The sequence below is a fragment of the Tardiphaga sp. P4_G1 genome (assembly GCF_056401215.1).
On the sequence record NZ_JBFUJU010000006.1, the window covers coordinates 340,086 to 397,135 of the forward strand.

The window sequence follows — 57,050 nt, forward strand, 5'->3', positions numbered from 1 at the left end:
CGAGCGTCCATGCATGCGCGCCACGATCGGAGATGCCATAGGTCATGCAGCCCAGGCACAGACGCGAGACGTCCAGGCCGGTGTTTCCAAATTTCACGTAATCCACTGCGTTTCTCCCTTGTTGTTCCATTTGCGTTTCACGAATTCGGCGAAGGCATCGGCATAATCGGGATGCCAGCGCGACAGCGCCGGTCGATTTTCCACGACGTCGCCGATGGCCCACAACATGCGGCGTTCGTCGAGTGCGCGCGGCACGTCGTTGTCCGGACACAGGATATAGAAGTCGCCGGCGTCGAGCCGTTGCATCATGAAGTCCACGGTCTGCTCGGCTGTCCACGCTGCATCCGGCTTCTCGCTGCGCCCGCCAGCTGCGAGCGGCGTGAAGACAAAGCCGGGGATCAGCAGATGTGCGGAGACCTGACATCCCTCGGTGTTGCGCAGCTCGTGCGCCAGCGCTTCGGTATAGGCTTTCACGCCGGCCTTGGAGACATTGTAGGCGGGATTGCCGGGCGGCGTTGTGATGCCCTGCTTGGAGCCCGTATTGATGATCAGGCCCGGCCGCTTGCGCGCGATCATGTCCACGGCGAAGGCCTGACAACCATTGACGATGCCCCACAGATTTACGCCGAGCAGCCGCTCCCAATTCTCGCGCGGACCGAGCGCCGAGGTCGGCACCTGAATGCCGGCATTGTTCATCAGCACATCGCAGCCGCCGAAACGGGCCTGCACATCGGCCGCGAGTCTGGTCATCACGCCGACGTCACTGACATCGACAGCGGCGGTCATGACATCGTCACGCTCACCGCGCGCCACACCGGCGATCTTGCCAGCCGCCTCAGCCAAACGATCCTCGCCAAGATCCACGATGCAGATGCGCATTCCCAAGCGCGCAAACGCCGTCGCCGCGGCCAAGCCGATGCCAGACGCACCTCCAGTAACGACGGCAACAGAACCTGCGGACAGAGCGGGATGGGACATGGTGTTCTCCAGAACTGGGAGGTTTGCGCAAATGCGTATAGCATCAACGCGCGTCTTGGCATCTCACAACAGCGCTAACGCATGGACAGGCGTCCGTTCGCGCATGGCTACGACTTCTTCCCGTGAAACACCTCGTTCACGGTCTTGATCGCGCCGGTGTCCGACGCGGCATAGCCAGGCAGCTTGACCAGCACGTCATGAAACTCTGCGCTGCGCAGCAATGCGAGGATATGCTTCATCGGCTCCTGGTCGAGCAGCGTCTCGCGGCAAACGAAATAATAATCCTCGGTCAGCAACCGCACGAAATCCAGCCCGAATTGCCGCGCCGCAGCCTCGACGCCGAAGGCGACGTCGGCCATGTCGCTAGCGACATAAGCGGCGACGGCCGCGTGGGTGAACTCCACCTGCTGATAACCGTTGATCTGCTCGGGATCGATCTTGTGTTGACGAAGCAGCTGATCGAACAGCAACCCCGTGCCGGAATCCTGATCGCGGTTGACGAAGCGGATCGCGGGATTGATCAGCGCTTCCATGGAGGTGATGCGCAGCGGATTGCCCGGCTTCACCATCAGCCCCATTTCGCGGGTCGCGAAACCGACAACGCGATGGACGCGGTTGTCGACCCACTCCTTGCAGGCATTGACGCTGCGCTTGCGCAATTCGCCGCGCGGCAGATGCACGCCGGCGAGATCGCAGGTGTTATGCGCCAGCGACACCAGCGAGGTCTGGTTGCTGACATAGCGCAGATCGATACCCGTGCCCGCCGTGGTGTTCAGCATCTCGCGCAGTTTCGACACGGCAAAACCGTGACTGGCATGAACGCGGATGACCGCGGGATGATTAGGCAGCAGCTCCTTGAGTTCGGTCGCCAGTTCCTGCGCCAGATTGTCGAGCTGCGGTCCGAGCCGCGCTTCCAGCCGCTCGCCGGCCCAGACTAGCTTCTCGCCGAACGCCGTCAGCTTGGTGCCCTTGCCCTTGCTGCGCTCAACCACCGGCACGCCGAAGAAGGCCGACCAGTCATTCACCAGGCTCCACGCGTGGCGGTAGGACAGCTGGTTGCGGCTGGCCGCGAGCGTCAGCTTGCCGGTCTCGTTGATGTCCTTGAGAAAGCCGAGCATCACCGATGTCGGCTGGCGCGAACCCGGCTTGCGGAATCGCCAGATAGTTTCGATATCGATGCGCATCGTGCTTCCTATCGCCCTGCCACCTATGTTCGCGATTGCATATGTGCCGCCGCGCCGTGACTCACGTTCTCATATTTACTGTCGATGCCCCTCCTGATCCGATCGTCGAAACATCGGGAGGTATACACTATGCCAGAGATCTCACATGTCGATCTTGCCATTTCTGCATCGTCGAAACTGACGCGCAAACGGCTCCTCATCGACGGCCAGCAGGTCGAGCCGTTGTCCGGCCGATATTTCGATGTCCTCAATCCCGCGACGGGCGAGATCATCGCCGTCGTCGCCGAAGCCGACAGCGGCGATATCGACCGTGCGGTCCGCGCGGCGCGCAAGGCGCTTGAGGGTCCGTGGGGCCGCATGCGCGCGGCCGATCGCGGTCTCGTGCTGCAGCGTTTCGCACAACTGCTGGAAGATCACGCGCAGGAACTGATCGCGCTGGAAAGTCTCGATACCGGCAAGCCGCTCGCCGCCGTGCAGCGCCAGGACCTGCCTGCCGCCATCGATACGCTGCGTTACTATGCGGGCTGGGCCGACAAGATCAACGGACAGGTGATCCCGGCGCGCCATGACGCACTGACCTATACGGTGCGTGAGCCGATCGGCGTCGTCGGCGCCATCGTGCCATGGAATTTCCCGCTGATGATCGGGATGTGGAAGATCGCACCGGCGCTGGCCTGTGGCTGCACCGTCGTGCTGAAGCCGGCCGAGATCACGCCGCTTTCGGCACTGTGGATTGGCGAACTGGCACTGGACGCCGGCCTGCCGCCCGGCACGCTGAATATCGTGCCGGGATTTGGCAAGACCGCCGGCCGTGCCATGGTCGATCACCCCGACATTGACAAGATCACCTTCACGGGATCGCCGACCGTCGGCCGCGAAATCCTCGCCGGCGCTGCCGGCAATCTGAAGCGCGTCACGCTCGAACTCGGGGGCAAATCGGCCAATGTGATCTTCGACGACGCCGATCTGGATTCCGCCACCAAGGCCGCCGCTTCCGGCATCTTCTTCAATTCCGGCCAGGTCTGCTCGGCCGGTTCGCGCATTCTCGCGCATGCATCCATCTATGACGAGGTCGTGGAGCGCATGACGGCCCGTGCCAAGGCAATCCGCGTCGGCGATCCCACGCAGTCCGGCACGACGATGGGACCGATCGTCTCGGAACTGCAGATGAGGCGGGTGCTGGACTATGTCGATATCGGCACCAAGGAAGGCGCCATCGTGACGACCGGCGGCACGCGCATCGGCGACCGCGGCTATTTCGTCGCGCCTACGGTGTTCGCCAATGTCGAACACGAAATGCGTGTCTCGCAGGAGGAGATCTTCGGCCCGGTCGTCAGCATCATCAGGTTCTTCGATGAGGCCGATGCCATCAGCAAGGCCAATGGCACCAAATACAGCCTCGCCGCCGGTGTCTGGAGTTCGGATATCGGCCGCGTGCAGCGCTTCGCCAAACAGGTGAAAGCCGGCACGGTCTGGATCAACACCTATGGCTATACGGATGTTCGACTCCCCTGGGGCGGCTCGCGCGATTCCGGCTTCGGCCGCGAGCATGGCGATGCGGCGCTGGAGAACTTTACCGAGCCCAAGGCCGTCTGGATGAATCTCAACGTCTGAGGCAACCAGCGCATCCTTGCGCCACACAATTGGCTGTTGATCGTTATATTCTTATGGATATAACGATTGCCGGTCAATTGCGTGTGAGCCCTTCTTCATGAACCGTCACCGGCGTTCTGCCGTCGCCCTGCGTCATGTCGCTTTCGAGGACCTGGGCCTGCTGTCGTCGGTACTGGATCGTGAGGGATGGGACGTCTCGTTCTGCGATGCCGCCATTGATGACGTCTCCCACCGCTCCATCGAAGATGCCGACCTCCTGATCGTGCTGGGCGGCCCCATCGGCGTCTATGAGGCCGACGCCTACCCGTTCCTGACACGTGAGATCGCCCTGCTGGAACGGCGTCTCGCGCAGGGGCGCCCGACGCTCGGCATCTGCCTTGGCGCACAATTGATGGCCCGCGCACTCGGCGCCCGCGTCTATGCCGGCGATATCAAGGAGATCGGCTGGGGCCAGGTATCCCCGACCAAGCAGGGCGCGGCCTCATGCCTCGCGCCGCTCGCGGAGGATGGCGCCAGCGTTCTGCATTGGCATGGCGACACCTTCGATCTGCCGGAGGGCGCCATTCGCCTCGCCTCGAACGACGCCTATGACAACCAGGCCTTTGCCTATGGTCGCCATGCACTGGCGCTGCAGTTCCATCTCGAAGCCGATCCACGGCAGCTCGAGGAATGGTATGTCGGTCACGCGGTCGAACTGGCCGCCGCCGGCATTCCAATCGCGCAGCTGCGTTCAAACACCGCTGCCGTCGCCAACCGACTGCCAGTTCAGGCCGATCGCATTTTCACGCGCTGGATCCGCGAGATCGGTTGAACGATTCCAGACGCGAATTCACGATCATGAATTGGTCGCGAAGACCTCCCATGCAAGTCGTTTCGGGTTCCCCGCCTTTACCCGTTTCGCGAAAACGATATATTCCGCGCGCTACAACGGCACTTCAAACAAACGTCCGGGAGGATCACATTATGGGCTTGATGCAGCCAATCTCTGCCACCGCGCACCCCTACGCGAACGGCTCCTACAAGCAGATGCTGATCGACGGCAAATGGCAGGACGCCCAATCCGGCAAGAAGTTCGAAACGCATAATCCGGCCACCGGCGAACTGCTCGCCACCGTCGCCGAAGGCGATGCTGGGGATATCGACCTCGCGGTTGCCGCCGCCCGCCGTGCCTTCGAAGGTCCGTGGAGCAAGGCCAAGCCCTACGAGCGCCAGGCGCTGTTGCTGAAATTCGCCGAGCTCGTCGAGAAGCATTTCGATGAACTCGCTTTGCTCGATACGCTCGATATGGGCGCACCGGTCATGCGCACTTTCGCTGGCAAACAGCGCATCCTCGGCATGCTGCGCTTCTATGCCGGCCAGGCCACGCTGATCTATGGTGAGACCATCGAGAACTCGCTGCCAGGCGAGATCTTCTCCTACACGCTGAAGGAGCCCGTCGGCGTCGTCGGCGCGATCATTCCGTGGAACTCGCCGCTGTCAGCCAGCATCTGGAAGATCGGCCCTGCCATCGCCACCGGCTGCACCATCGTGCTGAAGCCGGCGGAAGAAGCCCCGCTGACCTCGCTACGCCTCGGTGAGCTGGCTTTGGAAGCCGGCTTCCCGGCGGGCGTCATCAACGTCGTGCCGGGCTATGGCGAAACGGCAGGCGCCGCGCTGGCCTCGCATATGGACGTCAACAAGGTCGCTTTCACCGGTTCCCACTTCACCGGCCAGTCGATCATCCGCGCCTCGGCCGGCAACCTCAAGCGCGTGTCGCTCGAGCTCGGCGGCAAGTCGCCGAACATCGTGTTCTCGGATGYCGATCTCGATGCGGCTGTTCCTGGCGCTGCCATGGCGGTGTTCGCGAATTCCGGGCAGATCTGCAGCGCCGGTACGCGTTTGTTCGTCGAAAAGAAGATCTATGACGAATTCGTCGGCCGGGTCGCCGAATTCGCTGGGAAGTTGAAGGTCGGTAATGGTGCCAACCCCGACACCCAGCTCGGGCCATTGGTCTCCAAGGAACAGCTCGACCGCGTCACCGGCTATCTCACCACCGGAAGCGGCGAAGGCGCCAAGGCGCTGTCCGGCGGTGGCCGCCTGATGGACGGCGAACTGTCGAAGGGCTTCTTCGTGCAGCCGACCGTGTTCGCCAACGTCCAGGACAACATGAAGATCGCGCAGGAAGAGATCTTCGGGCCGGTGATCTCGGCAATCTCGTTCACCGACATGGACGAACTGGTACAGCGCGCCAACAACACGACCTTCGGTCTCGGCAGCGGCGTCTGGACCAGGGATGTCAGCAAGGCGCATCGCCTCGCGAAGTCCCTGCAGGCCGGCTCGGTCTGGATCAATTGCTATCAGGCGATGGATCCTGCCGTGCCGTTTGGCGGCTACAAGATGAGTGGCTACGGACGCGAGTCCGGCGTCCACCACGTCGACGAATATCTGAACATCAAGGCGGTCTGGATCAACACCTGATCGCCGTTGTCACCGAAAAGAAAAGGCGCCGAGCAACGAGCCCGGCGCCTTTTTTTTTGCGCCGTCATCGCAAGGAGTCCTTGCGACGATCATTGGCGATTAAGCGACCGGCGCGGCACCGTATCGATCGCGCAGCTTGCGCTTGAAGATCTTGCCGGTCGACTCGCGCGGCAACGCCGTGTGGAAGTGGATTTCCTTCGGCACCTTGAAGTTGGCAAGCCGCTGCTTGAGATAGGCTTGGATCTCGGACGAGGAGAGCTGCGCATCATCTTCGAGTTCGACGCAGCCCACCAGTCGTTCGCCGAATTCGTCGTCGGGCACGCCGAACACCGCGCAGTCCCGCACGCCGTCCATGCCGATCAGCGTGTTTTCGATCTCTGCGGGATAGATGTTGACGCCGCCGGAGATGACCATGTCGCGCTTACGATCGCACATGAAGAGATAGCCGTCCTCGTCGAGATAGCCGACGTCACCGACGCTGATCAGGCCCTCACGGCTGGCTTCGGCCCGTGCGTCGGGGCGGCCCTGATAGTTGAAATCCGGCACCGAGGTTTGCCGCATGAAGATTTCACCGGGCACATTGACCGGACATTCCTTGCCGTCCACATCGAAGATCTTGACCACGCCCCCCTCGATGGTGCGACCGACAGTGCCCGGCTTCCTCAGCGCCTCCTCCGACGAATGCCAGATCGGCACCCCGGTTTCGGTGGAGCCGAGATATTCGTTGATCACCGGTCCCCACCACGCAATCATCGCCTGCTTCACATGGATCGGGCACGGCGCTGCGCCATGGATGATGAAGCGTAGCGACGACAGGTCGTAGCGCGACTTCACCTCGTCCGGCAGACGCAGCAGCCGCACGAACATAGTCGGCACCATATGCATGTTGGTGATGCGGTGCTTCTCGGTGAGCTGCAGCAGATCCTCGGGATCGAAACGCGGTTCGAGCACGATCGTGCTGCCATGACGGAATGCCATCAGCCCGTAGGAGCTTGGCGCCGAGTGATACATCGGCCCGTTCATCAGGATGATCTGATCCTCGTTCGGCTTCAGCCCATAGGCGATGCCGCCGACGCGCTCGGATGCCGCAGCCTGTTCCGGCGTCATGGCCGCGCGGGTCACGCCCTTGGGACGGCCCGTGGTGCCCGACGTGTAGAACATGGTCAGCGCGCGCTTGGGAACGTTCTCCATCGGCACCTGCTGCTCGCGCCAGATATCGAAGTCGGTACAGCCGGCACGCACTTCGGTCGCGGCCTCGGGAATACCATAGGCGACTGAGATTTCCGGCGGCGTGCGGACGACCAGAAGCGGCAACCCCTTTGGCAGGTTTTCCGCGATCTCCGGCAACAAGTCGGCGTGGCAGACCAGCAGCTTCGCGCCACTGTCAGCAAGAATATAGCTGACCTCTTCACCTTTCAGATGCCAGTTGATCGGGACCACACGCGCGCCGAGCGCACCTGCGCCGAACGCAGTCTCGAACAGCGCGAAATCGTTGCGCAGCATCATGCCGACCGGCGCATCGGCGCCTGCGCCGAGGCTCTTGAATCCGGTCGCCACCTTGGCGATGCGCTGCATGATGTCCGGATAGCTGATCGCCCGGTCGCCGCTGATAATCATTGTCCGCCCTTATATTGTTCTTGAATCGATCGAAGCCATCGCTGGCTTCGATCCTTGTTCTGTCGATGTGATGGTACAGATGCTCACTGGTCGTCGAGCAATTCGCCAAAGCCTTCCCAGTTCTTGCCGTTGAAACGGCGCAGCCGCAGTTGCTGGAACGAAAGATAGTCATCCTTGTCGGTATTGACCGTGACGCCCGACAGCAACAGCGGCAGCTTGACGTTCTTCATCGACGTCGCCTGACGCAGGATATTCTCCCGGCTGACGTCATCGCCGCACGCTTTCAGGATATGCGTGATGAGATGTGCATTCAGGAAGCCGGTCGCATAATTGGTGTTGCGCGGATCGGCTGACGGCAGGCTCTCTTTCATGAAAGCGAAATAGGCCTTCACGTCCTCGTCGTTGGCCCATGACGCGTCATTGATGTCTTTCTGATAACTCGACGTGATCAGGCCGGTGGCGTTGTCCAGACCTGCCGGCTCCAGAAAGGTGATCGACGAAGCGGACGTGGGGACGAACATCAGGTCCGGCTTCCAGCCGATTTCCGCAACGCCCTTGATCATCTGCGACGAGAATTTGCCGACCACCGCGCCAAACAGCACATTCGCGCCGGACGATTTGAGCGCCGCAAGCTGCGACGAGATCGTCGGCGCACTAGTCTCATAGGTCGCCTCGGATACGATCATACTGGCGGCCTTGTCGCCCAGCGCACGTTTAAAGCCAGCCACATAGTCTTTGCCGAGATCGTCGTTCTGCGCGAGAATGGCGATCTTGGCATCCGGCTTGGTCTTCAACACGTGCTTGGCGTAGACAACGCCTTCCGATTCATAGGCGGCCATGCCCGGCATGGTCCACGGAAAACCTTTCGGATCCGCCCATTTGGTCGCGCCTGATAGCACGAACAGCTGCGGGATTTTCTTGCTGTTCAAATAGCGATGCACCGCGTTGTTGGTCGCGGTGCCGAGCGTCCCGAACATCATCAGAACCTCATCCTGCTCCACCAGTTTGCGGGTCTGCTCCACGGTCTTCGGCGGCGAATAGGCGTCATCGAGACTGATGAACTTGATCTTGCGCCCGTTGATGCCGCCTTCGGCGTTGAGCTTGGCAAAATAGGCTTCCTGCGCGCGGCCGATCACGCCGAAGCCCGAGAGCGGACCGCTATAGGGAAGCGTCTGCCCGATCTTGATCTCTTCCTTGCTGTTGGCCGCGGCTTGCGTCGGCGCATTCACGCAGACGGCAAAAGCGAACAGCCCAAGCGTCCTCAGCATGACTGATGTCATGATTGTCTTCTCCCCGTTATATTTTTACCGGGCCGCGCTTATGCGCGTGCCCGTCTCGCAAAGTCTCCGGTCGCTTCCGCATATTCGCGCTTCAGGCGATCCACGAGTTCTGCCACCGGGGGAGCATCAACGATCTGGCCGATACCCTGGCCGCAACCCCAGATGTCCTTCCAGGCCTTGACCTTCATGTTACCGCCGGAGCCGAAGTTCATCTTGGTCTTGTCAGCCACCGGAAGATTGTCGGGATCGAGGCCGGCGGCTGCGATGGACGGGCCGAGATAGTTGCCGTGAATACCGGTGAACAGGTTGGTGTAGACCGTGTCATGCGCGGCGAATTCGGTCAGCGCCTTCTTGTAGGCCGGGTCGGCATTAGCTTCTTCGGTCGCAATGAAGCGCGTGCCCATATAAGCGAGGTCTGCGCCGAGCGCGAGCGCCGACGCAATCCCGTAACCGTCAGAGATTGCACCAGATACCAGCACAGTCCCCTTGAACCACTGCTTCACTTCGCGCACCAGCGCAAAGGGCGACAGCGTGCCGGCATGGCCACCCGCACCGGCGCAGACCAGGATCAGTCCATCGACGCCCTGCTCGGCTGCCTTGCGCGCATGCTTGACGTTGATAACGTCATGAAACACGACGCCGCCATAGGAATGCGCGGCCTCGACGATCTCCGAGGGCGGGCGCAACGAGGTGATGATGATCGGAACCTTGTGCTTCACACAGGTTTCCATGTCCTTCATCAACCGGTCGTTGGACGCGTGGCAGATCTGGTTCACCGCATAGGGCGCGACCTTCTTGCCGGGATTCTTCGCTTTGTATTCGCCGAGCTCATCCTCGATGCGCGTCAGCCACTGATCGAGCACTTCCACCGGCCGCGCATTCAGCGCTGGAAACGAACCGACGATACCGGCCTTGCATTGCGCAATGACGAGTTCAGGACCGGAGACGATGAACAGCGGGGAACCGAGCACAGGCAGCTCGAGGGTGCCATCGAGAGCTTTGGGGAGCGACATAAGCGTTTCCTTATATTTTTATAATCGAACTATAAGGGTTGACCGCCCGTGCGTGTTGTTCGAATTTGAACAATAAGCCTTCCGGATTTGATCACATGGACTGGGATCTCTGTCGCACCTTCAATGCCGTGGTCGACGCCGGAAGCTATCTCGGCGCGTCCAGGCAGTTGCGCACCAGCCACCCGACCGTGAGCCGCGAGGTCGCGGCGCTGGAGAAGCAACTTGGCACCAAGCTGTTCGTGCGCTCCGACGAAGGGCTGGTGCTGACTGCCCGCGGGCGGCGCTTTCATGAGAGCACCAAAGCGATGGCCGAGGCCGCGCTGAAAGCAGAAGCTGCCGCCGGCGCGTCGGGCCAGAGCGCACGCGGCGTGGTCAAGGTGTCGATCGGACCGACGCTGGCGAATTTCTGGCTGATGCCGCATATCGGCGCTTTCATCCGCCAGCACCCGCATGTCGAGATCCAGCTGGTGACGCATCCCTTCCCGGTCAGCGTGCGCAAGCGCGAAGCCGACATCGTGCTGCGGCTGTATCAGACCGGCGACGAAAATCTCACCGGACGGAAAATCGCCAAGCTCGGCGTTGGCTTCTACGCCTCGCGCGATTACGCAGCGCGATGCCCGCTGCCCGAACAGCGGGCCGCTTGGAAGGACCACACTGTCATCGGCTTCGCCGACAAATCGTCGAACTCCGAACTCGGACGCTGGAGCGACCACATCACCAAGGACGCCACCGTCGCCATCCGCTGCTCGTCGCAAGCGGATATGCTTGCGGCCGTCCGCGCAGGAATTGGCATCTGCGTGCTGTCATGCATCGTCGGCGACGCCCATGCGGATCTGATCCGCGTGGCACCGCAGAAGCTGGCCAGCCTCTCTGATATCTGGCTGCTGGCGCATCCGGACCTCATCGATCAGCCGTCGGTGCGCGCCGTGCTGGAATTCATCACGGCCTGCGCGCGCGACGACCGCGCGCTGTTACGCGGCCGATGATGTCGCGCCCTTGCCGGGAAGTGGCGCCGCACGGCTGACATAGCGTCCCTCGCCTTTTCCGCCGACGAGCTTGCCGTCGCGCGTCACGAATTTCCCGCGCAGCATCGTTGCCACCGGCCAGCCGGTGATATCCATGCCCTCATAGGGCGTGTAGTCCGCGCCGTGATGCAAGTTCGCCTGGGTAAGCGTTGCTTGGCGCTTCGGATCCCACAGCGCGATATCGGCATCGTAGCCGATGGCGATGGAGCCCTTGCCGGTGAGGCCATAGGTCTTCGCATGATTGGTCGATGTCAGCGCCACGAACTGGTTGAGCGTGATGCGGCCCTTGCTGACGCCTTCCGAGAACAGGATCGGAAGGCGCGTCTCGACACCGGGAATGCCATTCGGAATCCAGCGGAAGCTGGTACGCGCGTTGGGTGGCTGCTTGCCCTGCACGTCGTCATAGCGGAACGGGCAATGGTCGGAGGAGAACAGGGAGAACACACCCTGCTGCAAACCTTCCCAGCATGCCTGCTGGCTAGCGAGATCGCGCGGTGGTGGCGAACAGACATATTTCGCGCCCTCCATGCCCAGATCCTTCAGGTCTTCCTCTGTCAGCACCAGATATTGCGGGCAGGTCTCGCCATGGATCGTCAGCCCGCGCATTTGCGCACGGCGGATCTCTTCCATGGATTCACGATTGGAGACATGAACCACCACCATCGACACGTCGACCAGTTCGGCCAATGAGATCGCGCGATGCGTGGCCTCGCGCTCGACAACGATGGGACGTGACTTGGCATGAAAATAGGGACCGACATTGCCGTCACGTTCGAGCTTGTCGACCAGAAAGCGGATGGCGTCGTAATTCTCCGCATGAACCTGAACCAGTGCACCGGATTCACGCGCCACGGCCAGTACCTGCAGGATCTGCAGATCGCTCAGTGCAAGGTCTTCATAGGTCATGAAGACCTTGAGCGAGGTGTATCCATCGGCGATCAAGGCTGGCAGCTCCTGCCCGAGTACCGCTTCACTGGGATCGGCGATGATCAGGTGGAAGGAATGATCGATATGGCAATTCTGATCGGCAAGCGTGTGATAATTCTTCAACGCCTCGCGGATCGGTTGGCCCTTCGCCTGCAGACAGTAAGGCATCACGAAAGTGTTGCCGCCGAAGGCTGCGGCCCGCGTGGCGCTTTCGAAATCGTCGGCCATGACGATGCCGGGGCCGGATGGTTGCGCAATATGAACGTGGCTGTCGATACCGCCGGGCAGCACCAGCAGACCGGTTGCATCGACCGTCTCGGTCGCGTCGGTCAGCGCTTCGCCGATGGCAACGATGCGGCCGTTCCTGATGCCGACATCGGCTTTGTAGGTTTCGCTTGCGGTTGCAATGGTGCCATGACGAAAGACGGTATCGAAAGCGGTCATGAGCAAAACCTCATCAATTAAGCAACGCAGGTTGCATACAGACAAATACTAGACTTGCTGAAACAGCGATCCCCATTGGGTGACGCGTTTGGTATCGACGCCAGCCATCTTCAGGCATTTCCAGACCACCGTGGCAATGGTGTCATAGACCGGAATGCCCGTCTCCCTTTCCAGTTTCGCCGCGGATGGTGCAACTCTCAAATTGGTGCAGATGATCGTGATAGCGTCTGGCTTTTCCTTGGCCACGTCCCGCGTCATATCCTCAAGTTGCACAACGGGCACTTCGGAGAACGAGAAGTTATCCTGCAGGCCGAGGTGGCGTTCACCCTGGCACGCAAAGCCCAGCTTTTCATAATTCTCCAGAATCTTGGCCTGAACGTCGTCCAGATATGGCGTCACGTAACCCAGACGCTTCACCTTTTGATGTTCAAGAATCTCATTGAGAGCCAACATCGACGTTGTCGCAGGAATCCCGGTTGCTGCGGTGATCTGCTCACACAGGCGGACATCCGCCTCAAAGCCGAGCCAGCCAGAGGATGTTCCATTCCAGCCGATGACATCGACCTTCGCATGAGCCAGCAATTCTGCGGCCCGCAGGATTTCCGAATTGTCGAATTGGGCGAGCGCCTTGTTCGACAGCGCGATCTCCGTGACCTTGAAACGCGAGAAATGCGCCGAGACTTCGGGCAATTCGCCAAGCATAGCAGTCGTGATCGGCTCCAGCGCCGTGTTCGACGAAGGCGTCAGCATTCCGAGAAGCACACGTTTGGTCATGAATGATCCAGAGTTTCGAGGGATGGTTTCGTCCGTTCAGATCGAAGCAGATCGAGAACGTGACGTTTGATTTCGTTGAACTGCGGGCTGGTGATGTCGCGTGGCCGCGGCAGGTCCAACGGGATGATTTCGCGGATACGCCCCGGACGGGCGCTCATCACGGCAACATGCGTGCCCAGCGTCAGTGCTTCGTCGATGCCATGCGTGACGAAAACGATCGTGCCCTGGTGTTCCTGCCAGATCCGGACGAGTTCATTCTGCATATCCATCCGGGTCTGCTCATCGAGCGCGCCGAACGGCTCATCCATCAGGATGACCTGCGGATTCATCAGCAATGCACGGGCGATGCCGACACGCTGATTCATGCCGCCTGACAGTTCGGACGGATAATGATTTTCAAATCCCGTGAGCCCGACCATGTCGATATAGCGCTGTGCTGTTTCGCGGCGTACGGCCCTCTGGCCACCGCGCAGCAGCAGGTGGAAGCCGACATTCTCCCAGACCGGGAGCCACGGCATCAGGTTGGCCTGCTGAAACACCACGCCGCGCTCCGAACCGGGCGCCGTGATCAATTGACCATCGACGGTGACGGTGCCGGATGACGGCTTCTCGAAGCCTGCGATCATATTGAGAAGCGTGGACTTGCCGCATCCGCTGGGGCCGAGCAGACAGAGAAACTGGTTCTTCTCCACCTTGATATTGATGTCGTCGAGAGCCGTGACATCGGCCTTGCGTTTCGCGTCCTTGAAGATTTTGGAGACACCGGAGATTTCGATCGTCGCCATGACCTAGCTCTCCCCGCTCTGGATCGTCGTGTTGCGCTGCCAGTGCAGCACGCGCGCCATCACGAGACGGATGCCGAAGTCGCTGAGAAAACCGAGCAGACCGATGCTGGCCATCGCAGCCAGCACAAGGTCGTAGCGCAGGAAATAATAGGAATCCCACAGCACATAGCCGAGACCGCTTTTCACAGCGACCATCTCCGCCGTCACCGTCAGCATCCAGGCCGAGCCGATGCCGATCCGCAGACCGGCAAAGATGCTGGGCAGTGCGGCCGGCAGCACGATGAAGCGCAGCAGTTGGCGATTGCCGCCGCCGACCATCGCGCCGGCGCGGATCAGATTGCGATCGCAGCTCTTCACGCCGTGAATCGTATTGAGCAGGATCGGAAAAAACGCACCGAGGAACACCAGGAAAATCGCCGGCTTGTTGGCGATGCCGAACCAGATGATGGCGAGCGGAATCCACGACACCGGCGGGATCGGYCGGAGCGTCTGCAGCGTCGGCTCGATGATCACCTCGACAGTGCGGGACCATCCGATGGCGACTCCGATCGACACGGCCAGCGCCGTGGCGATGGCGAAACCCGCGAGAACGCGCGACAGGCTGGCGAGCATGTCGAACAGCCAGTTGCCGCTATAGGTCTGGGTATTGCCGTCGGTGCCGAACACCCAATCCGCCCAAGCCCAGGCCACGGTGGAAGGCGCCGGCAACAGCGCCGCAGGCAGTGCGCCGGACCGGGAAAACGCTTCCCAGCCGGCGAGGATCAGGACCGGCACGATATACCGATCCAGTCGCCTGAACATTGCGAGGGCCTGGGGCATGACCGGGCTCAGTAGCCGAGTTCGGATTTCGGCTTGCCGGTGGCAGCCTCCAGGAAGCGGTAGTCCATGTTCTTCTCAACCGCGGCGGTGACGTCGGAATTGATGTATTTCAGGTCGCGCATCATCGCGGCGATGGCGAGCGCCGATGCACGGTACATCTTCGGATCCGGATCGAGGTTTTCGACAGCGCCTGTGGCGATGGCCTTGTCGAGGCCGGTGATCTTGGAGATCACATCGATCAAAGCCCCCTTGTCCGCCGCGACGAATTCATCGACTTTCACAACCGCACGCACGGTCTCTTCGAGCTGCTTCGGCTTATCCTTGACGACATCCGACCGCGTCAGAATCAGGTTGGTGAGCTTTCCTGCAGCCTGATCGTAGGGAAGGCCGAACATCTTGGCGGCCTTGGCCTGAAGGATCTGGGTGGCGAAGGGCTCCACGGTGCAGATCAACTCGATTTCACCGCGACGCAGAGCCTGAAGGTGATCGGAGGGATTGGGAATGTTGACGAACTGCACATCCTTGTTGATGTCGATGCCCTGCTTGGCAAAGGCGCCGCGCATATGAATGTCCTGCGCGTTGCCGCGGGACGCCGCGACGCGGAATGGCTTTCCCGCTGCCTTGTAGTCGGCGATGACTTTCTTGAGCGAAGCCCAGTCATTCGGAACGATCGACAGATCATTACCGACCAACATTGCCGAACCGCCATTGACCTGCCCGGAAATAGCGACCACGTCGAAACCCTTGTCGAGCGCGATCGCATAATGAAGATAGGTCACCTGCGCGACGTCGATGTTCTTCGAGACAAGCGCAGTCAGCGCATCCGTGCCTGTGTTAAATCCAACCGCATCGATCTGAACGCCCTTGGCGTATTGCGGGGTGAGTGACATCGGTGTGCAATGCGCACATTTCGCATAGCCGAGCTTGATCACCGACTCGGACTGCGCCATCGCGGCCGGGGCAATCGATGCCAAACAAAGCGCAATCAGAATGCCGAGCAGATTTTTCTTCATCGTCGCAATCTCCGGAGTGGGTGGCGGTGAATTCACGATACGTCCACCACTCAGCAAGCCTCATGCCAATCCGGATACGATATACAATAGTAAAATTATGTAGCAATATCAATTACTATGAATTATTGTTATCTCGACTTCGATGCTGCATTTTTGGGCGAAGGATGTCGTGTGGAGGCAACCTCGCTACCCGAGAGACTGAACCATGAGTGAGATTGCCCCACGCGCAAAGCTTCGGACGCGCTTCAAGCCGACACGGCTAAAGCTCTCCTCTGATCATTCAAAACGGCCGCTGGACCGTATGTCGTTGCACGATCAACTCGTCGCGAAGGTGCGCGAAATGATTGTCGATGGCGAACTCCAGGCCGGAGCCCCTTTGCCAGAAAAGATGTTGTGCGAAACGTTCGGCGTATCGCGCACACCGTTGCGCGAAGCATTCAAGATACTGGCCTCCGAAGGGCTGATCGAACTGCGTCCTCACCGCACCCCTGTCGTCACCCCGGTCGACAGGGAAGAAATCGCAAACAGCTTTGCGATCATGGTCGCACTGGACGGCGTTGCCGGCGCCGAGGCTGCAATGCGCGCGACGGATGAAGATATTGTCCGACTCAATGCGATGCACGACCAGCTTGTTACCCTTCATCGCGGAGCATCGCGCCCGGCCTATTTCAGGCTGAACCAGGACATCCATATCGAGATTACCAGGCTCGCCAAGAATCCCGTGCTCCTCAATATCTGGACGACGTTGAACGCGAATATCTATCGGGCACGGGCCACCGCCAATTATGACGCGGCACGGTGGACGGAATCCGTAAGGGAACACGAGGCTTTCATGGCTCTGCTTCGCGCGCGCGACGCGCAAGGATTTGCAGCTTCCCTCAGCGCGCATACGCGCAAGACCGGCGATGCCGTTCTTGCGACATTGCAGATTGCGACCGACGCGAAGACCTAGCAGGCCTCTATCACGACGAATAAAGCCTGGGCCCGTATCGCTGCACACCGCATAATCGCCAAGCGCCTGCAAAACGTGCTTTGGGCATGGAGCGCGATGGTCCAAACAGGGGCGAAGGACCGCCCCGCGGTTCATAGGCTGATCGATGAAGATTCTCGTTTTTGGCGGCACCGGCTTTGTCGGATTGAATATCGCACAAGCCCTGTTGAAGCGCGGCCATGTGGTGACCCTGTTCGACCGCGCAGGCCTGCCACCGGCGGCGCAGCTTGCCTTCGCTGATCATGGCGACAGGCTTTCAGTGATCGACGGCGATGTGCTTGACCGAGCACTGATCGACGGTGTCATCGCGGCCGGCTTCGATGCCATCATTCTCGGCGCTGCGATCACGGCAAGCACAGAGCGCGATGCCGCCGATCCGGAAAGCATCCTGCAAGTCAACCTGATGGCGCAAACGCCGATTCTCGCAGTAGCGCGCCGCCATGGCGTCAAACGCGTGATCAATCTGTCGTCCGCCGGCGCCTACGGCGCCTCGGCGTTCAAATATCCCCTGCTCGATGAAGAGCTGCCCTGCGATCCCGTCTCGCTCTACGCGATCACCAAATTTGCATCGGAAAAAGTCGCCGCGCGCCTCGCCGCGCTCTGGCAGACCGATTTCATCAGCGTGCGGCTCAGCGCCGTGTTTGGACCATGGGAGCGCGCAACAGGCGTACGGGATACGCTCAGCCCGCTGATGCAGATTTTCGCGGCGCACGCGAAGCAGAGCGCCGCCATTCTGGTCCGTTCCGGCGTGCGGGACTGGATCTATGCGCCCGATGTCGCCGATGCCATGACTTTGCTGATTGAGGCGCCGAAGACGCAGCATCGCCTCTACAACATCTCAACCGCCACGCCGTGGTCAGCGCTGGAATGGGGCCAACAATTGACGGAATCCAATCCGGGCTTTGTTTGCCGCCTGGCCAGCGTCGGCGAAACCCCAACCATCGATCTGCATAGTGACAGCGACAGGGCACCGCTATCGGTCGCGCGATTGGAGCAGGAATTCGGATGGCGCGCCAAATTCGGCTGCGCCGACTCAGCCGCGGATCTGATCGACTGGTCGGCACGGCACAGCATAGGATGATGACATGAGACTTCAGGGGCGTACGGCAATCATCACCGGCGGAGGCTCTGGCATCGGCCAGGCCAGTGCCATGCTGTTCGCACAGGAAGGCGCGTTTGTCGCACTGGTCGATCGCGACGAGGCCGGCCTGAAAGAAACGCTGGCGACACTGCCCAATGCAACCAAGGCGTCGATGCATCTCGGTGATGTCGGCGACGGCGATTTCGCGCAGACCGTGGTCGGGGAGATCGTCGCCCGGCGCGGTCAGCTCGACGTGTTGATGACCTCGGCTGGCTTTTCCTGCGGCGGCACCGTGGCGACTACAGCGCCAGAAGATTGGGACGCCGTGTTTCGCACCAATGTCGGCGGCACCTGGCTGTGGGCGCGCGCGGCCATTCCGCAGATGCAGAAGCAGGGCAAGGGATCGATCATCACGCTGGCCTCGCAATTGGCCATTGCCGGCGGCAAGGGCAATAGCGCCTATATCGCAGCCAAAGGCGCGATCATCAGCCTGACACGCACCATGGCTGTGGATTTCGCCACCGACGGCATTCGCGTCAACGCGATCGCACCGGGCGCTATCGACACGCCGCTGCTGCGCCGCAGTTTCGCGCGCCATGCGGACCCCGAACCCGTGCGCGATGCCTCGCGCAATCGTCACGCCATGAAGCGTTTCGGTCTGGCCGAAGAAGTCGCGCAGACCGCGCTGCATCTGGCGAGCGATGCATCCTCGTTCACGACCGGCACGGTCATGCCGGTCGATGGCGGATGGCTCGCAGCATGAGCGACGCTCTCGCAGCGCTGGAAGCGCAGGTCCGCGACGATCTCCACAAGATTGCCCACCCGAACATGCCGTGGCTGCAGCCGAAATCCGCGCCGGACGGCACAGCCGCGCTGGACGTGCTGATCGTCGGCGCTGGACAGGGCGGCGTCACAGCGGCCTTTGGCCTGCTACGATCGCAGGTCACCAATATACTCGTTGTCGACAAAAGCGCCGAAGGCCGCGAAGGCCCCTGGCTCACCTACGCCCGCATGCCGACGCTGCGTAGCCCCAAACACTTCACCGGTCCTGATCTGGATATCCCCGCTCTCACCTATCAGTCATGGCACGAAGCCATGTTCGGGAAGGATCACTGGCAGGCGCTCGATCGCATCCCGCGCGGACACTGGGCGGACTATCTGCTGTGGTTCAGGCGCATTACCGGCGTGCCCGTACGCAATGGCTGCGAGGTCCTGGACATTGGGCCTGCCGCGAACGGCTTGCTTGCAGCAACCGTACAGAGCGCCGGCGGCATCGAAACTGTCCATGCGCGCAAGGTGCTGCTGGCGACAGGACAGGAAGGCATGGGCGACTGGATGATTCCGGAGCAACTCCAGCACCTGCCATCGTCGCTTTGCGTGAATGCATCCGCGGATATCGATTTCGATGCTCTGAGCGGCAAGACCGTCGCCGTGATCGGCGCCGGCGCATCCGCCTTCGACAATGCGGCAACCGCGCTCGAAGCCGGCGCTGAGGTGCACCTGTTGTGCCGCCGCGCGGAAATCCAGATCGTCCAGCCCTATCACTGGCTGACCTTCCGCGGGTTGCTGCGTCACTTCAGCGAACTCGACGATGCCTGGCGCTGGCGCTTCATGCGCCGGCTCATGGATTTGCGCGAAGGCTTCCCACAGCCGACCTGGGATCGCTGTGCACGGCATGCCGGCTTCCATCTGCACGAAAACGCGCCCGTTCAGTCGGCACAAAAAATAGGCAACCAAGTTGCGCTGCAGACACCACAGGGTACCTTCACCGCAGACTTCGTGATCTGCGGCACCGGCATCGACATGGATTTCTCGACTCGCCAAGAATTGCAGAGTTGCGCCGGCAATATCGCGATCTGGTCTGATCGCTACCAGCCGCCGGATACCGAGATCAGCCCACGCCTCGGTCGTTTCCCCTATCTCGCGGACGATTACGCGCTGATGGAACGCGTTCCCGGCACCACGCCGTGGATCGCCGACATCCATCTTTTCGCAATTGCGTCCACCATGAGCTTCGGCCCGTCGGGGTCATCGATCAATGCGATGACCACCGCGATCCCGAAACTGGTGCATGGCCTGACGCGCGGCTTGTTCCGCGCGGATATCGAGCGATACTGGACCGCGTTCGAGGCCTACGACGTTCCACAAGTGACCATTGCAAGGACGACGGAAGCTGCGGCAAAAAGCTAAAGGACCAAATTATCCCGACGAGGAAAGTTCTCCGCTTGGCACCTATCGACCATCGTTTGGCGCGTTCCTTGCTTCAGTGGATGCGTCGCTCGACAGCCTCGGCACTGACGAGTCCGTTCAGAGTTTCCGTCGAATTCAGAGGATAGGGTTATGGGACTGATCTATTCCAAGCAGATGCTCGGCGCCGCCGCAGCGCTGGCATTTTTCACCGCTGCCGTTCCTGCCAAGGCGCAGACCCGCGCCGAGACGCTGCGTTACGTGACCGGCGCCGCCGTCAACACGCTCGATCCCAATATTCCCGGCTCGACCCGCGAAGCCTTCGCTGTCAGCCTCTCGACCTATGATCGTCTGGTGTCGTTCGGCCGCAAGCAACTGAATGGCAAATGGGTGTTCGATCTGGACACCATCCGCGGCGAACTCGCAGAGTCCTACACGGTCAGCCCGGATGGCCTGAAGATCACCTTCAAGCTGCGCAGCAATGCGAAATTCCAGGACGGTTCGCCGGTCACGGCCGAAGACGTGAAGTGGTCGCTCGACCGCGCCGTCACCGCCAAGATCCTTGGCAAGGCGCAGCTGCTGACCGGTTCGCTCACCGATGCCAGCCAGTTCAAGGTGATCGATCCCACGACATTCGAAGTAACACTGCCGCAGCCGGACAAACTGGCGCTGCCGAACCTCGCCACGGTCTATCCGATCATCATCAATTCGAAACTCGCCAAGGCCCACGCCACCGAGGAAGATCCGTGGGCACAGGCCTGGCTCAAGGAAAACACTGCCGGATCGGGCGCCTATATCGTCGAGACCTTCAAGCCCGGCGAGCAGGTCATCCTCAAGCGCAACGACGCCTGGAATCGTGCCGCCGGCGACAAGCAGGCCTTCTTCAAGCGCCTGATCATCCAGTCGGTGCCGGAACCGGCAACGCGCGCCAACCTGGTTGAAAAAGGTGACGCCGATATCGTCATCGATCTGCAGGCCAGCGACGCGCAGGCATTAGAGGCCAAGGGCAAGCTGCAGGTGATCTCGACGCCGCAGTATAACGCCATCACCTTCATCTCGATGAACAACCAGATGGCTCCCTTCGACAAGCCGGACGTGCGTCGCGCCGTGGCCTATGCGCTGCCTTATGACGACATGTTCAAGGCGGCACTGTTCAGCCGCGGGGATTTGCTGGCCGGCGCGACCTGGGCCGATGGCAAGCCGCCGAGCGGTGCATTTCCGATCAAGCAGCCGATCAAGCTCGACCTCGAAAAGGCCAAGGCCTATCTGAAGGCCGCAGGCTATCCGGACGGTTTCTCGACCACGTTCAGCTTCAATGTGGGCCAGTCGGCAACTGCTGAGCCGATGGCTGCGCTGCTGAAGGAATCGCTCGCCAAGATCGGCATCAAGGTCGATATCCAGAAGCTGCCGGATGCGCAGATGTCGACTCAGATCACCGAGAAGAAGCTGCCCTTCTTCACCGAGGGCATCGTCGCCTGGCTGCCGTCGACCGACTACTTCTACCGCAACTTCTACACCGGCAATCAACGCTGGAACTACAGCTCTATCGACAATGCCGAGCTGACCGCGGTCGCGCAGAAGGCTCGTTTCGAGGCTGACAAGGCCAAGTACGAAGCCGACGGCAAGGTGCTGAACGCGATGAACTTCGACCTGATGCCCCAGATTCCGCTGTGGCAGCCGAGCCAGGACGCGGTGATGGCCTCGAACCTGACGGGCTACACCTATCAGTTCCATCGCCAGGTCGATTACCGCGACCTCAGCCGGAAGTGATTTTCCGAGCACCATGCGAGCGAATCCCGAAGCGCCCCTCAGTGGCGCTTCGGATCTACGCAGCTTGCGAACTTAACTTCAGCGAGCTGCCCATGACTACGAGTAACCGATCATGACGACTCTCGGCGCAACGGCCATCCGTGCAGCGCGACGCTTCGCATCCTCCTTGCCTGCGTTGTTCGGCGTGCTGATCTTCACCTTCCTGTTGATGCGCGTATTGCCGGGTGATCCCGCCGTGTTCTTTGCTTCGGGACCCAACTCCGGCAAGGAAGAGATCGAGACCATCCGCAAACAGATGGGTCTCGACAAGCCCGTGCCACAGCAACTGTTCCTTTATCTGTATGATGTCGGCCGCGGCAATCTTGGCCGTTCGCTAATGACAGGCCAGAACGTCACAAAGGACTTGCGTGAGCGCCTGCCGGCCTCCCTCGAACTCACCTTCTCGGCACTTCTGATCGCACTTGTTCTCGCAATCCCGCTGGGTGTCCTTGCAGCGCTGAAACCAGGATCGCTGGTCGATCACAGCGTGAGGCTCTTCTGCGCGCTCGGGGTCTGTGTCCCGACCTTCGTGTCGGGCCTGCTGCTGATCTATATCTTCTATTATCTGTTCGGCGTGTCGCCCGATCCGACCGGGCGCGTCGATATCTTCACGACGCTGCCGCCAGCACATACCAGCTTCCTGTTGATCGACTTTGCGCTCGCCGGCGACTTCGATGGCTGGTGGGCCGCATTCAAGCAATTGATCCTGCCGGCCTGCACCATGGCGCTGTTTGTTATCGCGCCACTGGCGCGTATCACCCGCGCCTCGATGCTGGCCTCGCTCGGCAGCGACTTCGTTCGCACCGCGCGTTCTGTCGGCCTGTCATGGTGGCGCATCATCGTCACCTATGCGTTGCGTAATGCGATCCTGCCGGTCATCACCATCGCCGGCATCGTGTTTTCGACCATGCTCGGTGCGAATGTGCTGGTGGAGAAGGTGTTCTCCTGGCCTGGCGTCGCCTCCTACGCGCTCGATGCGCTGCTGTCGTCGGACTATGCCCCGGTGCAGGGCTTCGTGCTGCTAATGGCTTCGGTCTTCGTTATCGTCAATCTCGTCGTCGATGTGCTCTATGGCATCGCCGATCCCAGGATTTCCATCGGATGAGCAGCGCAACACTTCAACACGCCGCGTTCATCCTCCGCGGCAACCCCATCACCGGCATCGCCGCCATCGGCGCATCGCTGCTAATCTTTGTCGGCATCTTCGGTCCGTGGATCGTGCCCTATGATCCCATCGTGTCAAACGTTCAGAACGCGCTGATGCCGCCGAGTGCTGCGCATTGGGCCGGCACCGATCAGCTTGGCCGCGATGTGTTCAGCCGCATCATCGTCGCCGCACAACTCGATCTAGCTATTGCAGTCTCCGCCGTTGGCATCTCCTTCGCGCTGGGCGCTGTCATCGGCGCCCTCTGCGGCTATTCAGGCGGCAAGCTCGATCGCGCCGTCGGCCGCTTTGTCGATGTGCTGATGGCGTTCCCGCTATTCGTGCTGGCCATGGCCATGGTTGCTGCCCTCGGCAATCGCGTCGAGAACATTGTCATCGCCACCGCCATCATCAACCTGCCGTTCTACATCCGCTTTGCACGTGCCGAAGTGAACGTGCGCCGCAACCTCGGCTGGGTCGAGGCCGCTCGCGCTTGCGGCGACAGTCATGTCTCTGTTGTACTGCGCTTTTTGCTGCCGAACGTGCTGCCTGCGATGGTGGTGCAGATGTCGCTCAATCTCGGCTGGGCCATCATCAATGCTGCCGGCCTCTCGTTCATCGGGCTCGGCGTCAAGCCGCCAACGCCTGAATGGGGCATTATGGTCGCTGAAGGCGCGCGTTTCATCTCCACCGGCAAATGGTGGCTGGTCGCGTTTCCCGGCCTGGCGCTGATGCTGGCTGTGCTGTGCTTCAATCTGCTTGGCGACGGGCTGCGTGATATTCTTGATCCGAGACAGCGAACGTGATGACGACACCAAAACCGCTGCTCGATATCGAGAATCTTCAGGTCACCTTCTCCACTCGTCGCGGTCCGGTCGAGGCTGTGCGCGGAATCTCGCTCTCGCTTGCCGAGGGCGAGACACTGGGCATCGTCGGCGAGAGTGGCTCCGGCAAATCTGTCACCGGTTTTGCGATGACGCGCCTACTGGACGCGTCGGGCAAGATCTCCGGCGGCCGCATCTCGTTCCGTGATCGCGACATCACCAAGATGACCAGCGCCAGCCTGCGCGAGATGCACGGCTCGGCGATGGCCATGATCTTCCAGAATCCGCGCGGCGCGCTTAATCCGATCCGCGCCATCGGCCAACAGATCGCCGATGCCATTTTGGCGCATCGCAAGATCTCCGCATCGGAGGCCCGCGCAGAATCGCTCGAACTGCTGCGGGCGGTGAAAATCCGCGATCCAGAGAAGCGGATGAACGCCTATCCGCACGAACTCTCTGGCGGCATGTGCCAGCGCGTCATGATCGCCATGGCAATCTCCAGCAATCCGGCGCTGCTGATCGCGGATGAGCCGACAACCGGCCTCGACGTCACCACGCAGAAGGTGGTGATGGATCTCCTCGCCAGCATCGCCGCGGAGCGGGGCATGGCGACGATCCTCATCACCCACGACCTCGGCCTCGCCGCCCGCTATTGCCGCCGCGTCGTGGTGATGGAACAGGGCAAACTCGTCGAGGAAGCCGACGCTCTGACGCTGTTCCGGTCGCCGCAGCATCCCTACACCAAGCGGCTCGTCGCAGCGTCGCCGACCGCGACCTCGCGCGTCGAGGATCTCGTGACCGACGACGAGAAGCTGCTGGTACCGGCCGCCCCCTTCGCTCCGCCGCCAAAGCCGGCGCATGGCACGCCGCCGCTGCTGGAAGTTCTCGATCTCGTCAAACGTTTCGACGACGGCACTGTTGGCGTCGAGAATTTCTCGATGGCGATTGCGCCTGGCGAAAGCGTTGGACTTGTCGGCGAGTCCGGCTCCGGCAAGAGCACGACCTCGCGCATGATCTGCCGCCTGCTCGATCAGAGCGAAGGCATCATCAATTTCAACGGCCAGTCGATCAGCCATATTCCGGCACGCGACTTTCACCGCGCGCCGCAGCGCCGCGACATCCAGATCGTCTTCCAGGACCCGAACGACAGCCTTAATCCGCGCTTCAACGCCTTCGACTGCATCGCGCATCCCCTGATCCGCCTGCTCGGCATGCGCAATGGAGCGGCGCTGCGCCAGCGCGTCGGCGAATGCGCTCACCGCGTCGGCCTCCCCGCCAATCTGCTGGAACGGTTTCCGCACCAGCTGTCGGGCGGCCAGAAAGCCCGCATCGGCATCGCGCGCGCGATTGCCTGCCGGCCGAAGCTTCTGGTGCTGGACGAGCCGACGGCCGCGCTCGACGTCTCCGTTCAGGCCGTGGTGTTGCAGCTCCTCGACCGGTTGCGTCGCGAAGACAATCTCGCCTTCCTGTTCGTCAGCCACGATCTCAACGTCGTGCGCATGATGTGCCAGCGGACCATCGTGCTGCGCAACGGCGCCATCGTCGAAGAAGGCGAGAGTCATCAGTTGTTCGACAGCCCGAAGACCGACTACACCCGCGAGCTCGTCGATGCAGTTCCGCATATCGAGATGATCGCCGCAGAAAAAATGGCCGCCGGCGCCTAGCCGCGGGTGGCTAGCGGCTAAACGCCTCAACGGACAGCCTTGTCCGGTTCCATTGGCGTAACCATACCGACTATAGTGTGAGTTATACCGGTGCCGGATACCTTGCATCCGCGCCTTATCTCGCAGAACATAAGACCAAGCGTCCCCAATGACGCAATAAAATCGGGAGGATTCCGTGCGGATCAAAGCCGTTCACGTTGCCTTGCTTGCCGTCATGGCGAGCTGTTCTGCGATCACGACCGGCGCGCACGCCCAGTGGCCGCAGAAACAAGTCACCTTCATCGTTCCCTTCGCAGCCGGCGGCGGCACCGACGCCTTTGCGCGGCCACTGGCGGCGCAGCTCGACACCCAACTCGGCAAGCGCGTCATCATCGAAAACCGCGCCGGTGCGGGCGGCACGGTTGGCGCTTCGGCGGCTGCCAAGGCGGCGCCTGACGGCTACACCTTCTTCATGGGTGCCGCGCATCACGCGATCGCCCCGTCGCTCTATCCCACCCTCGATTATGACATCGAGAAAGACTTCATCCCGGTGGCGCTGATCGCACGACCACCGCAGGTCATCGTGGTCAATCCAGACAAGGTCGCCGCCAAGACACTGGGTGAATTCATCGCCTATGCGAAGGCCAACCCGGACAAGCTCTCTTATGGATCGGCCGGCGCCGGCACGACGCATCACCTGGCCGGCGAGCTGTTCAAGATCCTGACCCAGACCAAGATCCAGCACGTGCCCTATCGCGGCGCCGGACCGGCAATGCAGGACCTGATCGCCGGTCACGTGCCCGTCGTGTTCGACGGTCTCGGCTCGTCCGCCGCGCCAATCCGCGCGGGGCAACTCCGCGCGCTGGCGATTGCCGCTCCGAAGCGCGTGGCAGCCTTCCCCGATCTGCCGACCGCGGCGGAAGCCGGTTTGCCGAATTATGAAGTCGCCACCTGGTACGGGCTGTTCGCCCCCAAGGGCACGCCGCCCGACGTGGTCGAGCGCATGGCGAAGGAATTGAAAGCTGCATTGCAGGTGCCGGCGATCAAGGAGGCGTGGGAGCGCAACGGCTCCGATGTTCCCGATGTCGCCGGCGCTGACTTCGGCAAGATGGTGTCGACCGAAGTCGCGCGTTGGCGCAAGGTCGTGACCGAGGCCAATGTGAAGCTGGACTGAATCGGCAGAATGACGAAGCCCGCCAGGCGTAAAGTCTGGCGGGCTTTTTTTTATGCGGAAGCGACTTCCGCCTGCCTGGCACCCGGACCGGCAAACATCGAGCGGCCGGGGATCGCATCCAGCAGCGCACGCGTATAGGCGTCGGTGGGATTCTGGAAGATCTTCTGCGTTTCGCCCTGTTCGACGATCTCGCCGCGCCGCATCACCACGATGCGGTCGGCGATTTCAGCGGCGACGCGCAGGTCATGGGTGATGAAGATCATCGCCAGGTTCATCTCCTCGCGCAGTTCGGCGAGGAGCTGCAGCACCTGCGCCTGTACCGAGACGTCGAGCGCCGAGACCGCCTCGTCCGCCACAAGCACCGAAGGCTTCAGGGCCAGCGCACGCGCGATACAGATGCGCTGCCGCTGACCGCCGGAGAATTCGTGCGGATAGCGGTTGGCCGCGCTCTCCTGTAGGCCCACGCGGGCCAGCAGGCGCTTCGCATCGGCCATGGCTTCCTTCGAGGGCGTGCCATAGGCAATCGGGCCGCCGGCAATGGCGTCGCCCACCTTCTGGCGTGGATCGAGCGCCGCGAAGGGATCCTGGAACACGATCTGGATCTTGCGGCGCATCTGACGCAGCCGCTCGCCGCGCTGTGATAACAGATCCTTACCATCGAAATGAACCGAGCCCGTGTCAGGCTCGATCAGCCGCATAATCAGCCGACCCAGCGTGGACTTGCCCGAGCCGGACTCGCCGACGATGGCCACCGTCTCGCGCGCCTTCAGACCGAGCGAGATGTTCTGCACGGCATCGGTCCGGCGCGGCGGCAGGAACATGCCCTGTTTGGTGATGAAGGTCTTGTTCAGCCCGACCGCATCGAGCAACGGCTCACCGGTGATCTTGCGATCGGCTTTGGTCAGCGAGCGCGCGCCGGGGACGGCGGCGATCAGGCTCTTGGTGTAATCGTCCTTCGGATTACGCAGGACCTCGTCGACGGTGCCCTGCTCAACGACACGGCCGTTGCGCATGACGACGACGCGATCAGCGACATCGGCAACGACGCCAAAATCGTGGGTGATCAGCAGCACGCCCATGCCGCGCTCCGACTGGAGCTTCTTCACCAGCGCGAGAATCTGCTTCTGCGTGGTGACGTCGAGCGCCGTGGTCGGCTCGTCGGCCAGCAGCAACGCCGGATTATTCGCCATCGCCATCGCGATCATGATGCGCTGACGCTGGCCGCCCGAGAGCTGAAACGGAAAGCTGCGCGCGAGCGCCACCGGATCCGGCAGGCCAACGTCCCGGATCAACTCCTGCACGCGCGCATCCACCGCCTCTTTGGGCGGCGTCGGCTTGGTGTGTGTGATGATCGATTCCGCAATCTGCTGGCCGACACGGGCCAGCGGATTGAGCGCGCTGAGTGGCTCCTGGAAAATCATCGAGATCGCGCCGCCGCGCAGCTTGCGCATTGTCGGCTCATCGGCCTTGGCGATGTCGTTACCATTGAAGCTGATGCTGCCCTGCGCAACGCCCGTTCGGTCGGGCAGCAGTCGCAGGATCGCATGCGCGGTCATCGACTTGCCGGAGCCGGACTCGCCGACGAGACAGACGATTTCGTTGCGGTTGACGGTGAGCGATACGTCCTCGATGGCAAAAGGACGATCTGCGCCCGGCGGCAGGCTGATGGAGACGTTCTCGATGGCAAGCAGTGTTTTGTCGGTCATGGATACTATCGCTTGCGTGAGATACGGGGGTTCAGCGTGTCATTGAGACCTTCACCCACGAGATTGATGGCGAGCACCGTGAGCAGGATGGCTAGACCGGGAAACACGCTCATCCACCACGCCTGCCGGATCACGGTACGAGCGGCGCCGATCATGAAGCCCCACGACATCAGATTGGGATCGCCGAGACCCATGAAGCTCAACGCGCTCTCGATCAGGATGGCGCTGGCGACCGCAAGCGATCCGGTGACGATAATCGGCGAGATCGCGTTCGGCAGGATGCGGCGCAGCACCACGGTCAGCGGACGCTGGCCCTGGCAGACCGCAGCTTGCACGAACTCACGCCCGCGCAGCCGCATGAACTCGGCGCGCGTCAGGCGTGCCAGCGGCGGCCAGCTGACGATGCCGATTGCGAAGATGATGTTGGAGATCTTCGGCCCGATGGTCGCGACCAGCAAGATGGCGAGAATGAAGCCCGGGATGGTCTGGAACAGCTCGGTGATACGCATCATCACCTCATCGACCTTGCCGCCGAAATAGCCGGCGGTTGCGCCGATGGTGACGCCGATAACCAGCGAGGTTAGCGTCGAGATGACGCCGATGATCAGCGAAATCCGCGCACCATGCGCGATGCCGGCAGCGACGTCACGGCCGAGCATATCGGAGCCAAGCCAGAGCCCTTCACTGAACGGCGGCTGGAACGGCGCGCCGACCATGTCCCAGGGATCGTCGGGGAACAGCCACGGGGCCGTCACCGCGAGGAGGACCACCGCGAGGAGGACGATCAGACCAATCATCCCGGTGGGATGGCGGAGAAACGATTTGAGCGTAGACATCATATAATCCCGTTCACGATGCCGCGCGCACGGAGACGCGCGGATCGATCACCCGGTAGATCGCATCGGTAAGAAGGTTGAGCGCGATCACGATCACCGACATCACCAGAAACACGCCCAGCAACACCGGATAGTCGCGCTGCAATAGCGCATCATAAATCAGACGTCCGAGACCCGGCCAGGCAAACACAGTCTCGATCACCACCGCGCCACCCACCAGCGCACCCGCCTGCATGCCAGCGACGGTGACGATCGGCAGCATCGCATTGCGCAGGATATGGCGAATGATGATACGGCCCTGCTTCAGGCCTTTGGCCTTGGCGGTCTTGATGAAATCCTGATGGGTGACGTCCAGCACCGACGAGCGCATCAGGCGGGTGTAGATCGCGAGATAGACGGCCGCGAGTGACACCGCCGGCAGGATCAAATGCCAGCCGATGTCGAACATGCGCTGCAATGCGGTCATCGGCACACCGATGGTCACGTAACCAAACGCCGGCAGCCAATCGAGTTGCACCGAAAACAGCAAAACCAGCATCAGGCCAAGCCAGAACACCGGCGTTGCATAAAGCAGCAGCGACACGACGGTCAGCACCGTGTCGGACCACTTACCGGCGCGGACACCGGCCAGCGTGCCAAGAATGATGCCTGACAGAAGCGCGAGGCTGAAAGCCGTCGCCGTCAGCAACAGTGTTGCCGGCAGACGCTCGAGAATGAGCGACGCCACGGTCCGCTGCTGGCGATAGGAATAACCAAGGTCGAGCGTCACGACGCGCTTCAGATAGGTGGCGAGCTGAATCGGATAGGGCTTGTCGAGCCCGTATTCAGCGCGCAGCTGCGCCAGAAGCTTTTCGTCGGATGCGCCGCTCTGGCCGGCAATCACCTGCGCGGGATCGCCAGGTGCGGCATGAACGAGAATAAAGTTGAAGGTCGCAATGACCAAAACGACGGCTACGAATTTGACAAACCACCCCGCAAGCGCGAGGGCGATCGCGAACACGCGACCGCCTTTTGCATTGACCGATACCGCCGTCATCCGAAGCTCACGTCGCTGAACGATTCATGCACGCCGATCGCTGTTGTAGTCACGTTCTTGAGGCGCTTGTCGATGAAGGTGGGATAGGCCTGCTCGAACATCCAGACCACCGGCACATCCTCGACCAGGATCTTCTGCACCTGGCTGTAGAGTTCCTGACGCTTGGCCTCGGAGGTCGAGGTTGCAGCCTCTTCGAACAGACGGTCGACTTCCGGATTGGAATAGCCTGCCGTGTTCGAGAATAGGATGCCCTTCTTGATATTCGACGAGATGTAGGTGCGCGACACGCCGAGTGCGGGATCGCCGAACTGATAGACCAGGTTGCCCGTCATCTCGTAGTCCCAGTTGCTGAACTTCTCGGCCCAGCCACCGACATCGGTATTCTCGATCTGCACATCGATGCCGACGCGGCCGAGCGACTGGCGAATGAACTCGGCCGCGCGCTGATAGATTTCACCATAGGGCGGGGTGAGATACTTGATGGTGACGCGTTTGCCGCCGGCACTTGGCTTGAGCCCCATCTCGTCGAGCAGCGCCTTTGCCTTGTCCAGCGAGTAATCGTAACGCTTGACGTTTTTCTCGTAGAACCTGGTCGCCGACGACACCGGACCGGTCGCAACCTTGGGCAGACCGAAGTAAACGCGCTGTGCCATCGATTTCAGATCGAGCGCATAGGCAATGGCCTGACGGAAACGCTTGTCGTCCATCGGCTTGATGCGGTTGTTGAGTTCGAGCCACTGATGTGGAGCGAAATATTCGTAACCCTTCGTGGTCAGCTCGAAATTCGGCAACTTCGACAACCGCGCTACATCGAACATTTCGATGTCGTTCCACTGCGTCAGCTGAATCTTGCCCTGCTCCAGCGCAACAGCGCGTGACGCCGAGTCGGGAATAATGCGATAGATGATTTCGTCGAGATACGGCTGATCTTTGCGGTAATAGCCTTCGTGCTTGACGAGATGAACATGCGAGCCCTTCACCCATTCCTTGAGCTTGAACGGGCCTGAGCCGATCGCCTGCGCATTCGCCGGGTTCTTGCGATATTCCGTGCCGTCATAGATATGCTTGGGCACGATTGGACCGGTGGTGCAGTCGAGCGCGGTCAGGAACGGGGCAAAGGTCGACTTCAGCTTGAACACCACGGTGAGCGGATCCGGCGCATCGGCCTTTTCGATGCGCGAGTAAATCCCGCGCGCACGTGCATGGGTCTCCGGCAGCAGCTTGGTCATCGAGAAGATGACGTCGTCAGCCGTCAGCGGCTTGCCGTCATGAAAGGTAATGCCGGGGAACAGTTTGAATGTATAGGTCAGGCCGTCCGGCGACACTTCCCACGACTGTGCGAGGCCCGGCATCGGCTTGAGGTCAGGGCTATAGCGCAGCAGGCTCTCATAAATCTTGCCGCCCAGTGTCAGCGTCGGCTGCTGCTGGTTCAGTGCCGTGACGAGGATCGGAGGCTCTGGCTGAATGATCGTGTTCAGCGTGCCGCCTTTGGTTTGGCCAGCGGCACGGGTGATGCCGAGGGGGATACCCGAGAGCGCAACCGCGCTCACGCCCATCAGCTTCGCGAATTCACGTCTATTCATAGCCTCTTCCTTTAAACATTGACGCCTGACAGTGGCTGTAGCCGGACGCTTACACGTCCGGCTACAGCCAAGCCATCAAATGACTTTCAGTAACTTCGGCTTCAACCGAGCGTCACGGCTCCAAAAGTCTCGTGCACACCGATGCCGGTGGTGATGACGTTCTTCAACCGCTTGTCGATGAAGTTGGGGAAGCCTTGCTCGACCATCCATGCGATCGGGACTTCTTCTACGACAATTTTCTGCACGGCCGTGTAGAGTTCCTGACGTTTTGCGTCAGAGGTCGCCACGGCGGCTTCCTCGAATAGCCGGTCTACTTCCGGATTGGAATAGCCCGCGATATTTGAGAACAGAATACCCTTACGGATATTCGCCGTGATGTAACTGCGCGACACGCCCAGCGCCGGATCGCCGAACTGGTAGAGCAGATTACAGGTCATCTCGTAATTCCAGTTGCTGGTGCGCTCGGCCCAGCCGGCGAGATCGAGATTTTCCAGTTGCAGATCGATGCCGACACGACCGAGCGATTGCTTGAAGAATTCGGCCGAGCGCTGCCAGATTTCGCCATAGGGCGGAACCAGGAATTTGATGCTGACGCGTTTGCCGTCAGCGCCGGGCTTCAGGCCCATCTCGTCGAGCAGAGCTTTCGCCTTGTCCAGCGAGTAGTCGTACTGCTTGACATCTTTTTCGTAGAACCGGGTCTTCGACGAAACGGGTCCGGTCGCCACCTTCCCGAGATTGAAGAACACGCGTTGCAGCAGCGCTTTGCGATCGACCGCGAACATGACCGCCTGGCGGAAGCGCTTGTCGTCCATCGGCTTGACGCGAAGATTGAACTCCAGCCAGAAATGCGGCGCGAAGAACTCGTAGCCCTTGGTGGTCATTTCGACATTGGGCAGCTTCGAGAGACGCGCAACGTCGAACAGTTCGACGTCGGTCCACTGCGTCAATTGGACCTTGCCCTGTTCCAGCGCGACGGCACGCGATGCGCCGTCCGGAATCACGCGATAGATGATCTCGTCGAGATGCGGCTCGCCCTTGCGGTAATAGCCCTCGTGTTTAACGAGATGGACATGCGAGCCCTTGACCCATTCCTTGAGCTTGAACGGGCCCGAGCCGATCGCCTGCGCATTGGCAGGGTTCTTGCGGAAATCGGTGCCGTCATAGATGTGCTTCGGCACGATCGGCGCGGTGGTGCAATCGAACGAATTGAGGAACGGCGCGAACGGCGCCTTCAGCGTGAACACCACCGTGAGTGGATCGGGCGCTTCGGCCTTGTCGATGCGCAGGAAGGTGCCGCGCGCACGCGCATGGGTTTCGACGAGGACCTTGGTGACCGAGAACACCACGTCTTCCGACGTCAACGGCTTGCCGTCATGGAAGGTGATGCCTGGAAACAGCTTGAATGTATAGACGAGGCCATCGGGTGAAACGGTCCAGGACTCAGCGAGACCGGGCAGCGGCTTCAGATCGGCGCCGTAGCGGAGCAGGCTCTCATAGATCTTGCCGCCCAGCGTCAGCGTCGGCTGCTGCTGGTTGAGCGCCGTCACCAGGATCGGCGGCTCGGGCTGGATGATTGTATTGAGCGTGCCGCCCCTGGTCTGACCCACGGCGCGGGTGACGCCGAGGGGAATTCCCGAAAGCGCCGTCGCACTCAAACCCAATAGCTTCGCGAATTCACGTCTGTTCATCTTAATTCCTTTGTAGCAAAGATATTTGAAGCGCTCAACGTCATCCGAAACTCACCGCCCCGAATGTCTCGTGCACCCCGATCGCCGTCGACAACACGTTCTTCAGCCGCTTGTCGATGAAGTTCGGATAGTCCTGCTCGAACGTCCAGACCACAGGAACGTCCTCAACGAGAATTCTCTGGACCTGACTATAAAGCTCCTGCCGCTTGTCATCGGATGTCGCCACGGCTGCTTCTTCGAACAGGCGATCAACTTCCGGATTGGAATAACCGGCGGTGTTCGAGAACAGGATGCCCTTCTTGATATTCGATGTGATGTAAGTGCGCGCCACACCGAGTGCGGGATCGCCGAACTGGTAGACCAGGTTGGCGGTCATATCGTAATCCCAATCGGCGAACTTTTGCGCCCAGCCGGCGATATCGGTTGTCTGCAATTGCAGATCGATGCCGACGCGCCCGAGTGACTGGCGCAGGAACTCGGCGGCGCGCGTATTGGCCTCGCTGACTGGCGAGATCAGATAGCGCAGCGTAACGCGCTTGCCATCCGGACCCGGCTTCAGCCCCATCTCGTCGAGCAGCGCCTTCGCCTTATCGACAGAGTAGTCATAGGTCTTGACGTTCTTGTCGTAGAATCGGGTCTTCGACGAAATCGGGCCGGTCGCCAGCTTGCCGAGCCCGAAATAGATTCGCTGCAGCATCGCCTTGCGGTCGATCGCATGCATCACGGCCTGACGAAAACGCTTGTCGTCCATCGGCTTGATGCGGTTGTTGAGTTCGATCCATTGATGTGGTGCGAAGAATTCGTAGCCCTTGGTGGACACCTCGTAATTCGGCAGTTTCGACAACCGCGGCACCTCGAAGAATTCGATATCGCCCCACTGCGTCAGCTGCACCTTGCCCTGCTCGACCGCCACGGTACGCGACGCACCATCGGGGATCGCGCGGTAGATGATTTCGTCGAGATAGGGCTCGCCCGGCCGATGATAACCTTCGTGCCGGACAAAATGGATGTGCGATCCCTTGACCCACTCCTTGAGCTTGAACGGACCGCAGCCGATTGCCTGCGCATTGGCGGGATTCTTGCGATAGTCGGTCCCCTCATAGATGTGCTTCGGCAGGATCGGCGCCGTGGTGCAATCCAGTGACGTCAGGAACGGCGCGAAGGGCGACTTCAGCGTGAAGATCACCGTCAGTGGATCGGGCGCTTCCGCCTTTGCGATGCGCGCAAATGTCACGCGACCGCGCGCATGGGTTTCCATCAGCACCTTGGTCATGGTGAAGATCACGTCTTCCGACGTGAGCGGCTTGCCGTCGTGAAACGTGATGTTCGGGAACAGCTTGAACGTGTAGGTCAGCCCGTCCGGCGAAACCTCCCATGATTTGGCGAGGCCGGGAATCGGCTTGAGATCAAAATCGTAACGCAGCAGGCTCTCATAGAGTTTGCCGCCGACGGTGAGGGTCGGCTGTTGCTGATTGATCGCCGTGACCAGGATCGGCGGTTCGGGCTGGATGATCGTATTGAGCGTACCGCCTCTGGTCTGCCCCATGGCGCGGGTGATGCCGAGCGGGATGCCCGACAGCGCCGTAGCGCTCAGACCCAGCAATTTCGTAAACTCACGTCGATTCATTCAGCTCTCCCGATGGACACAGAGGGTTGAACGTCAGGGTTGCACTGACGCGCAAGGATGAGCTTGCAAAATTCAAGCCGCCGCCGTCGCCGGGCCGATCATCATCGCGATCGGGCCGGCATTGTCTGAGAGCCGAACATGTTCCGTGAATGAGCAGGCATTCAGTATCCCAGTGCCGGATCGACGCGGTTGAGTAGAATCTCTCCAGCCTTGAGACGGCGGATATTCTCGGCAATCTGGTCGGCAATGACGCGCGGTTTGGCCAATCCGGCCATGTGCGGCGTCACCAGAATACCCGGCTCCGTCCAGAGAGGATTGTCAGGCTGCAGCGGCTCCTTGTCGAACACGTCGAGAACCGCGCCGCGCAGATGGCCCGATCGCAATGAGGCAACGAGGTCTGGAACGTTCAGATGCTCGCCTCGGCTGCAGAGGATAAGTGCCGCCCCTTTCGGCAGGCGGGCAAAGCGATCAGCATTCAGGATTCCCATCGTGCTCTGCGTTAGCGGCAGCAGGCAGACGAGGATATCGGTCTGCGCCAGGAAATCGTCGAGCGCGGCGTCGCCGGCGAAGACGTCCACACCCTCGACCTGTTTTGCGGAGCGCGACCAGCCGGAGACCTTGTAGCCGACCGATTTCAGCAGAGTGGCAGCCTGGATTCCGAGGGTGCCGAGGCCGAGAATGCCGACGCGCTTGTCGGCGGCCGCGACCTGATCGTAGCGATGCCAGTGCCCATTGCGGGCATTGGTGGAGACGCGGTCGAACTCGCGATGAAAATACAGCGTGCCCCACAGCACATATTCGGCCATCGCTCTACCCAAGAGCGGATCGACGATCCGGCACAGCGGCAGGTCCGGCAGTGCCGTGTCGGACAACACATTGTCCACACCGGCGGCGATGGAATGGATCAGCCGCAAATTCGGCATGGTCGCCATCACGCCCGCGGGTGGTTTCCAGCAGACCACAACCTCCCCGTCCAGCGCGCCCTGCTCCGGCCAAGTGGTCACGACTGCGCCGGGAACCGCCCGCTTCAGGTGGTTCTCCAGAAAGCCCATGGTGTTGGACAGGGTTGTCATGAGAGTAATGCGGGTCATCGAATTCCTGCGTTTGTTTCTGCCCGAGCCTTTTCCGTTCCGATTGAATCGGAACGGGGCTCAGAATTGTTGTTTTACGCGTTTTCTTAATGCGAACCGGTACCCACTTCGCTGGAAAACGCGCTAGTGGCATGAAGCCTGCTTTGAGAATGGCAACGTCCGGAACGATGCGCTCAAAACCTCTATCCTAGGGTACGATGTCAGCGCATCATCTCCGTCTTCACAGGGTCAGGATTTGTCGCGTATGGGCCATATCTCTTCAATTTCATGCGCCACGCCGCGCCAGCGCGTCGCGCCGCCGGCCATGGTGAGTTTTTCCGGGTTCGAGGCCAGCGGCCGTCGCGCCGATGCACTCCAGGGCGCACAACGTCCGGTGGTTGCGATGGCTGCCGAATTCTCCTCGGGCGGCGTCGGCGTCCGGCACAGCCACCGCCGCGCGCAGTTCCTGCACGGCCTGACCGGCGTCATGACGGTCATCACCGAGACTGGCAGCTGGACCGTATCGCCGCAGCATGCGCTGTGGATCCCGCCCGGCGTTGTCCATCAAAGCCGCTGCTGGGGCACCGTGCAGCTGCGTACGCTGTATGTCGAACCCGAAGCAGCCAACGGCCTGCCGACGTCGTGCCAGCTGATGGAAGTGTCGTCGCTGGTACGCGCGCTGCTCAACGAGGCCGTCACCTTCCCGACCGAATACGATATGAATGGCCGCGAAGGCCAGATCATGAATTTGATGCTTGCCGAAATCGGCCGCATGCCCGCGGTGCCATTGCGTGCGCCGATGCCGCAGGATCGCCGCCTCGCGCGGATCTGCGAGGCGATCCTGCGCGAGCCCGGCAACAATCAGGATCTGGAATCCTGGTCGCAGATCGGCGGCCTCGGCCGACGGACGCTGACACGGCTGTTTCGCCGCGAGACCGGCATGAGCTTCGCCGAATGGCGCCAGCAGGTGCGATTGATGGAAGCGCTGTCGCGCCTGACCATGCGCGAGCCGGTGACCAATGTGGCGCTCGATCTTGGCTATGATAGTCCAAGTGCATTCAGCGCCATGTTCCGTCGCTCGATGGGGATTTCACCACGCGACTATCTGCGCTGGAGCGAACAGACGGAGGACTTGGCAACGTAACCGACGCGCACCAGCTTAGGACTCGACCGCTGGCCGCGCTTCCATCGAAGCACGCAATCGGCGAATACCGGCTTCGATTTCGCGGATGTCGTCGTCGAGCTGCCCGAGCAGTACGCCGAAATTGAAGTCCATTCTGTTGCGGACGGACGCCGCCAGCGTTTCGCGATGCACCTTGAGATCTTGCAACGCACTTAGCTGGTTTGTGTCGACATAGGCGGCAACCACAAGCTCAATCGCGCTTTTCACCGCAACGCTTTCTTCTCGGCTTCATCGATTTGGGCCTTCAACCGCGCTTTAGTCGCTCGAACACCGGGGAATGGTGCTCCGAGCCGGCGTGCCTGGATCTGAACGGAACTCTGCGGTCGTTTCATGATCACTGCGGCTCTGGCCAGCGATACTTTACGCGCGATAAGCCCTTTCAAAATTTCAATCTGTTCCTCGTCCCAACGATTTTTTGCCATCTGATCTTATGAGTGCGCTGAAATAACTTGTGTGTACGGTAGCTGCCCCTTTGCAACGCGATGTTCACAACTATTGTTCCCGATGCGCGCAGGTTGCAAAGCACAATCCCTGCCGGAGAAAGCACTGCGCGAAGTTGTGCCGAAAAATCGGAACGTGTTTCCATTGGTATCATTTCGTCAGTAGGGAACAGTACTGAAAAGGCTCCGGAGTGATCCGGAGCCTTTCTCTATTTGGCAGGGACCCCACTTGGTAGCGGGGTATTTGCCAGCTATGGCTCAGCCCTGCTCACATCACCACTTCGATCAGCTTCGGACCCTTCGCGGCGATCGCGTTGGCAAGCGCCTTGTTGAAGTCGTCGACGTTCGATACCGAAACGCCGGGGACGCCCATGCCCTTGGCGAGCGACACCCAGTCGAGCGTCGGACGGTCGAGGTTGAGCATATCGAGGGCGCGCTGGCCCGGCTCGCCGGCATCGACGCCGGCGAATTCACCGAGCAGGATTTGATACTTGCGGTTGGCGAACACGATGGTGGTGATGTCGAGCTCTTCGCGGGCCTGGGTCCACAGCGACTGCAGCGTGTACATCGCGCTGCCGTCACCAACCATGCAGATCACCTTGCGGTCCGGGCAGGCCACGGCGGCGCCGGTGGCGACCGGGGTCGAGAAGCCGATCGAGCCGCCCATGTTCTGCAGCCAGTCATGCGGCGCAGCCGCTGCGGTCGGCGGGAAGAATCCGCGACCGGTGGTCAACGACTCATCGACCATGATGGCGTTTTCCGGGATCGCATAGGCAATCGCCTGCGCAATCGTGGTGTGGTTCAGCGCGCCGGTCGGCTTCACCAGTTCGGCGAGCTTCTGCGGCTTCACATCCGATGGCTTGGCGCCGAGCGCGCCGGCCAGTGCTTCGAGCGCAGCGATCGAGTTCTCGCCGCCGGCGGTGATGCGATGCACTTCGCAGCCTTCCGGCTTCAGCATGCTCGGCTTGTTCGGATAGGCGAAGAAGGCCACGGGATCGTTGGCTTCCACCAGCACGATGTTCTTGAAATCCTTCAGCAGCGGAAGTGCGGCTTCGATCACATAGGGAATGCGGTCGATGGAGAACCGGCCGCGGCCGCGCGCCATGCGCGGATTATAGGTCTGGCCCATCACCTTGCAGCCGGTCTTGCCGGCGATCTGCTCGGCCAGCGCCAGGCCCTTCTCGGTCAGCCCCTGGCCGGTCATCAGCAGCAGCGTCGAGGCGCCACCGTCCTTCATGATCCTGGCGGCGGTCTCGACGGCCTGCGCCGAATAACCGGCGCTCTGCTTCTCGGCTGGCACCGGGGCCACGCCATCGGCCGCGCCCCATGCGGTGTCAGCGGGCAGGATCAGCGTCGCGATCTGGCGATCCTTGGCGGCGGCAATTGCTGCGGCGCCGTCCTTGGCCACCGACTTGGAATCCGGCGAGGTGTGCACCCACTGCGACATCGGACGGGCGAGGCCCTCGATGTCCGAGGTCAGCGGCGCGTTGTATTCGATGTGATAGACGGCATGCTGGCCGACGATGTTGACGATGCCCGAATTGGCCTTCTTGGCATTGTGCAGGTTGGCGAGGCCATTGGCGAGGCCGGGACCGAGATGCAGCAGCGTCGAGGCCGGGGTGCCCTTCATGCGGAAGTAGCCATCCGCCGCGCCGGTGACGACGCCTTCGAACAGGCCGAGCACGCAGCGCATGCCTTCGACGCGGTCGAGCGCCGCAACGAAATGCATTTCCGACGTTCCCGGATTGGCAAAGCAGACATCCACATTGCCCGCCACCAATGTCCGCACCAGGCTTTCCGCACCGTTCATCGTCTCACTCCGTTTGATTCAGGGTCGTATCTCGGTTTCTTGATCTCGGGGGCTGATGAACCATTGTTCGGAGGGCCCGTCAAAGGGTCGGAACGCAAGGCTTCGTTGTGAGGGCCGCGGGGCGGGCTGAACGCCGGTTATTATCGCTCCATCCGGGCTGTCCTCACACGGCCGTGGGTTGCGGATCGGGGCGATTTATGGCCTGTCTTGGGCCTCAATTTTTTCTGGCGAGGACCATGATGAAGCGCCTTTTTGCTCTCTTTTTTGCCGCAGCCGCGTTCACCACAATTGCGTTTCCTGCCGATGCACGCGTTCGCAACCAGCCGCCGGCGCAGGACTTCGAGGTCGACGACGGCCCGTCGCTCTCCAACTTCTTCTCCAATTTCGGCAATGGCGGCGGCAACAGCTCCGGCCCGATCCAGCGCCAGACCGTCGGCTTCCACAGCAATTACGCCCCTGGGACCATCGTCGTGAACACCGCCGAGCGCCGGCTCTATCTGGTGCAGCCGGGCGGCCAGGCGCTGCGCTATGGCATCGGCGTCGGCCGCGATGGCTTCCGCTGGGGCGGCGTCCACCGCGTCACCGCCAAGAAGGAATGGCCGAGCTGGACCCCGCCGGCCCAGATGCTCGCCCGCCGGCCCGATTTGCCCCGCCACATGCCCGGCGGCATCGACAACCCGCTCGGCGCCCGCGCCATGTATCTCGGCTCGACGCTGTACCGCATCCACGGCTCGAACGAGCCGGAGACCATCGGGCAGGCCGTGTCCTCGGGATGCTTCCGCATGACCAATGACGATGTCACCGATCTCTATAACCGCGTCTCGGTCGGCGCGACGGTCATCGTCAAGAACTGAGCTTGACCTGAGAACGAAGGCTTCCTGCGGGAAGCCTTCGAATAGTCCGCGGGGGCGGCACTGAACGCTTGCGCAAATACGCGCATTGCGAGAACTTGAGTAATAATGCCCGCCCCGACACCAGATCGATTCATCGTCCGGACGATTGCCGCGCTGCTGGCGCTAGCGTCTTTGACCGCCTTCGTGCCGCAGCCGTCTTATGCCGGTGCGAGCGAGCCGCCCGCCGTTACGGCGCGCCAGCGCACCGAGAAGAAGACCTTCACCGACAGCGAGATCATCGACGGTTTTTTCAAGACCGCCTTTGGCGCCGAATATCACCTCGCCGGCCGCGTCGACCGCATCCGCAAATATGAGCTTCCGGTGCGGGTCTTCGCCGAGGGCCGTGCCGACCGCAAGGCTCAAATCGCCAAGGTTGTGACCGACATCGCGCGCCGGGTGCAGCATCTCAACATCGCCATGGCGGACAACCGCGACGACGCCAATGTACTGGTGAAGCTGGTGCGCGACCGCGATCTCTATCGCACCATCTCGACCTTCTATGGCACCGACCGGGCCAACGAGATCCGCGACTCCCTCGACCCGCAATGCCTGTCCGGCTTCCGCAAGAACGAGGCCTTCGAGATCGAACGCTCCGACGTGATCCTTACCGTCGACAATGGCGACTTCGTCTTTCTCGATTGCGCCTATGAGGAATTGCTGCAGTCGCTGGGCCCGATCAACGATACCAGTACGGTGCCGTGGACGATGTTCAACGACAACGTCCAGATGGGCTTCTTCGACGTCTACGACCAGTACATCCTCAACATCCTCTACGATCCCCGCATCAAGGCCGGCATGACCGTGCAGGAGGTCAAGGACGTGCTGCCGCAGGTGCTCACTGACGTGCGTATCTGGGTGAGCAAGGTGAACGAGCTGCAGGATTAGCGGCGAGCGTCGTCCGCAATCGTAGGATGGGTAGAGCGTCCTCGCGAAACCATCGCTTTTCTGAGCTTGTGTGGTTGATGGGTTTCGCTCCTGCGCGATGCGCCTGCACTCCACCCATCCTGCGATCCCGCGTGATGCTCTCGGTCGTCGTGGCCCGACTACGCGAAGCGAGCTTCGCAATGATCCCAGGCTTCTGCACACGTCATGGCCGGACTTGTTCCGGCCATCCACGCCTTGCTGTGGATGTCGCCCAGGCGTGGATACCCGGCATGCGCCGGGCATGACGGCGTCTGGTTTGAGCGTGCGCGCGTCACGTTATTTCAGATTCAACTGTCAAACAGCCACTGCTCTCCAGACATGCGTCATCACCCCCATTGTTTGCGGCGCGGGGGCGCCGTCGTTCTTTGCATTCCCGCCCCTTGTGAGAGGGCGTGCGGAACGCCAGGTGCCCGTTGCACCCTTGGGCCTGATGCGATGCGGTCTTCCGCAATTTAGAGTGCATCAGGACTTTCGGAGGCGCCGAGCAAGTGCCCGGCGTTCCGCCTGCGGTGTTTTTTTCGGTTGCCTGCACATCTGCCATGGCGAACGGTCCCATCACCAAAATTAGTGTCCCAGGGCGGAGGGACAGGGTAGCCGCAAAGCACTTGGCCGAACGCGTTTTGACTTGGTCGTCCGTCACACTGTCCAGGGGTCTTTCCATCCGAAGGCCAAACGTCTCCTTGCCAGTGGCAGTGCTGGCGCAGATCCGTCCTGCCCGAAGACAGACGTCCCCCATGAACCGCGTGACGCCGCATCTCCGGCGTCCACCGCATCCCACCCCGCGAACGTGACGATCGCGATCGCCCCTCTCGGTGGGGCAGGACGGAGGGGAATATAAACCTGATAGGGATGGTGTCAACGGGATATAGGAAAAAAAGTTTCGGTGCGCCAAACTGTCATTCCGGGGCGCGAGGAGACGCCGAAGGCGGCGTATCGCGAACCCGGAATCCCGACATGTTTTGCGCTGAACACTTCGGGATTCCGGGTTCGCACTACGCGGCTGCGCCGCCTCGTGCGCCCCGGAATGACGAGCCCAGACACACGCCCCGGAATGACGAGAGAGATCCCCCTCACCCCCGCGGCTTCGGCGTGAACGGTCCCTTCGGCGCATTGCCGATCAGCGACACGACGATCAGCGCTGCCATCGCGAACCAGAAGGTGAGCCAGAAGCCGTCGATATAGGCCAGCGTATTGGCCTCGCGCTGCACGAGGCTTGCGAGCGTGCCGATGCCGCGCGCTTGTGCGAGACCCTCACCATGGCTGGCGAAGCGGCCGGTGAGCTTGGCAAGAATGCCGACGACATCGGCATCGCCGCTGGCGACATGCTGGCCGAGCAGATTCGAATGGATCTGCTCGCGCACGCGCAGCCAGGTGCCCATCAACGCGATGCCGATCTCGGCGCCGCCGAGTCGGAAGACCTGGATATAGGCCGCAAAGGCGGTGGCGCGCGACGGATCGGAATTCGACAGCGCGATGATCACGATGGGCAGCAGCGTGAAGCTCTGCCCAAGCGACTGCAACATCACCATCGGGATGAAATCGCCAAGCGCCCATTCATGGGTGAGCTGCGTGCCCAGGAGCGCGGCGGCGGCGAATGCCGCAAGGCCAATGATCAGCGTCAGCTTCACGTCGTAGTAGCGAATGAGCCAGATCGACAGCGGCACCAGCACGATCATCGGCACGACGGCATAGAGCAGAAACAACATGCCGGACTGCTCCGGCCGCAACAGCGCGATGTTGGTGAGAAAATTCGGCGCCAACGATGAATTGGACAGGCTGGTCATGGTGTAGAGAATGATCGTCAGCAGCGCGAGACCGATATTGCGCGACAGCAGCACCTCGGCATGCGCCCATGGCCGTTTGACCACCGACTCATTGATGAAGAAGCCGACGGTCAGGACCGTGCCGCCGCCAAGCAGCGCCACCACCGTACCCGAACCCAGCCAGTCCAGCCGGTTGCCCTGATCGAGCCCCGCATAGATCATGGCCATGCCGGTGCCGAGCAAGAGCATGCCGCCCCAATCGGCCTCGCACAGCACGAAGCGATTGATCGGCTCGCGCGGTGTGCCGAGCCAGACGAACAGCGCGAGCAGCGGCGCGATGATGACATCCTGCCAGAACATCCATTGCCAGCCGATGTGGCTGACATAGAAGCCGACCAGCGCGGTGCCGGAATTGAGCGAGAAGCCGACGCGAATGGAATAGATCGCAATGGCCGGTAGCCACCACTTCATCGGCAGATTGCGAAAGATGATCAGCAGCGTTGCCGGTACGAAGGTGCCAAGCAGCATGCCGTGCACGATGTTCAGCACCAGCAGCAGATTGTAGTCGCGCACCAGCGGGATCACCAGCGAGATCGCCGCATAGACCAGAGCGGGAATGCCGAGCACGCGGCGGAGCCCGAACACGGTGGCCATCCAGGCCACCGCAGGCGCGATGAAGATCTGCGACGCTGTTCCGGCGGTGGAGAGCCACGCGCCTTCGTCGAAACTCAGCCCCAGCGCCCCGCGCAGATCGGCGAGACCGATGGAGAAGATTCGCGTATCAAAATTGGCAAGGAACGCGCCGAGCAGCACTGCCCCGACCGCAAAGATCGGATGGTGCGAAACGCCCCCGGTCGAGACCGGGCCGCTTTCGATGACCTTACTTTCCGCCATTGCCGGCCGCCGGCGCGTCGGTGTTGATGCTCGCGGTCACCGACATGCCCGGCAGCAACCGGTCGAGCAGCGGCTGCCCCTTGTCGAGCGTGATGCGGACCGGCACGCGCTGCACGACCTTGGTGAAATTGCCGGTGGCGTTATCCGGCGGCAGCAAGGCGAATTGCGATCCCGACGCCGGCGAGACACGCTCGACACGGCCGCGCAGGGTCTCCGCGGAGAACGTATCGACCACGATATCGACAGGCTGGCCGGGCTTCACACGCGTGAGCTGCGTTTCCTTGAAATTGGCGATGACATAGACGTCGGGCAGCGGCACGATGCTGATCAGGCTGGAGCCGATATTCACATAATCGCCCGGCTGCACCTGACGCTCGCTGACCACGCCGTCGAAGGGCGCGACGATCTTCGTATAACCGAGGCGTAGCCTGGCAGCATCGAGCGTCGCCTTGGCGCCGAGCAGATCGGCGGCGCGCTGCTTGCGCGTGCCGGCGAGCACTTCGAGCTGATGTTTCTGGGCGGCGATCACCGCGCCACTCGCCTTTACATCGGCCTGTGCCTTGGCATAGGCGGCAGTTGCCTGTTCGAAGCGCTGCCGCGTGCCGGCTTCGGTCTGCGTCAGCGAAGCCTGACGTTCCCGCTCCTGTTGCGCCTGCACTTCCATCGCCTGCGCCGACACGCGCTGCGCCTCGGCCTGCGCGATGGTGGCGTATTGCAGCTCGACCTGGTTGGCGAGATTGTCCAGCGCCGCCTGCGCACCGGCGACGCCGGCTTCGGCTTGCGCTACCTGCGCCTCGTAATCCGCGGGATCGATCTGGATCAGCAGATCGCCGGCTTTGACGTGCTGGAAGTCGTTCACCGGCACGGCTTTCACGGCACCGGCCACGCGGCTCGACAGCCGCGTTGTCTGCGCGCGGATATAGGCATCGTTGGTGGTTTGCACCGCGCGGTTGCCCATCCAGATGTCCCAGCGGGTGGTGGCCAGAACGATGAAGACAACCGCGGCAGCAACGGCCAGCAGCGGAATCGCAAGACGACGCCACGCCTGCTGCGCGGGTGTCAGCGCAGCAGGCTGTGCTGGCGTCAACGCCGCAGGCTGTGCGGGCGGTTGCGCAGCCGGTTGTGCCGGTGTCGGCGCAACAGGTTGTGACGGCGCCGGTTGCGGCGTTGGGGATGCATCAAGCTGGGACATGTCTTCCTCGCAGCGACCTGAGTGACATTATGTCTCATGTCGTCGCACCCGATTCAATCGCCCGATATCGGCAATCCATACCGGTGCCGCAGCATTCGGGTTCGATTCGTACCAAAGACCGCAGATTTTATATCTTTTTGCGGCGTGCCGGTTTGTCGCCGCCATCAGATGGCGCCGGAGTATCCGGACCGCGCGGCTGCAGATAGCGTTGCAGCGCAATGGCGCGCTCGCTGGATTCGACGAGTCGCTCGACGCTCCCCAGCAATTGATGAAATTCGTCCGCGTTGAGACAATCGAACTGCACGTCATTGACCTGACGCTGCGTCGGATTGAGGCTCATGAGCAGCGCGTCACCGGCCTGCGTCACCATGAGACGCAGACGCCTGCGATCGGCGGGATCGACGAGCTTGTCGAGCAATCCCATCTGCTGCAGCTTGTTGGACACCGTGGTGACGAAAGCGCCGCTGAGATGCAGATGCGCTGCGAGTTCGCGCACGCTGACATCGCCTTCAGCGGCCAGATATTTGACCGAGATCAGCACAGTGTATTCGATCCCGGCCAGGCCGATCGCGGCGGCATGCCCCTCACGCACGGTCTCGTGACGCGCGAGGAACGCCAGCAATGTGTGCACGAGTTGCCGGAATGCATGATCGGAACCATCGACCAGCAGCGCCTTGCGCGACGTGGTCAGCGCCGGAGCCGGAAGTTTTGCCTTGAGCGCGGTTTTGGCTCCCGTCTTCACTGCGGGCTTGGCCGCGGCCTTTTCGGATTTACGCAGCGCCGGCGTCTTGGAGAGCGGCGCAACCTTGGAACGAGACATACCGCTTCCCAGTGAACGATCCGCCACAGGATTGGCTGGCGCCCCCTGCTTCGTCAAGCGATTCTGCATACCTTCTTAACGAAGCTATTGATCAAATGCATTTACTGGGTCAGGATCGGCGTCAAATCTGACGGGAGAACATCATGAAACTCGATATCAGGCGCCTGCTCTGCTTCACCGACCACAAGGAGGTCGAGGCCGGCCACCGGCATGACCAGCCGCTGCGCCGCGTCGCCGCCGTGGCCATCGTCGCCAATCCCTATGCCGGACGCTATGTCGAAGACCTCGCCGAGGCAATTGCCGCCAGCGTCGATGTCGGCGCCGTGCTGGCGAAGCTCGCCGTCGAGGCGATGGGATCGTACAAGGTGGAGAGCTACGGCAAAGGCGGCGTCGTTGGCCTCGGCGGCGAACTCGAACATGCCAATGCGATGCTGACCACGACTTTCGCGACGCCGCTGCGCGAGGCCGTGGGCGGCGCCGAAGCGTGGATCCCCTCTTTCACCAAGCTCGCCGCTCCCGGCTGCCTGATCGACGTTCCCCTGGCGCACAAGGACGCGCTCTATGTCCGCTCGCATTATGACGGCGTCTCGGTGACGCTGCCACCCGATGCGCCGGCGGCTGATGAAGTTGCGCTGATCGTCTGTCTCGCCAATCGTGGGCGGCTCAATGCGCGGGTCGGCGGGTTGAATGCGAGGGATATCGGCGGCAAGGACGGCTTGCGCTAGGCTGCGGCTTTGTGCGGCCTTGGACGGCCTTGAGATTGCGGAGACGGGTATGAAAACGGCCATCGTCAATATCGGCACCATCGTCACCGGTGATCTCAAGGCGCCGTTCGCCGACGGCGACGGCATCCTGATGCAGGATGGCCGCATCAGCGCGATCGGCACACTGTCATCGGACCAGGTGTCATCGGCCGATGTGGTGATCGACGCCGCCGGCACGACGGCGATTCCCGGTCTGATCGACAGCCATGTGCACATCACCTTCGGCGATTACACGCCGCGGCAGCGCGTGGTCGGCTATCTCGAAAGCTACGTGCACGGCGGCACCACGACGTCGATCACCGCGTCCGAAGTGCATGTCCCCGGACGCCCCAAGGATCCCGCCGGCGTGAAGGCACTGGCGCTGGCGGCCCGCGCCTGTTTCCTCGACTATCGCCCCGGCGGCATGCGCGTCCATGCCGGCTCGATCATCCTTGAACCGGGACTCACAGAGGCTGATCTGGAAGAACTGGTCAAAGCGGGTCTGTGGCTTGCCAAAGCCGGCTTCGGCGCATTCGAGACACCGTTCGACTACGCGCCCTTGATGCTCGCCGCACGCAAGCTCGGCATGGTCACCACCATGCATACCGGCGGCTCATCGATCCCCGGCTCATCGGGCATCTGGGCCGAACATGTACTGAAGTCCAATCCAAGCGTCTCGTTCCACGTCAATGGCGGACCGGTGGCGATGCCGGAAGCCGGCTTCGCGCGGCTCGTCAATGAGAGCGACATCGCGCTACAGCTCTGCACCGCCGGCAATCTGCGCACCGCCCTTCTGACGGCGAAGCTGCTCGACGAGGCCAAACAGCCGGAGCGCCTGCTGATCGCGACGGATACGCCGACCGGCAGCGGGATCATGCCGCTCGGCATGTTCTACACCATCAGCCATCTGGCGAGTCTCGGCGGCATGCCGCCGGAACAGGCGATCGCCGCGGCGACGGGGAACAATGCAACGGTCTACCGGCTCAACAGTGGGTTCCTGAAACCCGGCAAGGATGCCGACGTGGTGCTGATCGACGCCTGTGCCGGCGGCTCGCAGGACAATGCAATATCAGGACTTGTGAATGGCGACGTGCCGGCAGTGAGCGCGGTGATCACCGACGGCGTGCCGCGCTTTGTCGGCCGCAGCCGGAACACGCCGGCGGGGATGCGGACTGTGCGCGTGGCAGAGACGAGATTGCCGCGGGATTTTTCAGGAGCTGCGGCGCATTGACTGGGATTGCAGGGAAGCAGCGGCACGCACGGTAGGCTCCCTCTCCCCGTACTGCACGGGGAGAGGGGTGGGGTGAGGGGCAGGGCACAAGACCCGCCGCATTTGATCCCTCACAAATCGGCACGTTCTCCGAACTGCGCATACTGCGTTTGCGTTGAACACCGAGAATGGCCCCTCACCCGCCGCGAAGACGCGGCGACCTCTCCCCGTAAAGGACGGGGAGAGGTTAAGGAAGTAGCGGCGTTTTACTCCGCACCGAACTCCGGCAAATCATACTTCGCCGTCATCTTCTCGGCCATGCCCGCCGCGCGCTCCCAGTCATAGGTGCGGTAGCTATGGCCGCGGGTGACAAACTGGGCGCCGGCATAGAACATCTCATATTGCAGATGGCGCGAGGCGAATTCCGAGCCGACGGCGTCCCAGGTCAGCTTCAACAGCTTGACGCGATCCTGGCCTGACATCGCTGGCGACACTTGGGTGAGTCCGATGATCTCGGCGATTTCCGGATTGCTGAAGTCCTCCACCGAGGACGGCAACATCAGCAATGCGCCGCCGGCGAGTTCGCGGATCGTCGAGATGATCTGCGGATACATCTCCTGCGACTGCACCTGCGCCGCATAGAGCAGATGCTTGTTCGGCAGGAAATAGTCGCCGCGCATCGCGCCGCCGGCTTCCATGCCGAGCACCATGCCCTCGATCAGCGCGGCCTGCGAGGCGAGCTTGCCGAGCGTATCGACCACGGGCGGGAAATTGATGGTGCCGATGGTCCTGGCGATGCCGCGCGCGAGGCCGACCAGGAAACGTAACTTCACCGACAGGCGGATCTGCGCCTGATAGTTCTGATAGACATGGGCCGGCGTATCATGGAGCTGGGCGCGGCACATGTCGGTGTTACCAAGCAGGAACACGCGCTCCCACGGCACTTTCACGTCGTCGAAGAACACCAGTGCGTCGTTCTCGTCATAGCGATAGGCCAGCGGATTGTCGTATTCGTTCGGTGCATGGGCCTCGAAGCTCTTGCGCGACAGCATCTTGAGGCCCTTGGTCCCCATCGGCAGCGCGCAGGAGAACGCCAGATGTTCCTCGCCCGGCCGCAGCGGCTGGCCGGAGCCGACGAAGATCTCGTTGGCCATGATGGCTGACGTGGCGAACAGTTTGGCGCCGCGGATGGTGATGCCCGACGCATCCTCGTCGACAATGTGCGCGACCATGTCCTGCGCATTCTTACCCTGATCGCCGAACGCCTTGGAGCGATCGCCCTGCACGTTGTTGATCACATAGGTCAGGAACAGGTCGCTCTTGCGGGCGTAGTCGTACCAGTCGCGGAACGCCTGTGCGCGTTTCGGGTCGTAATTGTCGAACACCTCGATGCCCATCATCATGCCGGACATGGATGAGGCCACGTGATCGGGCGAGCGGCCGAGGAAGCCGCCGGACAGTTCGGCCCATTCCACCAGCGCCTTGCGGCGCTCGACCAGTTCCGCGTAGCTGGTCGGCAGTTGCCAGGCGCGATTGACGCGGCGGCCGCCGCCGATATCGAAGGTCATGCGTTCGATATTGGCGGGATCGGCCTGATAGTCATACAGCGCGCCGGCCGAGGCGACCGCATGGCGATAGGCCGGATGGGTCGAGACGTCGTCGACCTTCTTGCCGTCGAGATAGACCGCACGACCGTCGCGGACAGCGGCGACATGCTGGGCGCCGGTCTTGACGCCGGCAACTGCCGCCCCGGATCCAAATGCCTTGTTCATCACTTTTCTCCGTCACCTGCTGCCGGCCGCGCGCCGGTCATCACTATTAATAGCTATCATCCGAAGCTATTTTAAATCCGTTGTCAAGCGGACCTGTGGCATTCGCACACTTGCATCATTCGTCGTGATTGCAATTACCGCGCGAAGCCGCCAAGCTCGGGCAAGTTTTGATACATGGGATCATCACGTGGCCAAATCCGCAGCGCGCTCCACTTCGATCGGCAAATCAGTTGGCAAGGAGATCAGCAAGAAGCCTGCCACAGGCCGGCCGGCGTCCCGCGCCGCATTGACGGTCTCCCGTCCGGAGCTGCTGGTGGACGGCTCGGACGCCCAGTTCCGCCGCCTCGTCCATAGCCTGTTCGGCTTTCTGGTCCGCCACCAGACCTTGCGCGAAGGCCATGCCGCCGTCATCGGCCTCGCCGGCATCGAATACACGACCCTCATTTCGATCCGGCATCTGTCGGCGCAAGGCGACGTCCATGTGCGCGCCGTCGCCGATCACCTGCATCTGAGCGGCGCCTTCGTCACCACCGTGACCAACAAGCTCGAAACCAAAGGGCTGATCACCAAGACCTCGCACACCGGCGACCGCCGCCGCATCAGCCTCGTGGTGACGCCGCATGGTGCCGAATTGCTGGAGCGGCTCGCGCCGACTCAGGCCCAGGTGAACGACGTGCAGTTCGGTTGCCTCGGCACCCGGGAATTCCACCAGTTGCTGGACATGGTGCAGCGGCTCGTCGATTCCAGCGACCGCGCCATTGCGTTGCAGCGTTATCTGGCCGACACCAATGTGAAGCAGCTCTCGCCCGAAGCCCAATCGATCGCCGTCGCCAAGCGCGGCAAGCCGCGCAAGGGTTAACGGCCCGCGCTGCGACAAATCGGCCCTCCGGGCCACGGCGATCGTAGGATGGGTAGAGCGTCTTCGCGAAACCCATCATGCCCCTGTTTGCCGCTGATGGGTTTCGCAAGGGCTCTACCCATCCTACGGATTACTGCGACAAAACGGCGCCCGTGCGCGCAGCCCCTTCCCGCCCAAGGGCGACGCGGGAATCAGCCGCGACACGCCCGCAACACCAAACACCCGTGAAACAGGCAATTGCGCGCATTCCCGCCAGCTTCGAACTGCTGCATTTCCGGGCCGCACTGCCGCATAAATTAGCTTCTTAAGAGAACTATTTTATAAAGATACTCAGAATGACGATTGTCAAAGCCTGAAATTTATTGGACGATCCGACCAACGCTGTCATTCCGCTGTCACAGCTGGCGATGGCACATGGCGTGCATAGAAATCTTTATCTGGATTATGCTGCGGATCACTGCAGCAAAAGCATCAGCAGAAGAGGACGATCGTCGATGTCACGGATCAAATCGAATTTGCCGCGCGTATTGGGCACAGTTGCCGCCGTCACGCTTACCGCCATGGTTGGCGGTCAGGCATGGGCGCAGGAAATCGCCATCGGCGCGGTGGTGCCGAGCTCCGGTCCGTTCGCCGAGTGGGGCCGCAGCAACACCGTGACGCTGAAGATGCTGGAACAGCAGACCAACGATGCTGGCGGCATCAATGGCGCCAAGCTGAAGATCACCATCCTCGACGACGCCGCCAAGCCAGCGCAGGCCGCAAGCTCGCTGCGCAAGCTGGCCGGCGACGAAAAGGTTCTTGCCGTGGCCGGCCCGCTGACCTCAAGCGCCGCCGAAGTGACCTTCCCGGTCGCCAATGAAATGAAGGTGGTCTCCACCTCGCAGGCCTCCTCGAAGCCGGGCGTGGCGAAGCTCAACCGTCCGTGGGCTTTCCGCAACACCATCGACGAAGGCGTTCTCGCCAAGACCACCGTGCCGTTCTACAAGAAGGCCTTCAACATCAAGACCGTCGCCGTGATCTTCGACGCCAAGGACGCCACGGCGTCCACCGTCGGCAAGGTGATCATGCCGGCTGTGCTGAAGGCCAATGACATCATCGTCGCCAACGAGAACGATCTGCTGTCGTTCAACACCGGCGACCTCGACGTGTCAGCACAGGTCACCAAACTGAAAGCCCTGAATCCCGACGGCGTCGTTGTCAGCGCCGATTACAGCCAGGCCATCACCGTGCTGCGCGAGATGAAGCGCCAGGGTCTGATCAAGCCGGTCGTCGGCGCCACCCAGCTGATCTCATCAGCGATTCTCAAGGCTGCGCCGGAAATCCCGGTGATCGCGCCCGCGACCTTCTACGCCACCATGACAGGCCCGGCACCCGAGAAGTTCACGGCCACCCTGACGCCGCTGCTGCGCAAGGAATCCGGCCTGCCGAAGGACATCGAGCCCAGCATGTATGACGCCAACATCTACGAAATCGTCTCGATGTATATCGACGCGATCAAGAAGACTGGCGTCACCGGCAAGCCAGCCGATCTCGAAGCCGACCGCACCAAGATCCGCGATCATCTTGCCAAGCTCGAAGGCTTTGCCGGTCTCGGCGGCCCGATCGGCTTCAATGACGACGGCGACGCGATCAAGGCCTTCTACGTGCTGCAGGGCCAGAACGGCGCCTGGGACACCAAGGTCAAGGGCTGCAGCTCCGCGCCCGGCCACCCGGCCTGCTGATCTTCCGCACCATCCACGCCGCTGCGGCCGGGAAGTCCTCCCGGCCGCAGTCATGATGACGACCACCTGATTTAACGATTGCGATTCCCATGCTGATACAGCAACTCGTCAACGGCCTGACGCTCGGAGCGGTCTATACGCTGCTGGCGCTGTCGTTCTCGCTCGTGATGGGCATTCTCGGCATTCTCAATCTCGCGATTGCCGAACTCTTCATGATCGGCGGCTATCTCGGCTTCACGCTGATTACCGCAGGCTTCCCGCTTCCGGTCGCCGTGCTCGGCGGCATGCTCGGCGCAGCCGTGATCGCCATTGCCATCGAGAAGATCGGCTACCAGCCGCTGCGCGACGCGCCGCTGGTGACGCCGATGCTGTCGACGCTGGGTTTCTCGATCATCCTGCAGAACGTCGCCACCAACATCTGGGGCTCCGATCCTGCCCAGCTCCCCGACGAGTATTTCGGCAAGCAATATGCGCTCGGCCCGGTCAATATCGGCGAGATGCAGCTGATCGTGCTCGTCGCCACTGTCGTGCTGGTCGCACTGGTTGCCTATATCGTGCAGAAGACCCCGATGGGCCGCGCGCTGCGCGCCGTCGCCGAGAACCGCGAAGTCGCACGAATCCTGGGCGTCTCCGCTGACCGCCTCACCATGCTGGCCTTCATCCTGTCGGGCTCGCTCGCTGGCGTCGCCGGCGTGTTGATCGCGCTGCATTACGGCACCATCACGCCCTATCTCGGCGTCGAGATCGGCCTCAAGGCCATCGCCGTGATGGTGATCGGCGGCACGCGCCAGATCTGGGGCGCGCTGGTCGCGGGTCCCTTGATCGGCATCGCCGAAGTGCTGACGGTTGCTTACGGCGGCTCGCAGGTCCGCGACTTCGTCGTCTACGGCTTCATGATTTTGATTTTGTTGCTGCGTCCGCAGGGCCTGCTCGGCGGCGCGCGGTCCGATCAGGGGCAGCGCGTCTGATGTCGACCTATTATGCAAGCCTGCTCGCCGAGTCCGGCATCCTCCTGCTTGGCGCACTCAGCGTCTATATCATCCTCGCCACCGGCCAGCTCTCGCTCGGCAATGGCGCCTTCATGGGAATCGGCGCGTATCTGTCGTCATACCTCACCGTCGCGCTGAACGTACCGCTGACGCTCGCACTGGTGATCTCGGCGATCGCCGCCGGCATCATCGGCGCCATCGTTGCCTTCCCCGCGCTACGCCTGAAGGGAATCTATCTCGCGATGGCCACCGTCGGCTTCGGCGAAATGGTGCGCAGCTTCTTCCTCAATTTCGACGCCATGGGCGGCTCCGGCGGCTATCGCGGCATGCAGCACATCTCGGTCGGCTATGTCTGGCTATGGGCCGGCGGCATCCTGATCGCGGTGATGCTGCTGGAGCGCTCGCGCGTCTGGCTGGAAATGCAGGCGGTGCATGACGACGAAACGGCCGCTGGCCTGATCGGACTCAACACCACCGTGATCAAGATCGGCGCCTTCGGTGTCGGCGCCGCCGTGGCCGCGATCTCCGGCGGATTGTTCGCGCATCACAACGTCTATATCGAGCCGGCGAATTTCGGCTTCGATCGCTCGATCGAATTCGTGCTGGCCGTGATCCTCGGCGGCTCCACCGTCGGACCGGGCTCGCTGGTCGGCTCATTGCTGCTGGTGTTCCTGCCTGAATTCCTGCGCCCGATCGCCGACTGGCGCCTCGCCGCCTTCGGCACGTTGCTGATCCTGGTGCTGCTGGTGCGGCGTCAGGGCATTCTCGATCGTTCGCTGATCCGCACATTGACGTTCCGGAGGGCCGCGGCATGAGCACGCCCCTGCTTCAACTCACCGGCGTCACCAAGACATTCGGCGGCATCCATGCGCTGTCCGGCATGGTTTGCGAAGTGCCGGAAGGCAAGATCGTCGGCGTGATCGGCCCGAACGGCGCCGGCAAGACGACGCTGTTCAACACCATCACCGGCGCCTATCGCGCTGATGCCGGCGAAGTCAAACTCAAGGGCGTCGACGTCACGCAGTGGCCGTCCTATCGCATCGTGCGCGAGGGCATCGCCCGCACCTTCCAGAACATCCGCCTGTTCGGCAGCATGACGGTCTGGGAACATCTGCTGGTGGCGCAGCCGCATAGCGAGGCCTCATGGCGGCGGCTGCTGCCGATCTCCTGGGCCAATCCGGCGGCGCAGACCCGTGCGAATGAAGTGATGGAATTCTTTGGCCTCACCGCGTTCCGCGATCGTCCCGCAAAATCGCTGCCCTACGGCATCCAGCGCAAGGTGGAGATGGCGCGCGCCGTCACCGCGAAGCCGAAACTCTTGCTGCTCGACGAGCCCGTCGCCGGCATGAACCATGACGAGGCCGAGGAAATCCGCTCGCTGATGATCCGCTTGCGCGACACCGGCCTCACCATTCTCCTGATCGAACACGACATGAATTTCGTGATGCGGCTCTGCGACTATCTCTATGTGCTCGATTTCGGCGTGCTGATCGCCGAAGGCAGACCGGAAGAAGTCCGCGCCAACCCGGTCGTCCTCGACGCCTATCTCGGAAAGGACGACTGATGCTCACGATCCGTGGCCTGCAGGTCCGCTACGGCGCCATCACTGCCGTGCGCGGCGTCGATCTCGACATCAGGCAGGGCGAGATCGTCGCGCTGCTCGGCGCCAATGGCGCCGGCAAGAGCACGATCGCGCGCTCCATTGCGGGGCTTCTGCCATTCCAGGGCGATATCACCTATCAGGGCGAGAAGCTCGTGCCGAATGCGGCCGAAAAGAACCTGCGCCGCGGCATCGCGCTGGTGCCGGAAGGCCGCGGCATTCTCGCGCGCATGACGGTCCATGAAAACCTGCTGATGGGCATCTACACCCGTTCGGACAAGAGCGAAGCGATGGCCGATGTCGGCCGGATGCTCGAGCGCTTCCCGATCCTCGGCAAGCGCCGCGATGGTCTCGCTAGTCTGTTGTCCGGCGGCGAACAGCAGATGCTGGCCATCGGGCGTGCACTGCTGTCGAAGCCGAAACTGCTGCTGCTCGACGAGCCGTCGCTCGGCCTGGCCCCGCTGATGACGGCGAGCCTGTTCAGCATGATCGCGCAATTCCGCGATGAAGGCCTGACCGTGCTGCTGGTGGAGCAGAAGGCGCGGCAGACGCTGAAGATCGTCGACCGGGCGTATTTGCTGGAGACCGGACGTGTCGTGACCTCAGGTTCGGCGGAAGCGCTGATCAACGATCCGACATTGTCGGAGGCGTTTCTGGGTGGGGCGCATTAAGGCACTTGGGCCACCCTCGTCATTCCGGGGCATGGCCGGCCCTTGCCGGACACGAACCCGGAATCCCGAGATAGTTGAAACGCTGGATGCGACACACTCCGGAATTCCGGGTTTCGGCACGTCGCCTGCGGCGCCGAGCCGCCCCGGAATGACGAGTGTTTGGCAGCACGTGTGGCTACGCCCCATACCGCGCCAGCACCGGCCAGGTCTCGACGCCGTTGTTGTGTCCGACAACCTGATAGTCCGCGTGCAAATTCACCGTGGGATCGCAATGCGTCGTCAGCAGCAATACGCGGCTGCCGAGTTTCGGCGCTTCCGCGCCTGATGGCATCGTGATCATGCCATGCTCGTCGCCGCCGAAGCGATAGGTCGAACCTTCCGGCACACCTAACATCAGCGACGGCACCGGGCCGTTGAAGGCCATCGCCTTCACACCGGCGTCGACGGTGAATTCGCCGGCACGATTCACGGATGTCACGGTCGCGAGAATGAACAGGCTCGGCTTATAAGGCAGCGCACCACCTTCGTGCTCCAACTTGCCGTAGTCGGAATCCATGAAGACATAGGAGCCGACCTGCAACTCGGTAAAAGTGCCCGTTGCATCATAGGCGCAGGCTCCCGTGCCACTGCCGGTGACGATCTCCGCCTCGATGCCGGCTTCCGCCAGCACGTGCAGATGCTCGTCGAGCATGGCGCGCACGCGCGCAGCACCTGCCCTGCGCTCCTGCGAGTCGATCATGTGCTGCACATGACCCGCAAAACCCTGGATACCACAAAATGTCACGCCCGGCGTGGCTTCGATCAGTTGCGCGAGCGCGAGTGTCGATGCCGTATCGACCACGCCGGTGCGGCGCTGGCCGACATCGACATCGATCAGCACCTGTAGCGGACGGCTGCCGGCATCGAGCAATTCGTGTAGCACGTGAATCTGGTCGGCGTGATCGACGACGATGCTGATGTCGGATTGATCGGCGATAGCCGCAAGGCGCGCGAGCTTCGGCCGGTCGGCGACCGGCGTGGTCAGCAACAGCCCTGTAATGCCAGCCTGCGCAAAGGCCTCGATCTCGGCCACCGTCGCGCAGGAGATCCCCACCGCTCCGGCTTCGATCTGCAGCTGCGCGATGTGCGTCGATTTGTGGGTCTTGGCATGCGGGCGAAGCGCAACGCCATGCGCTTTGGCGAACTCGGCCATCCCCTGGATGTTGCGCTGAAGCGCAGACGCATCCAGCACCAGCGC

At 61.7% G+C, this 57,050-nt stretch carries 50 protein-coding genes (2 of these 50 cut by a window edge); 24 read left to right on the forward strand and 26 right to left on the reverse strand.

The genetic code is table 11. From position 1 onward, the window contains the following. The 3 genes from AC1DUY_RS16860 to AC1DUY_RS16870 form a co-directional block, all read right to left on the reverse strand. Nucleotides 1-106, reverse strand: the 5' end (the start) of a protein-coding gene (locus tag AC1DUY_RS16860; protein WP_478115690.1) for an aldo/keto reductase. The gene continues 875 nt to the left of window position 1, outside the view; the window shows 106 of its 981 coding nt (coding positions 1-106); it begins with the start codon at nt 104-106; its stop codon lies beyond the left edge, outside the window. After that, the gene (locus tag AC1DUY_RS16865) at nt 94-978 is read right to left on the reverse strand and encodes an SDR family NAD(P)-dependent oxidoreductase (protein WP_478115692.1); all 885 of its coding nucleotides are present in this window, start codon (nt 976-978) and stop codon (nt 94-96) included. Before AC1DUY_RS16865 ends, AC1DUY_RS16860 begins: the two co-directional genes overlap by 13 nt. A gap of 107 nt (nt 979-1,085) precedes the next feature. Beyond that, nucleotides 1,086-2,162, reverse strand: coding sequence for a substrate-binding domain-containing protein (locus AC1DUY_RS16870; protein WP_068737365.1), 1,077 nt, complete (start codon nt 2,160-2,162; stop codon nt 1,086-1,088). A 129-nt stretch (nt 2,163-2,291) separates the two neighbouring features. Between AC1DUY_RS16870 and AC1DUY_RS16875 the strand changes: the two genes are divergently transcribed. The 3 genes from AC1DUY_RS16875 (at nt 2,292) to AC1DUY_RS16885 (ending at nt 6,233) form a co-directional block, all read left to right on the forward strand. Then, a complete protein-coding gene (locus AC1DUY_RS16875; RefSeq protein WP_478115694.1) occupies nt 2,292-3,776 on the forward strand; it encodes an aldehyde dehydrogenase family protein in 1,485 nt (494 codons plus the stop codon). A 97-nt stretch (nt 3,777-3,873) separates the two neighbouring features. Next, nucleotides 3,874-4,587 (forward strand): glutamine amidotransferase, encoded by a 714-nt coding sequence (locus AC1DUY_RS16880; RefSeq protein ID WP_439063167.1) that lies wholly within the window; start codon nt 3,874-3,876, stop codon nt 4,585-4,587. Between the two features lie 161 nt (nt 4,588-4,748). Next, on the forward strand, nt 4,749-6,233 hold the full coding sequence (locus tag AC1DUY_RS16885) for an aldehyde dehydrogenase family protein (protein WP_478115696.1): 1,485 nt from the start codon (nt 4,749-4,751) through the stop codon (nt 6,231-6,233). Between the two features lie 99 nt (nt 6,234-6,332). On the opposite strand, the gene AC1DUY_RS16890 is transcribed toward AC1DUY_RS16885, so the two are convergent. The 3 genes from AC1DUY_RS16890 to AC1DUY_RS16900 form a co-directional block, all read right to left on the reverse strand. Next, nucleotides 6,333-7,850, reverse strand: coding sequence for an acyl-CoA synthetase (locus tag AC1DUY_RS16890; protein WP_478115698.1), 1,518 nt, complete (start codon nt 7,848-7,850; stop codon nt 6,333-6,335). Between the two features lie 83 nt (nt 7,851-7,933). Then, entirely contained in the window at nt 7,934-9,118 is a 1,185-nt protein-coding gene (locus AC1DUY_RS16895; RefSeq protein ID WP_439062727.1) for an ABC transporter substrate-binding protein, read from the reverse strand. A gap of 50 nt (nt 9,119-9,168) precedes the next feature. Then, nucleotides 9,169-10,143: an NAD(P)H-dependent flavin oxidoreductase gene (locus AC1DUY_RS16900; protein ID WP_089268011.1), complete on the reverse strand. Its 975-nt coding sequence runs from the start codon at nt 10,141-10,143 to the stop codon at nt 9,169-9,171. A 95-nt stretch (nt 10,144-10,238) separates the two neighbouring features. Here AC1DUY_RS16900 and AC1DUY_RS16905 point away from each other — a divergent pair, with 95 nt between their 5' ends. Beyond that, nucleotides 10,239-11,129 carry a LysR family transcriptional regulator gene (locus tag AC1DUY_RS16905; RefSeq protein ID WP_120288825.1) on the forward strand — a complete coding sequence of 297 codons (891 nt, stop codon included), beginning with the start codon at nt 10,239-10,241 and terminating at the stop codon, nt 11,127-11,129. Here the strand turns inward: AC1DUY_RS16905 and hydA are convergent. The 5 genes from hydA to AC1DUY_RS16930 are packed head-to-tail and all read right to left on the reverse strand — an operon-like array spanning nt 11,115 to nt 15,930. Continuing rightward, the gene (gene hydA, locus AC1DUY_RS16910; RefSeq protein WP_478115701.1) at nt 11,115-12,539 is read right to left on the reverse strand and encodes a dihydropyrimidinase; all 1,425 of its coding nucleotides are present in this window, start codon (nt 12,537-12,539) and stop codon (nt 11,115-11,117) included. The two genes, AC1DUY_RS16905 and hydA, sit on opposite strands and share 15 nt — an antisense overlap. Before the next feature lie 48 nt (nt 12,540-12,587). Then, nucleotides 12,588-13,313 (reverse strand): maleate cis-trans isomerase family protein, encoded by a 726-nt coding sequence (locus tag AC1DUY_RS16915; RefSeq protein ID WP_068737385.1) that lies wholly within the window; start codon nt 13,311-13,313, stop codon nt 12,588-12,590. Continuing rightward, nucleotides 13,310-14,098, reverse strand: a complete 789-nt coding sequence (locus AC1DUY_RS16920; RefSeq protein WP_478115704.1) for an ABC transporter ATP-binding protein — start codon at nt 14,096-14,098, stop codon at nt 13,310-13,312. Before AC1DUY_RS16920 ends, AC1DUY_RS16915 begins: the two co-directional genes overlap by 4 nt. A 3-nt stretch (nt 14,099-14,101) precedes the next feature. Next, the gene (locus AC1DUY_RS16925) at nt 14,102-14,917 is read right to left on the reverse strand and encodes an ABC transporter permease (RefSeq protein WP_478115706.1); all 816 of its coding nucleotides are present in this window, start codon (nt 14,915-14,917) and stop codon (nt 14,102-14,104) included. Between the two features lie 8 nt (nt 14,918-14,925). Further along, nucleotides 14,926-15,930 (reverse strand): ABC transporter substrate-binding protein, encoded by a 1,005-nt coding sequence (locus tag AC1DUY_RS16930; RefSeq protein ID WP_120288820.1) that lies wholly within the window; start codon nt 15,928-15,930, stop codon nt 14,926-14,928. A 205-nt stretch (nt 15,931-16,135) separates the two neighbouring features. On the opposite strand from AC1DUY_RS16930, the gene AC1DUY_RS16935 reads away from it, so the two are divergent. From AC1DUY_RS16935 to AC1DUY_RS16975, 9 genes are all read left to right on the forward strand, one after another. Continuing rightward, a complete protein-coding gene (locus tag AC1DUY_RS16935) occupies nt 16,136-16,882 on the forward strand; it encodes a GntR family transcriptional regulator (protein ID WP_478115709.1) in 747 nt (248 codons plus the stop codon). Between the two features lie 145 nt (nt 16,883-17,027). Beyond that, the gene (locus AC1DUY_RS16940; RefSeq protein ID WP_478115711.1) at nt 17,028-18,002 is read left to right on the forward strand and encodes an NAD-dependent epimerase/dehydratase family protein; all 975 of its coding nucleotides are present in this window, start codon (nt 17,028-17,030) and stop codon (nt 18,000-18,002) included. A 4-nt stretch (nt 18,003-18,006) separates the two neighbouring features. Continuing rightward, on the forward strand, nt 18,007-18,765 hold the full coding sequence (locus AC1DUY_RS16945; RefSeq protein WP_309946924.1) for an SDR family oxidoreductase: 759 nt from the start codon (nt 18,007-18,009) through the stop codon (nt 18,763-18,765). Beyond that, a complete protein-coding gene (locus AC1DUY_RS16950) occupies nt 18,762-20,192 on the forward strand; it encodes an NAD(P)-binding domain-containing protein (RefSeq protein WP_478115713.1) in 1,431 nt (476 codons plus the stop codon). Before AC1DUY_RS16945 ends, AC1DUY_RS16950 begins: the two co-directional genes overlap by 4 nt. Before the next feature lie 150 nt (nt 20,193-20,342). Next, nucleotides 20,343-21,959, forward strand: a complete 1,617-nt coding sequence (locus AC1DUY_RS16955) for an ABC transporter substrate-binding protein (protein ID WP_478115715.1) — start codon at nt 20,343-20,345, stop codon at nt 21,957-21,959. Between the two features lie 112 nt (nt 21,960-22,071). Then, nucleotides 22,072-23,103, forward strand: a complete 1,032-nt coding sequence (locus AC1DUY_RS16960; RefSeq protein WP_478115717.1) for an ABC transporter permease — start codon at nt 22,072-22,074, stop codon at nt 23,101-23,103. Then, entirely contained in the window at nt 23,100-23,948 is an 849-nt protein-coding gene (locus tag AC1DUY_RS16965; protein WP_478115719.1) for an ABC transporter permease, read from the forward strand. Before AC1DUY_RS16960 ends, AC1DUY_RS16965 begins: the two co-directional genes overlap by 4 nt. After that, on the forward strand, nt 23,948-25,630 hold the full coding sequence (nikE, locus tag AC1DUY_RS16970) for a nickel ABC transporter ATP-binding protein NikE (protein WP_478115721.1): 1,683 nt from the start codon (nt 23,948-23,950) through the stop codon (nt 25,628-25,630). The genes AC1DUY_RS16965 and nikE overlap by 1 nt, the downstream gene beginning before the upstream one ends. Before the next feature lie 175 nt (nt 25,631-25,805). Continuing rightward, nucleotides 25,806-26,783 (forward strand): Bug family tripartite tricarboxylate transporter substrate binding protein, encoded by a 978-nt coding sequence (locus AC1DUY_RS16975; RefSeq protein WP_478115723.1) that lies wholly within the window; start codon nt 25,806-25,808, stop codon nt 26,781-26,783. Nucleotides 26,784-26,833: 50 nt separating this feature from the next. Here AC1DUY_RS16975 and AC1DUY_RS16980 read toward each other — a convergent pair whose 3' ends face one another. The 7 genes from AC1DUY_RS16980 to AC1DUY_RS17010 form a co-directional block, all read right to left on the reverse strand. Beyond that, complete coding sequence (locus tag AC1DUY_RS16980; protein WP_478115725.1) at nt 26,834-28,489, reverse strand: dipeptide ABC transporter ATP-binding protein; 1,656 nt, start codon at nt 28,487-28,489, stop codon at nt 26,834-26,836. Nucleotides 28,490-28,494: 5 nt separating this feature from the next. Next, nucleotides 28,495-29,325, reverse strand: a complete 831-nt coding sequence (locus AC1DUY_RS16985) for an ABC transporter permease (RefSeq protein WP_120289223.1) — start codon at nt 29,323-29,325, stop codon at nt 28,495-28,497. 13 nt (nt 29,326-29,338) lie between these two features. Then, nucleotides 29,339-30,361 (reverse strand): ABC transporter permease, encoded by a 1,023-nt coding sequence (locus AC1DUY_RS16990; RefSeq protein WP_478115728.1) that lies wholly within the window; start codon nt 30,359-30,361, stop codon nt 29,339-29,341. Beyond that, on the reverse strand, nt 30,358-31,944 hold the full coding sequence (locus AC1DUY_RS16995; protein WP_478115730.1) for an ABC transporter substrate-binding protein: 1,587 nt from the start codon (nt 31,942-31,944) through the stop codon (nt 30,358-30,360). Before AC1DUY_RS16995 ends, AC1DUY_RS16990 begins: the two co-directional genes overlap by 4 nt. A gap of 101 nt (nt 31,945-32,045) precedes the next feature. Then, the gene (locus AC1DUY_RS17000) at nt 32,046-33,632 is read right to left on the reverse strand and encodes an ABC transporter substrate-binding protein (protein WP_478115732.1); all 1,587 of its coding nucleotides are present in this window, start codon (nt 33,630-33,632) and stop codon (nt 32,046-32,048) included. A 40-nt stretch (nt 33,633-33,672) separates the two neighbouring features. Further along, on the reverse strand, nt 33,673-35,259 hold the full coding sequence (locus AC1DUY_RS17005; protein ID WP_478115734.1) for an ABC transporter substrate-binding protein: 1,587 nt from the start codon (nt 35,257-35,259) through the stop codon (nt 33,673-33,675). A gap of 161 nt (nt 35,260-35,420) precedes the next feature. Continuing rightward, nucleotides 35,421-36,350: a 2-hydroxyacid dehydrogenase gene (locus tag AC1DUY_RS17010; protein WP_478115736.1), complete on the reverse strand. Its 930-nt coding sequence runs from the start codon at nt 36,348-36,350 to the stop codon at nt 35,421-35,423. A gap of 244 nt (nt 36,351-36,594) precedes the next feature. On the opposite strand from AC1DUY_RS17010, the gene AC1DUY_RS17015 reads away from it, so the two are divergent. Then, nucleotides 36,595-37,473 (forward strand): AraC family transcriptional regulator, encoded by an 879-nt coding sequence (locus AC1DUY_RS17015; RefSeq protein ID WP_478115738.1) that lies wholly within the window; start codon nt 36,595-36,597, stop codon nt 37,471-37,473. Nucleotides 37,474-37,488: 15 nt separating this feature from the next. Here the strand turns inward: AC1DUY_RS17015 and AC1DUY_RS17020 are convergent, their stop codons facing one another. From AC1DUY_RS17020 to AC1DUY_RS17030, 3 genes are all read right to left on the reverse strand, one after another. Further along, nucleotides 37,489-37,698: a hypothetical protein gene (locus tag AC1DUY_RS17020; RefSeq protein ID WP_139285955.1), complete on the reverse strand. Its 210-nt coding sequence runs from the start codon at nt 37,696-37,698 to the stop codon at nt 37,489-37,491. A 17-nt stretch (nt 37,699-37,715) separates the two neighbouring features. Further along, nucleotides 37,716-37,934: a hypothetical protein gene (locus tag AC1DUY_RS17025; protein ID WP_120288809.1), complete on the reverse strand. Its 219-nt coding sequence runs from the start codon at nt 37,932-37,934 to the stop codon at nt 37,716-37,718. 286 nt (nt 37,935-38,220) lie between these two features. Then, nucleotides 38,221-39,762 carry an acetolactate synthase large subunit gene (locus tag AC1DUY_RS17030; protein WP_089268028.1) on the reverse strand — a complete coding sequence of 514 codons (1,542 nt, stop codon included), beginning with the start codon at nt 39,760-39,762 and terminating at the stop codon, nt 38,221-38,223. Between the two features lie 239 nt (nt 39,763-40,001). Here AC1DUY_RS17030 and AC1DUY_RS17035 point away from each other — a divergent pair, with 239 nt between their 5' ends. Both AC1DUY_RS17035 and AC1DUY_RS17040 read left to right on the forward strand, forming a co-directional pair. Beyond that, complete coding sequence (locus AC1DUY_RS17035) at nt 40,002-40,616, forward strand: L,D-transpeptidase (RefSeq protein ID WP_081422064.1); 615 nt, start codon at nt 40,002-40,004, stop codon at nt 40,614-40,616. A gap of 105 nt (nt 40,617-40,721) precedes the next feature. After that, nucleotides 40,722-41,540: a DUF2927 domain-containing protein gene (locus AC1DUY_RS17040; RefSeq protein WP_089268029.1), complete on the forward strand. Its 819-nt coding sequence runs from the start codon at nt 40,722-40,724 to the stop codon at nt 41,538-41,540. A gap of 1,109 nt (nt 41,541-42,649) precedes the next feature. Here the strand turns inward: AC1DUY_RS17040 and AC1DUY_RS17045 are convergent. From AC1DUY_RS17045 to AC1DUY_RS17055, 3 genes are all read right to left on the reverse strand, one after another. Next, complete coding sequence (locus AC1DUY_RS17045) at nt 42,650-44,236, reverse strand: MFS transporter (protein ID WP_089268035.1); 1,587 nt, start codon at nt 44,234-44,236, stop codon at nt 42,650-42,652. After that, nucleotides 44,223-45,428, reverse strand: coding sequence for an HlyD family secretion protein (locus AC1DUY_RS17050; protein WP_478115742.1), 1,206 nt, complete (start codon nt 45,426-45,428; stop codon nt 44,223-44,225). Before AC1DUY_RS17050 ends, AC1DUY_RS17045 begins: the two co-directional genes overlap by 14 nt. A 127-nt stretch (nt 45,429-45,555) precedes the next feature. Then, the gene (locus tag AC1DUY_RS17055) at nt 45,556-46,248 is read right to left on the reverse strand and encodes a MarR family winged helix-turn-helix transcriptional regulator (protein ID WP_478115744.1); all 693 of its coding nucleotides are present in this window, start codon (nt 46,246-46,248) and stop codon (nt 45,556-45,558) included. A 143-nt stretch (nt 46,249-46,391) separates the two neighbouring features. Between AC1DUY_RS17055 and AC1DUY_RS17060 the strand changes: the two genes are divergently transcribed. Together AC1DUY_RS17060 and AC1DUY_RS17065 are read left to right on the forward strand one after the other, a co-directional pair. Continuing rightward, complete coding sequence (locus tag AC1DUY_RS17060) at nt 46,392-46,973, forward strand: amino acid synthesis family protein (protein WP_184514327.1); 582 nt, start codon at nt 46,392-46,394, stop codon at nt 46,971-46,973. A 49-nt stretch (nt 46,974-47,022) separates the two neighbouring features. Beyond that, on the forward strand, nt 47,023-48,222 hold the full coding sequence (locus AC1DUY_RS17065; protein ID WP_478115746.1) for an amidohydrolase family protein: 1,200 nt from the start codon (nt 47,023-47,025) through the stop codon (nt 48,220-48,222). Between the two features lie 245 nt (nt 48,223-48,467). On the opposite strand, the gene AC1DUY_RS17070 is transcribed toward AC1DUY_RS17065, so the two are convergent. Next, nucleotides 48,468-49,973 (reverse strand): 4-hydroxyphenylacetate 3-hydroxylase family protein, encoded by a 1,506-nt coding sequence (locus AC1DUY_RS17070; RefSeq protein ID WP_478115748.1) that lies wholly within the window; start codon nt 49,971-49,973, stop codon nt 48,468-48,470. A 187-nt stretch (nt 49,974-50,160) separates the two neighbouring features. On the opposite strand from AC1DUY_RS17070, the gene AC1DUY_RS17075 reads away from it, so the two are divergent. The 6 genes from AC1DUY_RS17075 to AC1DUY_RS17100 all read left to right on the forward strand — a co-directional run bounded on the left by AC1DUY_RS17075 (nt 50,161) and on the right by AC1DUY_RS17100 (nt 55,813). Continuing rightward, the gene (locus tag AC1DUY_RS17075) at nt 50,161-50,832 is read left to right on the forward strand and encodes a MarR family winged helix-turn-helix transcriptional regulator (RefSeq protein WP_158596773.1); all 672 of its coding nucleotides are present in this window, start codon (nt 50,161-50,163) and stop codon (nt 50,830-50,832) included. Between the two features lie 494 nt (nt 50,833-51,326). Then, entirely contained in the window at nt 51,327-52,553 is a 1,227-nt protein-coding gene (locus tag AC1DUY_RS17080; RefSeq protein WP_478115751.1) for an ABC transporter substrate-binding protein, read from the forward strand. 89 nt (nt 52,554-52,642) lie between these two features. Further along, a complete protein-coding gene (locus AC1DUY_RS17085; RefSeq protein WP_068738539.1) occupies nt 52,643-53,521 on the forward strand; it encodes a branched-chain amino acid ABC transporter permease in 879 nt (292 codons plus the stop codon). Further along, nucleotides 53,521-54,357, forward strand: coding sequence for a branched-chain amino acid ABC transporter permease (locus AC1DUY_RS17090; RefSeq protein ID WP_478115753.1), 837 nt, complete (start codon nt 53,521-53,523; stop codon nt 54,355-54,357). Before AC1DUY_RS17085 ends, AC1DUY_RS17090 begins: the two co-directional genes overlap by 1 nt. Beyond that, on the forward strand, nt 54,354-55,106 hold the full coding sequence (locus AC1DUY_RS17095) for an ABC transporter ATP-binding protein (protein ID WP_478115755.1): 753 nt from the start codon (nt 54,354-54,356) through the stop codon (nt 55,104-55,106). The genes AC1DUY_RS17090 and AC1DUY_RS17095 overlap by 4 nt, the downstream gene beginning before the upstream one ends. After that, nucleotides 55,106-55,813 carry an ABC transporter ATP-binding protein gene (locus AC1DUY_RS17100; protein ID WP_478115757.1) on the forward strand — a complete coding sequence of 236 codons (708 nt, stop codon included), beginning with the start codon at nt 55,106-55,108 and terminating at the stop codon, nt 55,811-55,813. The genes AC1DUY_RS17095 and AC1DUY_RS17100 overlap by 1 nt, the downstream gene beginning before the upstream one ends. A 175-nt stretch (nt 55,814-55,988) precedes the next feature. Here AC1DUY_RS17100 and AC1DUY_RS17105 read toward each other — a convergent pair whose 3' ends face one another. After that, nucleotides 55,989-57,050: the 3' portion of a DSD1 family PLP-dependent enzyme gene (locus AC1DUY_RS17105; RefSeq protein WP_478115759.1), read on the reverse strand. Its footprint extends 54 nt past the window's final position; 1,062 of the gene's 1,116 nt are visible here — the last part of the coding sequence; its start codon lies beyond the right edge, outside the window — the gene reads right to left on this strand; the stop codon is at nt 55,989-55,991.

Excerpts from the sequence above, each read along its gene's own strand:
- AC1DUY_RS16905 (WP_120288825.1), top strand. The coding sequence starts at position 10,239 with ATGGACTGGGATCTCTGTCGCACCTTCAATGCCGTGGTCGACGCCGGA.
- AC1DUY_RS17085 (WP_068738539.1), top strand. The coding sequence starts at position 52,643 with ATGCTGATACAGCAACTCGTCAACGGCCTGACGCTCGGAGCGGTCTAT.
- AC1DUY_RS17015 (WP_478115738.1), top strand. The coding sequence starts at position 36,595 with ATGGGCCATATCTCTTCAATTTCATGCGCCACGCCGCGCCAGCGCGTC.
- AC1DUY_RS16915 (WP_068737385.1), bottom strand. The coding sequence starts at position 13,313 with ATGACCAAACGTGTGCTTCTCGGAATGCTGACGCCTTCGTCGAACACG.
- AC1DUY_RS16955 (WP_478115715.1), top strand. The coding sequence starts at position 20,343 with ATGGGACTGATCTATTCCAAGCAGATGCTCGGCGCCGCCGCAGCGCTG.
- AC1DUY_RS16940 (WP_478115711.1), top strand. The coding sequence starts at position 17,028 with ATGAAGATTCTCGTTTTTGGCGGCACCGGCTTTGTCGGATTGAATATC.
- AC1DUY_RS16870 (WP_068737365.1), bottom strand. The coding sequence starts at position 2,162 with ATGCGCATCGATATCGAAACTATCTGGCGATTCCGCAAGCCGGGTTCG.
- AC1DUY_RS16935 (WP_478115709.1), top strand. The coding sequence starts at position 16,136 with ATGAGTGAGATTGCCCCACGCGCAAAGCTTCGGACGCGCTTCAAGCCG.
- AC1DUY_RS16865 (WP_478115692.1), bottom strand. The coding sequence starts at position 978 with ATGTCCCATCCCGCTCTGTCCGCAGGTTCTGTTGCCGTCGTTACTGGA.
- AC1DUY_RS16995 (WP_478115730.1), bottom strand. The coding sequence starts at position 31,944 with ATGAATAGACGTGAATTCGCGAAGCTGATGGGCGTGAGCGCGGTTGCG.
- AC1DUY_RS16920 (WP_478115704.1), bottom strand. The coding sequence starts at position 14,098 with ATGGCGACGATCGAAATCTCCGGTGTCTCCAAAATCTTCAAGGACGCG.
- AC1DUY_RS16950 (WP_478115713.1), top strand. The coding sequence starts at position 18,762 with ATGAGCGACGCTCTCGCAGCGCTGGAAGCGCAGGTCCGCGACGATCTC.
- AC1DUY_RS16900 (WP_089268011.1), bottom strand. The coding sequence starts at position 10,143 with ATGTCGCTCCCCAAAGCTCTCGATGGCACCCTCGAGCTGCCTGTGCTC.
- AC1DUY_RS17100 (WP_478115757.1), top strand. The coding sequence starts at position 55,106 with ATGCTCACGATCCGTGGCCTGCAGGTCCGCTACGGCGCCATCACTGCC.
- AC1DUY_RS17090 (WP_478115753.1), top strand. The coding sequence starts at position 53,521 with ATGTCGACCTATTATGCAAGCCTGCTCGCCGAGTCCGGCATCCTCCTG.
- AC1DUY_RS17060 (WP_184514327.1), top strand. The coding sequence starts at position 46,392 with ATGAAACTCGATATCAGGCGCCTGCTCTGCTTCACCGACCACAAGGAG.
- AC1DUY_RS17045 (WP_089268035.1), bottom strand. The coding sequence starts at position 44,236 with ATGGCGGAAAGTAAGGTCATCGAAAGCGGCCCGGTCTCGACCGGGGGC.
- AC1DUY_RS16980 (WP_478115725.1), bottom strand. The coding sequence starts at position 28,489 with ATGACCGACAAAACACTGCTTGCCATCGAGAACGTCTCCATCAGCCTG.
- AC1DUY_RS16930 (WP_120288820.1), bottom strand. The coding sequence starts at position 15,930 with ATGAAGAAAAATCTGCTCGGCATTCTGATTGCGCTTTGTTTGGCATCG.
- AC1DUY_RS17055 (WP_478115744.1), bottom strand. The coding sequence starts at position 46,248 with ATGTCTCGTTCCAAGGTTGCGCCGCTCTCCAAGACGCCGGCGCTGCGT.
- AC1DUY_RS17000 (WP_478115732.1), bottom strand. The coding sequence starts at position 33,632 with ATGAACAGACGTGAATTCGCGAAGCTATTGGGTTTGAGTGCGACGGCG.
- AC1DUY_RS16880 (WP_439063167.1), top strand. The coding sequence starts at position 3,874 with ATGAACCGTCACCGGCGTTCTGCCGTCGCCCTGCGTCATGTCGCTTTC.
- AC1DUY_RS17025 (WP_120288809.1), bottom strand. The coding sequence starts at position 37,934 with ATGGCAAAAAATCGTTGGGACGAGGAACAGATTGAAATTTTGAAAGGG.
- nikE (WP_478115721.1), top strand. The coding sequence starts at position 23,948 with ATGACGACACCAAAACCGCTGCTCGATATCGAGAATCTTCAGGTCACC.
- AC1DUY_RS16890 (WP_478115698.1), bottom strand. The coding sequence starts at position 7,850 with ATGATTATCAGCGGCGACCGGGCGATCAGCTATCCGGACATCATGCAG.
- AC1DUY_RS17035 (WP_081422064.1), top strand. The coding sequence starts at position 40,002 with ATGAAGCGCCTTTTTGCTCTCTTTTTTGCCGCAGCCGCGTTCACCACA.
- AC1DUY_RS17070 (WP_478115748.1), bottom strand. The coding sequence starts at position 49,973 with ATGAACAAGGCATTTGGATCCGGGGCGGCAGTTGCCGGCGTCAAGACC.
- AC1DUY_RS17050 (WP_478115742.1), bottom strand. The coding sequence starts at position 45,428 with ATGTCCCAGCTTGATGCATCCCCAACGCCGCAACCGGCGCCGTCACAA.
- AC1DUY_RS17030 (WP_089268028.1), bottom strand. The coding sequence starts at position 39,762 with ATGAACGGTGCGGAAAGCCTGGTGCGGACATTGGTGGCGGGCAATGTG.
- AC1DUY_RS16875 (WP_478115694.1), top strand. The coding sequence starts at position 2,292 with ATGCCAGAGATCTCACATGTCGATCTTGCCATTTCTGCATCGTCGAAA.
- AC1DUY_RS16945 (WP_309946924.1), top strand. The coding sequence starts at position 18,007 with ATGAGACTTCAGGGGCGTACGGCAATCATCACCGGCGGAGGCTCTGGC.
- AC1DUY_RS16965 (WP_478115719.1), top strand. The coding sequence starts at position 23,100 with ATGAGCAGCGCAACACTTCAACACGCCGCGTTCATCCTCCGCGGCAAC.
- AC1DUY_RS17080 (WP_478115751.1), top strand. The coding sequence starts at position 51,327 with ATGTCACGGATCAAATCGAATTTGCCGCGCGTATTGGGCACAGTTGCC.
- AC1DUY_RS17010 (WP_478115736.1), bottom strand. The coding sequence starts at position 36,350 with ATGACCCGCATTACTCTCATGACAACCCTGTCCAACACCATGGGCTTT.
- AC1DUY_RS16960 (WP_478115717.1), top strand. The coding sequence starts at position 22,072 with ATGACGACTCTCGGCGCAACGGCCATCCGTGCAGCGCGACGCTTCGCA.
- hydA (WP_478115701.1), bottom strand. The coding sequence starts at position 12,539 with ATGACCGCTTTCGATACCGTCTTTCGTCATGGCACCATTGCAACCGCA.
- AC1DUY_RS17065 (WP_478115746.1), top strand. The coding sequence starts at position 47,023 with ATGAAAACGGCCATCGTCAATATCGGCACCATCGTCACCGGTGATCTC.
- AC1DUY_RS16895 (WP_439062727.1), bottom strand. The coding sequence starts at position 9,118 with ATGCTGAGGACGCTTGGGCTGTTCGCTTTTGCCGTCTGCGTGAATGCG.
- AC1DUY_RS17095 (WP_478115755.1), top strand. The coding sequence starts at position 54,354 with ATGAGCACGCCCCTGCTTCAACTCACCGGCGTCACCAAGACATTCGGC.
- AC1DUY_RS17040 (WP_089268029.1), top strand. The coding sequence starts at position 40,722 with ATGCCCGCCCCGACACCAGATCGATTCATCGTCCGGACGATTGCCGCG.
- AC1DUY_RS16990 (WP_478115728.1), bottom strand. The coding sequence starts at position 30,361 with ATGACGGCGGTATCGGTCAATGCAAAAGGCGGTCGCGTGTTCGCGATC.
- AC1DUY_RS17005 (WP_478115734.1), bottom strand. The coding sequence starts at position 35,259 with ATGAATCGACGTGAGTTTACGAAATTGCTGGGTCTGAGCGCTACGGCG.
- AC1DUY_RS16985 (WP_120289223.1), bottom strand. The coding sequence starts at position 29,325 with ATGTCTACGCTCAAATCGTTTCTCCGCCATCCCACCGGGATGATTGGT.